Origin of the sequence: Streptomyces sp. NPDC102360, from assembly GCF_044766085.1 — a bacterium.
Lineage (GTDB): Bacteria > Actinomycetota > Actinomycetes > Streptomycetales > Streptomycetaceae > Streptomyces.
The window spans coordinates 106,413-161,718 of sequence record NZ_JBIWLG010000001.1; the positions used below are offsets into that span (position 1 = coordinate 106,413).

A 55,306-nucleotide genomic window follows, 5' to 3' on the forward strand; every position below is an offset into this window, starting at 1 on the left:
GTCTTTCAAGCCCTAGACTCATTACGGGCGCCTAGGGGGTGGGGGGGGGGGGGGGGCCGGCGGGGGGGGGGGGGGGGGGGGGGGGCCGGGGCCCCCCCCCCCCCCCGGGGGCCCCCCCCGGCACCCCGCGCCTCAAACGCCGGCGGGGCTTGATTTGCGCAACGAAACCCCGGCCCCGAGCCCGGCCTGATCCAAACGGCAGGCCCTAGGTCACAAGGTGCCCGTCCCACGCCCCGCCCAACGACGGCGCCAGCCACCTCTCCGCTCGCGCCCGGAACTCCCCGGAGGGCAGCGCCCCGGCTCCCTCCGGCACCGCGCCCAGCAGCTCCGCCCCCGCCGCCACCGGCAGATCCGCCACATTGCAGCGCTCCGCGAGCCCCGGATCGTGGGGCCAGCTGCCGATGACGACGCCCGCCTGGTGCAGGTCACGCGCGCGCAAGGCCTCCCCCGTCAACTGCACGGAGTTCAACGTCCCGAGCCCCGCCGCCGCGACCACGAGCACCGGCGCCCCCAGCAGCCCCGCCACATCCGCCAACGTCGCACCCTCCTCGTCGAAGCGCACGAGCAGACCGCCCGCCCCCTCCACCAGAACGAGATCGTGCGACGCCGCCAACTTCTCCACGGCGTCGGCGACTTGCCGCGGCCGCACCGGCGCGAGCCCGGCCCGCGCCGCCGCCGTCCCCGGCGCGAGGGGCTCCGGATACCGCGCCAGCTCGACCCCCGTCACCGCGTTCCCCGCGAGCCGCAGCACCTCGTCCACGTCCCCCGGCTCCCCGGGCGCCACGCCCGTCTGCGCCGGTTTGAGCACGGCCACCGAACGGCAGGCCCGTGCCGCGACCGCCGCGAGCGCGGCCGTCGTGACGGTCTTGCCCACCTCGGTCCCGGTCCCGGTCACCACCAGCACACCCATCTCGGCGCTCACCCTTCCCGCGACGCGGCCGCGGCGACCGCGCACACCGCACGACCGATCCGTGCCACGTCCTCGTCGCTCGTGACGTACGGCGGCATCGTGTAGACGAGGTCCCGGAACGGCCGCAGCCACACACCCTCCGCGACGGCCGCCCGCGTCGCGGCCGCCATGTCGACCTCGCGGTCGAGCTGGACGACACCGATGGCGCCGAGTACGCGCACATCCCGAACTCCGGCCACCCCGCGTGCCTCTGACAGGGCGTCACTGAGCCCCGCCTCGATCCGCTTCACCTCACCGCGCCAGTCCTGTTCAAGCAGCAGATCGATCGACGCGCACGCGATCGCCGACGCCAGCGGGTTGCCCATGAACGTCGGCCCGTGCGCGAGCACCGGCACCTCGCCCCGCGAGATCCCCTCGGCGACCCGCGATGTGCACAGCGTCGCCGCCATCGTCAGATAGCCACCGGTCAACGCCTTCCCGACGCACATCACATCGGGCGACACCCCCGCGTGCCCGGCCGCGAACAGCTCCCCGGTCCGCCCGAACCCCGTGGCGATCTCGTCGAACACCAGCAGCACGTCGTGCGCGTCGCACGCCTCCCGCAGCATCCGCAGATACGCGGGGGAGTGGAACCGCATCCCGCCCGCGCCCTGCACCACCGGCTCCACGATCACGGCCGCCACCTCGTGCGCGTGCCGGCCGATCGCCTCCCGCAACTGCTCCGCGTACGACTCCTCGTACGCGTCGAAGCCGCTCGGCGGTTCGTCGACGAAGATCTGCTCCTGAAGCACACCCGCCCACAGCCCGTGCATCCCGCCCTCCGGGTCGCACACGGACATCGGCTGCCAGGTGTCACCGTGGTAGCCACCGCGCCACGTCAGCATGCGCCGCTTCTCCGGCCGGCCCAGGGAACGCCAGTACTGCAGACACATCTTCAGGGCGACCTCGACCGACACGGACCCCGAATCGGCGAGGAAGACGTGCTCAAGGCCCTCCGGTGACATGTCGACAAGGCGTTCCACGAGCCGTACCGCCGGCTCGTGCGTCAGACCGCCGAACATCACATGGCTCATCCGCCCCAACTGCCCGCGCGCCGCCTCGTCGAGCACCGGGTGGCCGTAGCCGTGGATCGCCGACCACCACGAAGACATCCCGTCCACCAGCTCGCCGTGCCCCGCGACCCGCAGCCGCACCCCGGCCGCCGACTCGACGACCAGGGGCTGCTGTGTGCCGGGCATCGGACCGTACGGGTGCCAGACGTGCCGCCGGTCCAGGTCGAGCAGTTCGTCCAGGTTCAGTTCAGGCATTGGGCGCCAGATCCGTCCCCGCACCCCGGCGGCGTACGGCGACGAGATCGGTGCGCGCCCCCTCGGCCCCGGTGGCGGCCTCGGTCCCGGTCTCCGATGAAGTTCCGGTCTCCGGTGAAGGGGCGCAGGTCGAACCGCAGCCACCCACGGCCCGGTGCTCGGGCAGTGTCACCTGCTCCGTGCCCTCCACCTCGAACCCCGCGTCGGCGATCATGTCCAGGTCGGTCTTCCCCGCCTGGCCCTCGCTCGTCAAGTAGTCACCCAGGAAAATGGAGTTGGCGATGTGCAGCGCGAGCGGCTGCATCGACCGCAGGTGCACCTCGCGGCCGCCCGCGATCCGCACCTCCACGTCCGGGCACACGAACCGCACCATGGCCAGGATCCGCAGACACCGCTGCGGCGTCAGGTTCCACTCCTTGGCCAGCGGCGTCCCCTCGAACGGGATCAGGAAGTTCACCGGCACCGAATCGGGGTCGAGTTCGCGCAGCCCGTAGACGACGTCGACCAGGTCCTCGTCGCGCTCGCCCATGCCCGCGATCAGGCCGGAGCACGCGGAGAGGCCCGCCTCGTGCGCCTTCTTCACGGTGTCGACGCGGTCCGCGTACGTGTGCGTCGTGGTGATGTCGCCGTACGTCGCCTCGGAGGTGTTGAGGTTGTGGTTGTACGCGTCCGCCCCCGCGCCGCGCAGCCGCTCCGCCTGTCCGTCGTCGAGCAGGCCGAGGCAGGCGCACACCTCCACGCCCTCGTTCTCGGACTTGATCGCGTCGATGGTCCGCGCGACCCGGTCCACGTCCTTGTCCGTCGGTCCGCGCCCGCTCGCCACCAGGCACACCCGCTTGGCGCCGCCCGCGACGCCGGCGGCCGCCGCCTTCGAGGCCTCGTCGGGCTTCAGCCACGTGTACTTGAGGATCTCCGCCTTCGAACCGAGGCGTTGCGAGCAGTACGAGCAGTCCTCCGGACACAGGCCCGACTTGAGGTTCACCAGATAGTTGAGTTTCACGCGCCGCCCGAACCATTGGCGGCGCACCTTGTCGGCCGCGGCCACCACGTCGAGCAGTTCGTCGTCCGACGTCGCGAGTACCGCGAGCGCCTCTTCACGGCTCGGCAGTTCGCGCCGAAGCCCCTTGTCCACCAGCGTGTTCAGCAGGTCCATGGGCCCTGATCCTTACCTATCCCGTGGCCCTGGGGAAAGGAGACTCCCTACAAAGGACGGCGTACGTCGTGTGGGTATTGCCACATCCTGCCCGAGTGGCGCGGGCGCTAGTGTCTGTGCATTACCTACAAAGCACGGCACCTACAAAGCACGGCTCGCCCATTCACGGCACCGCTCACCCATTGCCGGACTCGCAGAGGGACTCATGGTCACGCCCCACACACCCGCGTTCGGCTGGATCGACGCACAGCGGCGCGCCCGCGAGGACGCGGGACTCGTCCGCACGCTGCGCCCGCGCCCCGCGGACAGCCCGGTGCTCGACCTCGCGAGCAATGACTACCTGGGGCTCGCCAGGCACCCCGAGGTCGTCGAGGGAGCGGCCGGGGCCGCGCGCCGGTGGGGCGGCGGGGCCACCGGGTCCCGTCTGGTGACGGGCAGCACCGAACTGCACGCCGAACTGGAGCGGGAACTGGCCGAGTTCTGCGGTTTCGAGGCGGCCCTCGTGTTCTCCTCCGGGTACGCGGCGAACCTCGCCGCCGTCACCGCGCTCGCCCCGCACGGCTCACTGATCGTGTCCGACGCGGGCAACCACGCCTCGCTGATCGACGGGTGCCGCCTCGCCCGCGGCGCCACGCAGGTTGCCCCGCACGCGGATCCGGCAGCCGTCCGCAAGGCGCTCGGCACGCATGATGGGCCGGCCGTCGTCGTCACCGACTCGGTCTTCTCGGTGGACGGCGACCGGGCGCCGGTCGCCGAACTGGCCGAGTCTGCGAGGGAGTTCGGGGCGGGACTGATCTTTGACGACGCGCACGGGCTCGGTGTCGTGGGTCACGGCGGGCGCGGCGTCCCGCACGCGGCGGGACTCGCGGGCGCCGCCGACACCGTAGCCACCGTCACCCTGTCCAAGTCCCTCGGCAGTCAGGGCGGCGCGGTCCTCGGCCCGGCCCACGTCATCGACCATCTCGTCAACGCGGCCCGCACCTTCATCTTCGACACGGGCCTCGCCCCGGCCGCGTGCGGATCGGCCCTCGCGGCGCTGCGACTGTTGCGCCGCGAGCCCGAACGCGCCGCGCACGCACGGCACGTAGCGACGTCACTGCATCAACTGCTCAGGGGCGAGGGCCTGTTGGCCGTACGCCCCGACGCCGCGGTCGTATCCGTGCGCGCACCCTCGCCCGACGCGGCGGTGCGCTGGGCGGCGGACTGCCGGGACGCGGGGCTCTCGGTGGGGTGCTTCAGGCCGCCTTCCGTGCCCGACGGCATCGCGCGGCTGCGGCTGACCGCCCGCGCCGACCTCACGGAGACCGAGGTCGCGGAGGCCGTCCGGGTGATCAGCCGCACCGCACCCAACGGAGCAGCTACCGCAGGGAGTTGACGAACGCCCGCCATGTCGTGGACGTGAACAGGAGCGCGGGCCCCGTCGTGCGCTTGGAGTCGCGTACGGCCAGCAGACCGGCCGTCGCGCCCGTCCCCAACGGGGCCGTCTCCACGCAGTTGTTGGCGCCGGTGCTGCGGCTGCTGCGCCGCCATCGGACGCCGATCAGCGACGTGCTGCGGGCAATGGCCATGATGCCTCCTCACGCGATGCCGGCGCACGACGAGGTGTCGGCGTCCTCGCTTACCCGGCAATCGCTGCGATGAATTCCAGTGAATCCTCGGGTGATCTGGCATGGAGCAGAAGAGCGTCGAAGGCGTCCGTGTACGCCTCGAGGTCTTCTTTCCGCTCAAGGTAGAGGCTACTCGTCAAATGGTCGAGAACAACCACATCCAGATCAGATGTGTTCGGAAATGAGAACACAACGAAAGGTCCCGTCAAGCCGATATGGCCACCGGACGAGAACGGAAGCACATGGATCCGGACATGTGGCATTGCCGCCGCCTCGGCCAGATGCGTCAACTGCCGTCGCAGCACTCCGTTCCCGCCCACCTCCCTGCGCAGCACCGCCTCGTCGAGCACGGCGGTGAGCCGCAGCGGCGGCTCGGCGCGCAGCACGTCCTGGCGCGCGAGCCGCACATCCACCAGCGCGTTGATGTGCTGGTCCGACGCCCCGTTCAATACCGAACGTGTCACCGCGTGCGCGTACTCCGGTGTCTGCAGCAGCCCCGGTACGACGCTCGTCTCCAGGGTCCTGATGCGGCACGCCTGGGACTCGAGGCTGATGAAATCGCGGTACGCGGGCGGCAGCAGACTCCGGTACGCGTGCCACCAGTGCTGCCCGCCCGGCCCGTCCCCGCCGGCCAGTGCGACCACCAGCTCGCGCAGTCGGGGATCGCGGGCCTCGAAGGCGTCGAGCAGCCGCAGCACGTCCGAAGGCTTCACGCCGCTGCGCCCTGTCTCGATCCTGCTCACCTTCGACTGGTGCCAGCCGACGAGCCTGGCCGCCTCCCCGCTCGTGAGGCCGGCCTGGACGCGCAGCGTCCGCAATTCGGCACCGAGCTTGCGGCGGCGTACCGCGGGACCGTATTTCATGGAGGACTCCTCGGGCTCCTCGCGCCACCCGGCCGGACTCCCTCCCGGCCCGCGCGGGGCGCGTGTCTGAGCCGACGGTAGAGGACGGAGCGGGCCGCGGCCCAAATGCTGTCCACCGTCGCAGAGTTCACCGCATCGAGCGACAGATATATGCATATCTTGGGGGATCGGCACCACAGTGGGACGTCCAAGTGGCAATCTGGCGCGAAGCAGTTGCCGGGGGCCGCACGCGAGTGATCCGCGCGGCCGGACGAGCCACCTCGGCGGGAAAGGGACACGTCGCCATGGCAGACCACCAGGAAGCATCCGTCACCCTGCCGAGCGATCCCGCCTCGGTCTCGGCCGCCCGCAGGTATGTCGCCACCATCCTCGGGGACTGGGGCATGGCGTCGGGTACCGACGCGGCGGACACCATCCGTCTGATCGTGTCCGAGCTCGCGACGAACGCGGTGCAGCACACGCGCGGGCAGTCACCCACGTTCACCGTCGACATGGAGCTGGAGCGCGACGAGGAGCTGCGCATCGGCGTCACCGACAGCCACCCCCGCTACCCCAAGCGGCTGCCCGCCGCGGTCCAGCAGGACAACGGCCGGGGCATGGTCATCATCCGCTGTCTCACCGCGGAGTGCGGCGGCACGCTGACCGTGCGACCGACCCCCGAGGGCGGCAAGACGGTGTTGATCACGCTGCCCTGGGTGGTCCCGGTCAGCCGTCCCGCCTGAGGACCGCCCGCCGCAGCAGCCACGGCAGCAACCCCCACAGGCCCGTACAGACGCAGAACGTCCCGGCGCCGGCCGCGATCCCGCCGCCCCTGCCGACCGTCACATCGACCACGAGCAGCACGGACCCGCTCAGCGCCAGCACCAGCGCCACCATCCCGTACGCGGCGAGCCGCGCGGACACCTGCACGATCAGCCGCTTCGCGCCCAGTTGGAAGAGCACCCGGTGCACCGCGGCCGGCGCCGTGAACAGCGCGGCCGCGATGACCGTGAGAAGCAACGTCGTGACATACGTGGCCCGTTGGACCGTGTCGAGCGCCGGAAAGCGCGAGGTGAACGCAAGGGTCAACAAGAACGCGAACAGGAACTGCACGCCGGTCTGGATGACCCGGAGCTCCTGAAGGAGTTCTCCGAAGTTCCGATCGGCGCGCTCCAACGGCGTCTCGTTGCGCTCGTCCATCCCTTACGAGTATCCGCTCGCGGCACGCTCAAGCGCGAGCGCGGCGGCTCACCGCACCCGGCCGTACAGCACGCTGTTCGTCCAGATCCGCTCGAGGCGCACCTTGGCCCCGGTCTTCGGGGAGTGCCAGATGCGGCCCTTTCCGGCGTAGATGCCGACGTGGTAGATGCTCCGGCCGGAGCGGAAGAACACCAGGTCACCTCGTGTACGACTGGACCTCGAGATGTGTCGGCTCTTGTTGTACTGCTGGGCCGCGGTGCGCGGCAGCTTCTTGCCCGCCCGCTTGAACGAGTAGAGCGTGAGGCCCGAGCAGTCGAACCGGTGCGGCCCGGCGGCGCCCCACTTGTACGGTGCACCCTTCTTGGACGCGGCGACGTGCAGTGCCTTGACGGATGCCGTGGCCGCTGATGCGTCGGAAGCGGCGCCGGGGACCATGAGTCCCGCGCCGGCGACGGCGATGGAGAGGGCGGAAGCGGTACCCGCCCGGGTCAGCAGCGACGGAACACGATTCAGCGCAGTCATGCGCAACCCTTCGTCAGCCGCCTGTGAAGGATGACCTGTCGGGTTCGGGTGGCGAAGTTGCCCGGCCGCGTGCTGCGGCTTCACCCCAAGGACCGTCCGGCGCGGCCTCTGACGAGGCGCGGCGGGGGCCCGTCGTGCTCGGGTCCTCCACTCCTGCCGATGCACTCCTGTCGACCTGGCATCCGCACGGCGGCAGGACTCGGCGTCCGTGCGGACCGCCCCGCCGCGGCGGCGGGGGCTTGTCGTCGCAACGGATCTTCACGCACGGCACGGGCGAAAACCGAGGTGAACCGGCGGTAAGTGAGCCTCGTCACGCTTGGCCTGTTCGGGTGGACGGTGCGGCTTTCGTCCCCGTACGCCGAGACCCGACGAGCCCCGTACCAGCGGCGGAACGTCGGATTCCGGCAGCGGCCTACGGTCCGTACGCAACTTTGCCGGGCTCGTTTGCGTACGGGGCGCTGGGCCGTACGGGGTACCCCGTACGGGTCGTTTGGGTCGCGGTGTGGCGGTTCGGGATTCTCGGTGAGCGGTCCCCGGCGTCAACCGACCGTTTCTGACGGCAACGTGACCCGATTGGTGCGCCGCTCCCCGTCCAGGACGCGCAGCGCCCGCGCCAGCGTGCTCGCGTGCACCCGGCTCTCGCCCCTCTGGTGCATCAGGTTCAGCGCGTCCCGCAGCTCCACCGCCCGGCTCACCAGCGCCTGCGCCGCGCGCAGCCCGCTGTAGGTGTCATCGCCCCGGGCCGGGTTGATCCGCGCGATGAGGTCGACCACCTCCAGGTAGCGGTCCACGAGCTCGCACTCGGCGCGGGTCATCGCGGGCAGCGGCGGAAGCTCGGGCGGATACATCGGCCGATCACCTCGCGCCGGGGGAGCGCAGCGAGCCGGTCCGGCTCTCCACGACGTGGTCCACCAGGCCGTATTCGAGGGCCTGTTGGGCCGTCAGTACGGTGTCCCGCTCGATGTCCGCGCCGACCTGCTCCTTGGAGCGCCCGCTGTGCTCGGCGAGCAGCTCCTCCAACTGGTCGCGCATGCGCGTGAGTTCGCTCGCGTAGATCTCCAGGTCGCTCGGCTGGCCCTGGGCCGGCTCGGGCAGCGAGGGCTGGTCGATCACCACGCGCGCTCCGGGCAGCGTCGTCCGCTTCCCCTGCGCCCCCGCCGCGAGCAGCACCGCGGCCACGGACGAGCACTGGCCCAGGCAGGTCGTCGCCACGTCGCAACTGACGAACTGCATCGTGTCGTAGAGCGCGGTCATCGCACTGAACGAGCCGCCCGGGGAGTTGATGTACAGGGAGATGTCCTGGTCGGGCGCCAGGTACTCGAGGTGCATGAACTGCGCCATCACATCATTCGCGGAGACGTCGTCGATCGGCGTGCCGAGGAAGACGATGCGCTCCTCCAGGAGCTTCGAATACGGGTCGAGGGTGCGGCTCCCCGAGCTGGTGCGCTCGGTGAACTCGGGCAGGACGTAGCGGCCGGACGGACGGGTCATGGTGCCTCCTCGAGACGCTGCTTCAGGACCTGCTTCTCCAAAAATGTACAGGACGTACATGACGTACGATGGTGAGCATGGCCTACGAGATTCCGGTGACGCAAGCCAGGGCTGAGCTCGCCGACCTGATCAACCGCGTCGTGTACGGCAGCGAGCGAGTGGTCGTCACTCGGCACGGCAAGCCGCTCGTCGCCCTGGTCTCGGCCGCCGACCTGGAGCGACTCGAGGCGATGGGGGCCCCTGCCGGAGATGTCGTGGATGAGCCGGTGGTCACGTCTGTGTCACGAATTGGCACCCTGACGTCCGCTCCCGGCGAACAGCAAAGGTTCGGTATTGCCGCCGAGCACCGCGGCCCCGAGATGAGGTAGTGAGGTCGGCGTTCAGCAATGAGACGGTCAAGCGTCGGTTAACGCCGTTGAAACTCCGTTGAATTACCCTCCAGCCCCAGGTCATCGGCCGCTTTTCGCGGCAGGGTCCGCACAGATGTGCGCCTTTGTTGTGTGTTACATCTAGACCCGTCGCGGTGGCCGCGGCAGCCGGGCCCGCACGGTCCGGCATGAAGGACTGTGAGGTGGATCGTGCAACTGACCCCGCACGAGCAGGAAAGACTGCTCATCCATGTGGCATCCGACGTCGCCGAGAAGCGTCGGGCCCGGGGTCTCAAGCTCAATCATCCCGAGGCGGTCGCGCTGATCACCTCGCACATTCTCGAAGGTGCCCGGGACGGGCGCACGGTGGCCGAACTCATGGCCTCCGGACGCAAGTTGCTCACCCGTGACGACGTCATGGACGGCATCCCCGAGATGATCCATGACGTGCAGGTCGAGGCGACGTTCCCGGACGGCACCAAGCTCGTGACCGTCCATGAGCCGATCGTCTGACGGGGGAGCGACAGTCATGATTCCCGGAGAAATCCTCTTCGCCGACGAGCCGGTCGCATACAACGAGGGCCGCGACGTCATACGTATGACGGTGCTCAATGCCGCCGACCGTCCCATCCAGGTGGGCTCCCACTACCACTTCTACGAGGCCAACCCCGGCCTCGACTTCGACCGCGCCGCCGCCCGCGGCAAGCGGCTGAACATCGCCGCGGGCACCGCCGTTCGCTTCGAACCCGGCATCCCCGTCGACGTCGAACTCGTAACCCTCGCAGGCGATCGCATCGTCACCGGCCTGCGCGGCGAGACCGGAGGTGCCCTCGATGCCTGAGCTGTCCCGTGCCGCCTACGCCGATCTGTTCGGCCCCACCACCGGCGACCGGATCCGGCTCGCCGACACCGACCTGCTCGTCGAGATCGAGGAGGACCGCTCCGGCGGCCCCGGCCTCTCCGGCGACGAGTCCGTCTTCGGCGGCGGCAAGGTCATCCGCGAGTCCATGGGCCAGTCGCGCGCCACCCGCGCCGACGGCACCCCGGACACGGTCATCACCGGCGCCGTGATCATCGACCACTGGGGCGTCGTCAAGGCCGACATCGGCATCCGCGACGGCCGCATCACGGCGATCGGAAAGTCCGGCAACCCGGACACCATGGACGGCGTCCACCCCGACCTCGTCCTCGGCCCCGACACCGAAATCATCGCGGGCAACGGCAAGATCGTCACCGCCGGCGGCATCGACACCCACATCCACTTCATCTCGCCGACCCAGTTCGACGAGGCCCTCGCCTCCGGCGTCACCACGCTGGTCGGTGGCGGCACGGGTCCCGCGGAGGGCTCCAAGGCGACCACCATCACCCCCGGCTCCTGGCACCTCGCCCGGATGTTCGCGGCGATGGAGAACAGCCCGGTCAACATCGGCTTCCTCGGCAAGGGCAACACCATGTCGAAGGACTCGATGCGCGCCCAGCTGCGCGGCGGTGCCATCGGCTTCAAGATCCACGAGGACTGGGGCGCGACCCCGGCCGTGATCGACGCCTGTCTCGACATCTGCGAGGAGTCCGGCGTCCAACTCGCCGTCCACTCCGACACGTTGAACGAAGCCGGCTTCGTCCAGGACACCTTCGACGCGGTCGCCGGGCGGACACTTCACGCCTTCCATGTCGAGGGCGCGGGCGGCGGGCACGCGCCCGACATGATCACCGCGGTGTCGCTGCCCAACATGCTGCCGTCGTCCACCAACCCGACGCGGCCGCACACCGTCAACACCGTCGAGGAGCACCTCGACATGCTGATGGTCTGCCACCACCTCAACCCGGCGGTTCCCGAGGACCTGGCCTTCGCCGAGTCCCGCATCCGGCCCACCACCATCGCGGCCGAGGACATCCTGCACGACCTCGGCGCCATCTCGATCATGTCCTCGGACTCCCAGGCCATGGGCCGGGTCGGCGAGGTCATCATGCGGACCTGGCAGACGGCGCACGTGATGAAGCGCCGCCGCGGCTTCCTGCCCGGCGACACCCGCGCCGACAACGCGCGCGCCCGCCGCTACGTCGCCAAGTACACGATCAACGCGGCCGTTTCGCAGGGCATCGACCACGAGGTCGGCTCCGTGGAGTCCGGCAAGCTCGCCGACCTGGTGCTCTGGGACCCGAAGTTCTTCGGCGTGAAGCCCCAACTCGTCGTCAAGGGCGGACAGATCGCGTACGCGCAGATGGGCGACGCCAACGCCTCCATCCCCACGCCGCAGCCGGTCCTTCCGCGCCCGATGTACGGCGCGTACGGCAAGGCGCCCCAGGCCAACTCGGTCAACTTCACCAGCGAGTGGGCGATCGAGGACGGACTGCCGGAGCGGCTCGGGCTCGGACGGTCGTTCGTGCCGATCCACTCCACTCGTGGCCGCGGCAAGTCCGACATGGTCAACAACGACGCCCTGCCGCGCGTCGAGGTCGCCGCCGACTCGTTCGCCGTGACCATCGACGGTGAGCTCGTCGAGCCCGCCCCGGCCGCCGAACTGCCGCTCGCGCAGCGGTACTTCCTGTTCTGATGCGGGTCCGTATCGGCCGGGTACGTACGGTGCGTGAGGGGCGGGTGCGTACGTCATGACCCGTGCCGCACTGCTTGTCCTGGCCGACGGCCGCTTCCCCGCCGGAGGGCATGCCCACTCCGGTGGGGCGGAGGCCGCGGTCAAGGCGGGCCGCATCACCGACGCGGCGAGCCTGGAGGCGTTCTGCCGGGGGCGGCTGCACACCAGCGGGGTCGTTTCCGCTTCGTTGGCCGCTGCCGCCGCGCTCGGCATCGACCCCGGCACGCTCGACGAGGCCGCCGACGCGCGTACGCCGTCGGTCGCGCTGCGGGTCGTCGCGCGCAAGCTCGGGCGGCAGATGATGCGGGCCGCGCGTGCCACCTGGCCGCACCCTGAACTCGACGCCCTGGCGCGGCAGTTCCCCAAGGGGGCGCATCAGCCCGTGGTGCTCGGGCTCGCCGCGAGGGCGGCTGGGCTCGGGGCGGAGGATGCCGCGTACTGCTCCGCGTACGAAGGGGTGGGTGGGGCCGCGACCGCCGTGGTGCGGTTGCTGAGCCTCGATCCGTTCGACGCGACCGGGGTGTTGGCGCGGCTCGCGCCGGAGGTCGATCGGGTGGTCGCGGATGCCGTGGAGGCGGCGCGGCGGGTGGTCGATCTTGGGGTCGACGCGCTTCCTGCGGGGTCGGCGCCGTTGCTGGAGATCGGTGCGGAGGCGCATGCGGCCTGGCCTGTGCGGCTGTTCGCGTCCTAGCGCAGTCGCCCCCGCCGCCCCTTCCCATTCCCGACCCCCGGGGGCTTCGCCCCCGGACCCCCTTGTCCTCAAACGCCGGACGGGCTGGAAATGCCGACCGGAACAGATTGGAGCCGTGTATCACCATGCACCTTGGACACACTCACGACGAAGCCTCCGCCGTTTCCGCCGACGCGCACCGGCCCGACGGAACCCGGCGGGCGCTGCGGATCGGGCTCGGCGGGCCCGTCGGTTCGGGGAAGACCGCGACCGTCGCCGCGCTGTGCCGCGCGCTGCGCGAGGAGCTCTCGCTCGCCGTCGTCACGAACGACATCTACACGCGTGAGGACGCCGCGTTCCTGCTGCGCGAGGCCGTGCTGCCGCCCGAGCGGATCACCGCCGTGGAGACGGGCGCCTGCCCGCACACCGCGATCCGTGACGACATCTCCGCGAACCTGGAGGCCGTCGAGGACCTGGAGGACGAGGTCGGCCCGCTCGACCTGATCCTCATCGAGTCCGGCGGCGACAACCTCACCGCCACCTTCTCCAAGGGCCTCATCGACGCGCAGATCTTCGTGATCGACGTCGCGGGCGGCGACGACATCCCGCGCAAGGGCGGGCCCGGCGTCACCACCGCCGACCTGCTCGTCATCAACAAGACCGACCTCGCCCCGTACGTCGGCTCCGACCTGGCGCGGATGGAGGCCGACGCCAAGGAGGCGCGGGCCGAACTCCCCGTCGTGCTGCAGTCCCTGCGCTCCGAGGTGGGCGTCGGGGACGTCGCTGCCTGGGCGCGGGAGCGGCTCGCCGCGTGGACCGCGTGAGCGCGGGCGTCAGGTCCACCGCCCGGATCGTCGCGCGCGGCGACGGGCGGGGCGGCACCGCGCTGCCCGTGATGGAGGGTGAGGGCTCGTTCGCGCTGCGCCGCACGCGCGGCGCGAGCACCGGCGAGGCCCGCGTCATGCTCGTCGGCGCCATGAGCGGTCCGCTCGGCGGCGACCACCTCACCGTGGCGGCGCGCGCCGACGAGGGGGCTCATCTGCATGTGGGCTCCATCGCCGCGACCATCGCCCTGCCGGGGCAGAACAAGGGCGAGGCCCGTTACGACGTACGGCTCGACGTCGCCGACGGGGCCCGACTCGACTGGCTTCCGGAGCAGTTGATCTCCGCGGGCGGGAGCGATCTGCGGGTGACGACGCGCGCCGATCTCGCGCCGGGCGCGCGGCTCGTGCTCCGCGAGGAGCAGGTGCTCGGGCGTGTGGCCGAGGAGCCGGGCCGGCTCACCAGTCGGCTGACCGTGTACCGGGCCGGGCGCCCGCTGCTCGACCAGGAAGTGGCCTGCGGCCCGGGCGCGCCCGGCGGCTGGGACGGCCCCGCCGTCCTCGCCGGCCACCGCACCCTCGGCCAACTCGTCGTCGTACGCCCGGAGTTCGAGATCGACAAGCCGTCCGCCGCCCTCCTCGACGAGGCCGGAACGGCCGCGCTCACGCCGCTCGCGGGCCCCGCCGTGCTGGTCACAGCGGTCGCGCCGGACGCCCTGCTGCTGCGCCGGACGCTCGACGAAGCGCTGAGCCGACTGGCCTGAACCGCTCACCGGGGCGAGTTATACCGTTTATCGGATTGGTAAAGAACGCCCGCTGTCTCTGTTGCCAGGGGCCCCGCACGCGTCAGGATCCGCGTACCGATCAGCAACACGATCGACGTACGGATCGAATCGATGTGCGGGAGGCCTCACTTGAGACGGACCAGACAGACAGCGCGCGGCAGCCGAAAGGCGGTGATCGGCTCCGCGGGCGCGTTCGCCGCGGCGGCGCTGATAGCGGGCGCGGTCACCGCCCCCGTCGCGCAGGCCGACGCACCCAAGTCCGGCAGCAGCACCGCCGACCGCCAGGCGCGCGGCGCGGCCTACGCCGCCGCCAAGGCCGCGAAGGCCGGCGTCGACTGGAAGGACTGTCCCGCCGACTGGGGCTTCGCCAAGCCCATCCAGTGCGGTTGGGTCAGCGTGCCGCTCGACTACACCAAGCCGAACGGCAAGCAGATCAAGCTCGCCGTGGACCGCATCGGCAACACCGGCACCAAGGACGAGCGCCAGGGCTCCCTCGTCTACAACCCGGGCGGTCCGGGCGGCTCCGGCATGCGCTTCCCGACGCGTGTGACCACCAAGAACCCGATCTACGCCAAGATGGCGAAGGCCTACGACTTCGTCGGCTTCGACCCGCGCGGCGTCGGCCACTCCGCGCCGATCTCCTGCGTCGACCCGCAGGAGTACGTCAAGGCGCCCAAGGCCGACCCGGTCCCCGGCTCCGAGGCGGACAAGCTCGCCCAGCGCAAGCTCGCCAAGGAGTACGCGGACGGCTGCTACGAGAAGAGCGGCGAGATGCTGCCGCAGATGACGACGCCGAACACCGCGCGCGACCTCGACGTCATCCGTGCCGCCCTCGGCGACAAGAAGCTCAACTACCTCGGCGTCTCCTACGGCACCTACCTGGGCGCCGTCTACGGCACGCTCTTCCCGGGCCACGTCCGCCGCATGATCGTCGACAGCGTCGTCAACCCGGCCAAGAGCAACATCTGGTACCAGGCGAACCTGAACCAGGACATCGCCTTCGAGGGCCGCTGGAAGGACTGGCAGGACTGGGTCGCCAAGAACGACGCCACCTTCCACCTCGGCGACACCCGCGCCAAGGTCCAGCAGCAGTGGGAGACCCTGCGCGCCGCCGCGAAGAAGAGCCCCATCGGTGGGGTCCTCGGCCCGGCCGAGCTGATCGCCTTCTTCCAGAGCGCGCCGTACTACGACTCCTCGTGGGTCCCGGTCGCGCAGACCTGGAGCAAGTACGTCGCCGGCGACACCCAGGCCCTGGTCGACGCCGCCGCCCCCGACATGTCGGACACCGCGGGCAACGCCGCATCGGAGAACAGCAACGCGGTCTACACCGCCGTCGAGTGCGCCGACGCCAAGTGGCCCACCAGCTGGTCGAAGTGGGACAAGGACAACACGGCGCTCCACAAGCAGTACCCGTTCATGACGTGGGCCAACGCGTGGATGAACCTGCCCTGCGCCACGTGGAAGACCAAGCAGCAGACGCCGCTGGACGTGAAGACCGGCAAGGGCCTGCCGCCGGTCCTCATCGTGCAGTCCACGCGTGACGCCGCCACCCCGTACGAGGGCGCCGTCGAGCTGCACAAGCGCTTCAAGGGCTCCCGCCTGATCACCGAGAAGGACGCGGGCTCGCACGGCGTCACCGGTCTGACCAACCCCTGCATCAACGACCGGGTCGACGGCTACCTGCTCACCGGCAAGACGGACGGCAAGGACGTGACATGCGCACCGCACGCCACGCCCAAGCCGTAGTAATCCGCTAGTTTTGCGCGACCGATGACGCCAGCCAGGCGTCCTCGGCCGCGTAGTCGAAGAGACCGGTCGTGTACGACGCGACCATCTTCGGGAAGCCGGTCTCCCAGTCCTGCTCCCGCAGCCGCGCGGTCAGCCACTCGACCGTCTCCGGGAGCGCGTCGGCGTACGTCGTCACCGGCTTGTACCCCAACTCCCGCCCGGCGGCCGACATGTCGAAGACGAATGGGTGGGGCAGCGACCACGGAGTGTCCCCGACGGTCGGCGCCGGCGGCGGCCCCGGCACGAGAACGGTCTCCGCCTCCACGCCCATCAACGCGTCGATCATCGTGCCGATCTCGGCGACGGTGGGGCAGTCCGGGTCGGCGCCGTTGAGCACCCGCGATCCCGGCCGCGCCGCGGCCAGCCGTACGAGCTCCGCCAGGTTCCGGGAGCTCGCCGGGTTGAAGCGGCTCTCCCCGTCGAACGCGAGCACGCGTCTGCGGCGCCCGTCGAGGTTCCGCTTCACGAAGTACAGCTCGCGCGGCGTGCGGCAGTACGGTCCGTGCACCGCGGACGCCCGCAGCAGGGTCGTCGGCAGCGCGTCACCGAGCGCCAGCAGATCCCGCTCCAGCTGCACTTTGCGCGTCCCGTACGTCGCGTCGCCCGGCGCGAGCGTGCGGTCGGTCTCCTTCACGGGGCCGTCGTAGCGCGGCCAGCCGTCCGGCTCGCCCTGCGTGTCGAAGCTGCGCCCTTCGTCGTCCTCGTAGACGGCGCCGCTGGAGATCACCACCGCCGAACCGATCCGGCCCGCGAGGCCCGCGAGCTGCCGTCCGTGCTCCCGGGTGAAGGCCACCAGGTCGACGACGAGGTCGACGCCGCCCCCGACCAGCTCCGCGAGCGCCGCGTCGTCCTCCCGGTCGAGCCGCACCGCCCGCACGCCGTCGGGCCATCCCGCGTCCCGCCCGCCACCGCGCGAGGCCGCCGTCACCTCCCAGCCGTCCTCCGCGAGCGCCCGCACCGTGGGCCGCCCGATCTGCCCTGCCGCACCGATCACCAATGCCTTCTTCATGACCGGACCGTACGTCGGCGGGGGCCGCCCGGACCCCGGAATCTGCTCAGCGCAGAGCGCGGAACCCAGGAGGTCGGCGGGGGAGTGGTCAACTCAGCGGCAGCCGCGGGAACTTCCGGGCCTTCTCCTCCTCGGCCTCCGCCTTCACGAGCGCCGCGTACTTGTCGACGTACTCCTGCCCGGACAGCTCCAGGATCGCGTACATGATCTCGTCGGTGGCCGCCCGCAGGATCGCCTTCTCGCCGTCCATCCCGGCGTAGCGCGAGAAGTCGATCGGCTTGCCGAACCGGATCGTCACCCGGCGCATCGTCGGGATCACCTGGCCGGGCGGCTGCGCCTCGAACGTGCCGATCATCGCGCACGGCACCACCGGCGCCCCCGCCTTGAGCGCCATCGCGGCGACGCCGACCTTGCCCTTGTACAGACGCCCGTCGTGCGAGCGCGTGCCCTCCGGGTAGATGCCGAGCAGCTCCCCGCGGCGCAGCACCCCGAGGCCCTCCCGGATCGCCGCCTGCCCGGCTTCCTTGCCCGAGCGGTCGACCGGGATCTGGCCCGCGCTGCGGAAGAACGCGGCGGTGAACCGGCCCTTGAGTCCGGGCCCGGTGAAGTACTCGGCCTTGGCCAGGAACGTGATCCGCCGCTTGATGATCGCGGGCATCAGGAAGTGATCGGCGAACGACAGATGATTGCCCGCGACGATCGCGGCGCCGGATTCCGGTATGTGCTCCAGGCCCTCGATCCGGGGCCGGAAGAGCAGCCGCAGCAGCGGCCCGAGAATCACGTACTTGAGCAGCCGGTAGAACATCCCGATCGCCTTCCCCCACAGACCACTTGGACCGCTTGAGCTCCGCTTGTGCCGTCGCGTGCTTGCGCACAGTAACCAATCGTCGGCGTCGGCGCGAGAGCCCGATCGGGCCTTGTCCGGGGCCTGATCGGCGCGTCCGCTTGGCGGCGGTGGCCCCGGCGGGTGCTCTGTTCCCACCCTGACGTCCCAGCACCGGAGGTATTCCGTATGCGTTCCGTCTACGTGGCCGCTGCCGCGTTCCTGTCCCTGGCCGCGGCCGCCCCGGCCGCAAGCGCCGTGACCACCGGGCCCGAGCAGCCGCGAGAGCTGTTCCTGACCGTCTCCGGCGCCGAGAACACCTGGGTCCGGGGTGTCCACTTGAACTGTGTGCCGCGGCCCTCGGGGGAGCACCCGCACGCCGCCGAGGCCTGCGCGGCCCTCGAAGCGGCCGGTGGCGACCTGGACGCGCTGCCGGTCGAGCAGCAGATGTGCACCCAGGTGTACGACCCGGTGACGGTCGAGGCCACCGGCACGTACCGCGGCAAGGCGATCGCCTGGCACAAGACCTTCGGCAACGCCTGCACGATGGAAGCCTCGACGGGCTACGTCTTCCGCTTCTGAACCCCGGAGGGGTCCTTGGAACCCGGGGCCCCTGGAGTCTTCGGCCGTCCCGCCGTCAGCTGCTGCGGGACGCCACCATCGCCACAGTGAGCAGGCCGAGCACCACCCAGCCGAACCACAGCCACCCGTTGCTGCCGAGCGCCACCGTGTAGGCGGTCACGGCCACCAGGCCGCCCACGGTGAACGCACCCATCGTCTTCGTGGAACCGGGCATCACACACCCTCCTCCCGGCAGTCGGACATGTCCGACCGCGACCAGGAGGCCATATTCACCCGTAACGGGGTAGTGGCGCTACTGCCACGCGCGAGGTGGCGCTACTGACCGCGCGCGTTGAGGGAGGCCAGATAGGCGTTGTACGCCGCCAGTTCCTTGTCGCCGTCCCGGTCCGCGGCGCGGTCCTTGCGGCGCGCCTGCCGGTCGTCCGACTTCTTCCACTGGAAGAGCAGGGCGAGCAGCACCAGGACCGAGGGCACCTCGCTGAACGCCCAGGCGATGCCGCCCGCCGCCGTCTGATCGGCGAGCGGATCGATGCCCAGTGAGGCGGGCGGATTCTCGAACGTGCCGACCATCGTCGTCGACGCCATCATCAGCGCGATCCCGAAGAAGGCGTGGAACGGCATGCCCGCGAACAGCTCCAGCATCCGCATCACATAGCCGGGCCGGTGCGGGCCCGGGTCCACGCCCATGATCGGCCAGAAGAACACCAGGCCCACCGCGAGGAAGTGCACCATCATCGCGAGGTGGCCGACCTTGGACCCCATGAGGAAGTCGAAGAGCGGCGTGAAATAGAGCGCGTACAGGCTCGCGATGAACAGCGGGATCGTGAACGCCGCGTGCGTGATGATCCGCATGTAGCGGCTGTGCAGCAGCCACAGGAGTACCTCGCGCGGGCCCTTGCTGCCGCGCTTCGCGGACACCGGAAGCGCCCGCAGCGCGAGGGTGATCGGGGCGCCCATCAGGAGCAGGATCGGCGACAGCATGCTGATGACCATGTGCTGCACCATGTGCACGCTGAACATGACCATGCCGTAGTCGTTGAGTTTGGTGCACATCACCAGGCCGATGGTGAGCACGCCCACGACGAACGAGATCGTCCGGGACACCGGCCACGCGTCACCGCGCCGGGCCAGCCGCACCACCCCGTAGCCGTACAGGGCGAGCGCCAGCAGGCACCCGACGAGGAAGAAGGGGTCGGCCGACCATTCAAGGCCACGCCCCAGCGTGAACGGCGGCAGATCCATGTTCATGCCGTGCCCGCTGTGATCCATCCGCCGGCTCCTGTTGCTCGTTTCGTACGGATTGTGCGCACCCAGAGTAGAACTGCCCCCGGCCGCTGCTTCGGCCGGGGGCAGTTCTGTGCGGTTCGGGCGGGGTGTGGATCAGAGCACGCACTCGGCTTCGGCGTACCGCTCGTCCGGCACCGTCTTCAGGGTCTCCACGGCCTCGGCCAACGGCACCATCAGAATGTCGGTGCCACGCAGCGCGGTCATCTTGCCGAACTCCCCGCGGTGCACGGCTTCCACGGCGTGCCAGCCGAAGCGCGTGGCGAGCACACGGTCGTACGCGGTGGGGGTGCCGCCGCGCTGGACATGGCCGAGGATCACCGGTCGGGCCTCCTTGCCGAGGCGCTGCTCCAGCTCCACGGAGAGCTGCCGGGCGATGCCGGCGAAGCGCTCGTGGCCGTAGACGTCCTTGGCGCCCTCGTCGAACGCCATCGATCCCGCGCGCGGCTTGGCGCCCTCGGCGGCGACGACGATCGCGAACTTCTTGCCCGCCTCGAAGCGCTCACCGACCTTCGCGGCCAGTTCCTCGACGTCGAAGGGGCGCTCGGGGACGACGACGGCGTGCGCGCCCGCGGCCATGCCGGAGTGCAGCGCGATCCAGCCGGTGTGCCGGCCCATGACCTCGACGATCAGCACGCGCTGGTGCGATTCGGCGGTGGTCTTGAGGCGGTCGAGCGCCTCGGTGGCGACGCCGACGGCCGTGTCGAAGCCGAAGGTCACGTCGGTGACAGCGATGTCGTTGTCGATCGTCTTCGGTACGCCGACGATCGGGAGGCCGCTGTCCGAGAGGAGGCGGGCCGCCTTCAGGGTGCCCTCGCCGCCGATCGGAATGATCGCGTCGAGACCGAGGTCCGCGACGTGCTCCTTGGCCCGCTCGATGCCGTCGCGCAGATGCGCGGGCTGTACGCGGGAGGAGCCGAGGATGGTGCCGCCGCGGGCGAGGATGCCGCCCACCGCGTCGAGGTCCAGCTTGCGGTAGTCGCACTCGAGCAGGCCCTTCCACCCGTCGTGGAAGCCGATGACCTCGTCGCCGTGGTCGACGACGGCACGGTGCACGACCGAACGGATCACGGCGTTCAGACCGGGGCAGTCTCCGCCGGAGGTGAGGACACCAATACGCATAAGCCCGGATTACCTTTGCAAACGTGGGCCGTTGGCCGGACCACGCCGTCCGGCTGGACCCCCGTACCTTATCGGCGTCCGGGGGCCCGTCCGCACGGGGCGTCCGACTGGTGGACCGGCCCGCTCACATGGGCGCGGACGTGCACCGAAGGGCCTGCGGCCGTGCTTACGCCGGCTGCGTCGTGGCCGCCGAGATCCGCTCGTTCCTGAGCTCCTCGTACCAGCGGTCGTTCACCGGCGGCAGTGCGTTCACGTCGAGCGCCAGCTTGATCAGCAGGTCGGCGATCTGCGGATTGCGCGCGAGGACCGGCCCGTGCATGTACGTGCCGAAAACGGTGTCGTTGAAGGCGCCTTCGGTGCCGTCCCCCGTGCCGTTGCCCTTGCCCATCCGGGTGCGGGCGAAGGCCCGCGCGGTGGGGCCGAGGTGCGTGACGCCCTGGTGGTTCTCGAAGCCGGTCAGCTCCGGCAGGCCCAACGACGGGTCGATGTCGCCCAGTACGTCACCGACGCAGCGCTCGCCCTCACCGCGCGTCGAGACGACGTCGAGCAGGCCGAGCCCGGACTCGCGCTCACCGAGGTCGTTCACGAACTCGTGGCCGAGGATCTGGTAGCCGGCGCACACGGAGAAGACGATCGCGCCGTTGGCCACCGCGCGCTGCAGTCCGCCGTCGCGGCGCAGCCGCTCCGCCGCGAGGCGCTGCGGACGGTCCTCGCCGCCGCCGATGAGGTAGATGTCGCCGGAGGTCGGCACCGGCTGGTCGCTGCGTACGTCGTAGCGCTCGACCTGGAGGCGGCGCTGCTGGGCGCGGCGCTCCACCACCAGGACGTTGCCCTGGTCGCCGTAGGTGCTCAGGAGGTCGGGGTAGACCCACACGAGACGCAGGCTGTTGTCACTCATGCTCATGATCCTTCGCTGGGCTCGTACTGGCCGGAGGGGCGGGGCTCAGTTGCCCACGCGGCGGCGGACGTCCTGGAACGCGGTGTAGTTGGCGATCAGCTCGATGCGTCCCGGGGGCGACATCTGCACGGCCTCGTCGAGCGTTTCGCAGACCCGGAAGTCCAGGCCCGCGACCTCGAGCCGCACCGCGAGGTCGAGCCGGCGGTCGCCGATCACGCAGATCGGGTGCCCGGCCAGGCGCGTGTAGTCGACGTCCCACAGCCAGGAGGTGTCGGTGCCGTCGGCGCCCCGCGCGTTCACCGAGAGGATCACCGGGGTCGGCGGCGGGTCGATCAGAGTGAACGTTTCGAGCCAGCCCGCCGGGTTCTTGGCGAGCAGCAGCCGCAGGTCGCGGTCCTGGAACTGCACGACGTCGTAGCGGCCCGCCACCGCCTGCACCTGGTACATGCGCTCCAGAGCGACCTGCGGGGGCACCCCGAAGCAGGCGGCCGCGGCCGCGGACGTCGCCGCGTTCGCCTTGTTGGCGCGACCCGGTAGCTGGAGGTTGATCGGCCAGGCGGAGCCGTGCGGGTCGATGACGTGGTCGCCCTGGAGGGCCCAGCTCGCGAGCGGGCGGCGGAAGCCGCACTCGCCGCAGAACCAGTCGTCGCCGGGGCGCTGCATCACGCCGCCGCACGCCGGGCAGGACCAGGCGTCGTCCTTCCACTCCTGGCCCGCCGCTACCCACACCACGTTCGGCGAGGAGGAGGCGGCCCAGACGATCAGCGGGTCGTCCGCGTTCGCGATCACGATGGCCTTCGAACCGGACAGGCCCTCGCGCCACTTCTCGGCGAGCATGCGGGTCTCGCCCGCGCGGTCCAGCTGGTCGCGCGAGAGGTTGAGCAGTGCGATCGCCTTCGGGTCGGTGTCGCGGGCGACGCCGACCAGGTACTTCTCGTCGACCTCGATCACGCCGTACTTGGCGTCGCCGCCGCCGGCCAGGGCGGAGGTGATGCCCGCGGGCATGTTCGCCCCCAGCGCGTTCGACACGACGGGGCCGCTGGCGCGCAGCGCCTCCGCGAGCAGTCGTGTGGTCGTCGTCTTGCCGTTCGTGGCCGAGACGAGCACCACGTCCAGGTGCTGGGCGACCCGCGCGAGCAGCTCGGGGTCGAATCGCAGCGCGACCTTGCCCCCGATCACTGATCCGCTGCCGCGGCCCGCCGCCCGCGACACAGCGGCCGCGGCCCGGCCGGCCGTCACGGCCAGCTTGGCGCGCGGAGACATCGGCTCCGAGTTGCCTGCCATCTTCCTGGGTCCTCCTTGCGTACGGCGCCGCGCCTGCCCCCGGCATCGTTTATGGGCTCAGCCTATCGAGATACTCTGACAAGCCCGAACAGCGGCACCACCAGCGCTTCGTGGTGCGCACAGGACCGTACCCTTACCGGCATGCGACACGGCTCGATCCCGGGCGCCTCAGGGCGCGTACGACCCCTGACCCTGCTCGGTGAAACCGTGCTGCACCAACCCTGCGCGCAGGTAACGGACTTCGGCCAGGCCCTCGCGCGCCTGGTCGAGGACATGTTCGCCACGATGTACGCGGCGCAGGGCGTGGGCCTCGCCGCGAACCAGGTCGGCGAGGGCCTGCGGGTCTTCGTCTTCGACTGTGAGGATGACGACGATGTGCGCCACGTCGGCCACGTCGTGAACCCGCGCCTGGTCGAGGCCGACGGCGAGGTGATCCGCGGCCCCGAGGGCTGTCTGTCGCTCCCCGGCCTCGAGGCGGGCACGCCCCGCTTCGACCACGCGCGCGTGGAGGGGTACGACCTCGGCGGCGAACCTGTGGTGATCCACGGCACGGGCTGGTTCGCCCGCTGCCTCCAGCACGAGTGCGACCACTTGGAGGGGCTTACGTACACGGAGCGGGTCACCGGCTGGCGACGCAGGAAGGTGCTGCGGCAGGCGGCGAAGGCGTCCTGGGCCACGTGACCCGCTGAGGCGGAGTCGGCGGCGTGGGCCGCTGGGGGTGGCGTCGGCTGCGTGCGCCGTTGGGCCGCAGTCGGCCCGGTCAGAAGGCGGGGCCGCCCGCCTTGTCGCCCGCCGCGGCGAGCCGCCCCCACAGCAGGTCGGCGAGGCCGCGCACCAACTCGGCGCGCTCGCACGGGCGGTCGCCCAGCCACCAGTCGCCGGCGGCGTGCATCATGCCGACGATCCCGTGCCCCCAGACGCGCGCGAGCTGCTGGCTGCCGGGGCCGAGGTCCACGCGCTCCTCGATGACCTCGGCCAGTTCCTCGCCCATGCGGCGTAGCAGTGGTGCCGAGTGCTGTCCGACGTCGAACCCGGATTCGGCGGGGGAGCCCTCCGACGGATGCATCAGGAAGCGGTAGACCTGAGGGCGGGCCTCGATCGCCGCCAAGTACGTGTCGAGCGTCGCCTCCACGCGCTCGCGGCGCTCCGCGGGCGCGTCCAGGGCGGCCCGCAGCGAGGCGAGCAGCGCGTCCGTGTGGCGCGTGGCGAGCGCGGCGTAGAGGCCGCCCTTGTCGCCGAAGTGCCGGTAAAGGATCGGCTTGGTGATCCCGGCCTCCGCCGCGATCGCGTTCATCGAGGCGCCGGGCCCCTCTCGGAGCACCACGCGGTCCGCGGCCTCCAGCAGCTCGCGCCGCCGACGCTCGGCGGCGGACCGCTGGTCCGCGCGCTGCTCGGTCCGCTGTGTGGTCTCCATGAAATCTCCCCGCCCCGTGCGATTGCCTGACGCACGCGAAAGGTAACACCCGACGGCCATCCGGTATCGAACGCGTACTCGGAGGTTGACAGGGGCTACTCGCCAGTAACAGACTCGAGTTACCTTAAGTAACACAGTATTGCGTGCGCCCTGGAGGGGTTATGGCCGAGTTCACCATGGATCTCAACGACGAGCAGAAGGAAGTGCGGGACTGGCTGCACGGCTTCGCCGCCGATGTGATCCGCCCCGCGGCCGCCGAGTGGGACGAGCGCGAGGAGACCCCCTGGCCGGTCATCCAGGAAGCGGCCAAGCTCGGAATCTACTCCCTGGACTTCTACGCGCAGCAGTTCTTCGACCCGTCGGGCCTCGGCATCCCGATGGCCATGGAGGAGCTGTTCTGGGGCGACGCGGGCATCGGCCTGTCCATCGTCGGCACGGGCCTCGCCGCGGTGGGCGTCCTCGCCAACGGCACCGAGGAGCAGATCGGCACCTGGATCCCGCAGATGTACGGCGACGTGAACGACGTGAAGGTGGCCGCCTTCTGCTCCTCCGAGCCGGACGCGGGCTCCGATGTCGCCGCCATGCGCACGCGTGCCGTCTACGACGAGGCCAAGGACGAGTGGGTCCTGAACGGCACCAAGACGTGGGCGACGAACGGCGGCATCGCCAACGTCCACGTGGTCGTCGCCTCCGTGGACGCGGAGCTCGGCTCGAAGGGGCACGCCTCCTTCATCGTGCCGCCGAACACCCCGGGCCTGTCCCAGGGCCAGAAGTTCAAGAAGCACGGCATCCGCGCCTCGCACACCGCCGAGGTCGTCCTGGAGAACGTCCGCGTTCCCGGTTCCTGCCTGCTCGGCGGCAAGGACAAGCTCGACGAGCGCCTCGCCCGCTCGCGCGAGAAGGCCAAGAAGGGCGGCGAGCGCGTGAAGAACGCCGCGATGGCCACCTTCGAGGCCTCGCGTCCCGCCGTCGGTGCCATGGCGGTCGGCACGGCCCGCGCCGCCTACGAGGAGGCTCTGGAGTACGCGAAGACGCGCGAGCAGTTCGGCCGCCCGATCATCGACAACCAGGGCGTGGCCTTCCAGCTCGCCGACATGCGCACCCAGATCGACGCCGCGCGCCTCCTGGTGTGGCGTGCCTCCTGGATGGCGTCCACGGGCAAGAAGTTCGAGAACGCCGAGGGCTCCATGTCCAAGCTGTTCGCGAGCGAGACCGCCAAGAAGGTCAGCGCCCAGGCCGTCCAGATCCTCGGCGGCAACGGCTTCACGCGCGAATACCCCGTGGAGCGCATGCACCGCGACGCCGCGATCTACACGATCTTCGAGGGCACGAGCGAGATCCAGCGCCTGGTCATCGCCCGCACCCTCTCGGGCATGCCGATCCGCTAGGGCCTGTCGTGTGGATCAGGCCCCGCGAGCCCGGCCTGATCCACAAGACAGGCTTCAGGGTCTGTCGGCGAACTCCCGTCCTCGCCTACGCGTCGGTGGCGCCCAGGGCGCCGGCCAGCGCGGAGGCGGGGTCGGACGCCGCCGGTCCGGCAGGGGTCCAGCGGCCGCGCTGCTTGCGGTAAGGCCACCAGCGCCCGTCCCGGCCGATCCGCACCTGCGCCTGCCCGTCGGCGGTGCTCCAGCGGCCGCGGGCGGCCTTGAGGTCGGGGCGCTCGCCGTCGTCCCAGGCCGCGTCGAGCGCGGCACGCGCGCGTGCCAGGCACTCCGCGTCCGGAGCCCACTCCTCGTCCAGTACGTCGAGTGCGGCGGTGCCCCCGTACTCCCAGGCCTGCACGGCGAGCGTCAGGCCCTCCCGGCCGCGGCCACCGACCTCCGCGAGCCGTTCCCGGATGTGCCGCACGGGGGACGCGGAGGCCAGGCGTACGGCGTCCTGCGAAACGGTCAACTCTGGCAGGGCGGCCCGCTGTTCGTGGCCCGGAGACAGCGCCTCCGCGAGCAGCCGGTGTGCCTCGGCCGCCGCCTGCGCGCCGAGGAAGCCGAGCGCCTCGACGTCCGTGCCCGCGGGCGCCGGTGTCTCCGTGTCGAGCGACGGCGGCAGGCCGGGCTCGTCGGGCAGCGGAGGAGGGCCGGGCAGCGGCGGCAGCACGATCGCCGACGCGTACGCCTCTGCCGCGTCCACACCCTCGGTCTCCCGGTCCTCGCGCGGCGCCTCCGGTTCGCCGCGTACGGTGCTGCGCACCTGAAGCTCGTCGAGCAACGCGCGCTCGCCGCGCCCACGCAGCAGGAGCAGCACGAACGGATCCTGGTCCAGAAGGCGGGCGAGCTGATAGCTCAGCGCCGCCGTGTGCGAGCAGTGGTCCCAGGCGTCGCAGTCGCAGCGCGGCTCCAAGTCGCCGATCCCCGGCAGGAGTTCCACACCCGAGGCCGAGGCGTCCTCCACGAGGTGCGGCGGCATGTCGCGGTCCAGGAGCGCCGCGATGTGCCCGGCCCGCTCGGCCGCCATCGTCAGGAAGCCGTCCCACTCATCCTCGTCCAGGCACTGCAGCAGCACGTCCGAGCGGTGGGTGGCGCCGCCGCGGTCCTCCACCACCGCGGTGATGCGGCCCGGCCGCACCGACACCGCACCCACCGCTCCCGCGCGCGCGAGGCGGCGCCCCGCCTTCAGCTGCGCGGTGTCGAGTGCGGTGTCCTCCAGGGCCTTCAACCAGGCCTGCCCCCACCAGGTCTGGGCGAAGGCACGCCCGCGCGCGGGCGGCAGCGCCGCGAACGTGCGCATCTCATCTTCCGTGTGGCTCATCGGGTGCCCCCTCGCAACTCGACCAGATCCGCCAGTTCCGCGTCGGTGAGTTCGGTCAGCGCCGCCTCGCCGGAGCCGAGCACCGCGTCCGCCAACTCCTGCTTGCGGACCAGCATCTGTGCGATGCGGTCCTCGATCGTGCCCTCGGCGATCAGCCGGTGCACCTGCACCGGCCTGGTCTGCCCGATGCGGTACGCGCGGTCGGTGGCCTGCGCCTCCACGGCCGGGTTCCACCAGCGGTCGTAGTGCACGACGTGCTCCGCGCGCGTGAGGTTGAGTCCCGTGCCCGCGGCCTTCAACGAGAGCAGGAACACGGGGACCTCGCCCTCCTGGAAGCGTCGCACCATGGCCTCGCGCTCCGCGACCGGGGTGCCTCCGTGGAGGAACATCACCGGGATGCCGCGGGCCGCCAGATGCCGTTCCACAAGGCGGGCCATCTGTACGTACTGGGTGAAGACCAGCACGCCGGCGTCCTCGGCCAGGATCGTGTCCAGCAGCTCGTCGAGGAGTTCCAGCTTGCCGGAGCGGCCGGTGATGCGCGGCTTGTCCTCCTTGAGGTACTGCGCCGGGTGGTTGCAGATCTGCTTGAGGCCGGTGAGGAGCTTGACGATCAGCCCGCGCCGTTCGAATCCTGCGGCCCCGGAGATCTCCGCGAGCGTCTCGCGGACCACGGCCTCGTAGAGGCCCGCCTGTTCGGCGGTGAGGGACACCGCGCGATCGGTCTCGGTCTTGGGCGGCAGCTCCGGTGCGATGCCGGGATCCGATTTGCGCCGACGCAACAAGAAGGGCGACACGAGTTTGGCGAGCCGCTCCGCGGCCGCCGGGTCCTTGCCGCCCTCGATCGCCTGGGCGTAGCGCGTACGGAAGGTGCCGAGGCGGCCCAGGAGGCCGGGCGTCGTCCAGTCGAGCAGGGCCCACAGCTCGGAGAGGTTGTTCTCGACCGGGGTGCCGGTGAGCGCCACGCGTGCGCGTGCGCCGATGGTGCGCAGCTCCTTGGCCGTCGCCGAGTAGGGGTTCTTCACGTGCTGCGCCTCGTCGGCGACGAGCATTCCCCAGGACGCGGTGCCGAGTTGGGCGGCGTCGAGGCGCATCGTGCCGTAGGTGGTGAGCACGAACTCGCCGTCGGCGAGATCCTCCAGGGAGCGCCGCCCGCCGTGGAAGCGGCGTACGGGAGTGCCGGGCGCGAACCTTTCGATCTCGCGCTGCCAGTTGCCCATCAGTGACGTCGGGCAGACCACGAGCGTCGGCCCCGCGCTCTCCGGGGAGCTCTGGCGGTGCAGGTGCAGCGCGATCAGCGTGATCGTCTTGCCGAGGCCCATGTCGTCGGCGAGGCAGGCGCCGAGGCCCAGCGAGGTCATGTGGGCGAGCCAGTTGAGCCCGCGCAGTTGGTAGTCGCGCAAGTCGGCGTCGAGCGCGGCCGGTTGGCCGACCGGCGTCATGCCCATGTCGTCGGCGAGGCGGTCCCGCAGGGCCGTGAGCCAGCCCGTGGGCCGCACGTCGACCCGGCGGCCATCGACCTCCGTCGAGCCCGTGAGAACGGCGCTCAGCGCGTCGACCGGAGTGACCTTGCGGTCATGGTGGGAGCGGGCGCGGCGAGCCTCCGACGGGTCGATCAGCACCCACTGGTCGCGCAGCCGTACGACGGGACGGTTCGCCTCGGCGAGCACGTCCAGCTCCGCGCGGCTCAACTCCTGGCCGCCGAGGGCGAACCGCCAGTCGAACGCCAGCAGGGCGTCGGCGGACAGGAAGGACGGGGCGTCGGAGGACAGGCCGTCGGCGCCCTCGCCCTCTCCGTCCGCCGGGCCGATCACCGCACGGGCCGTCAACTTGCGGGCCAGTTCCTTGGGCCAGTGCACCTCGACGCCGGCCGCGGACAGCGCCCGCGCGCCGTCACCGAGCAGCTCCGTGACCTCCTCGTCGGCGAGTTCGACGGCGTCCGGCACGGCCGCGGAGAGCAACGGCGCGAGCGGTGCCCACGCGCGCGTGGCGCGGCGCAGGGCCAACAACGCGTCCATACGGGCCCGGTCGCCGAAGGCCCGCCCCGAGGCGCCGGCCCCGGCCCACACGTGTTCCGCATCCGCGACCAACGTGGGATCGCTGACGCTGTGCAGCTGAAGCACCGCGCGGAACGGGACGCGGGGCTCGTCGTCCGCGATCTCTTCGAGTCCGGGGACCTCCACACGCAGCGAGATCCGCACGCCCGCGTCGAGCCCCGCCGCGACATCCCCCGCCCAGGGGCGCAGCTCGGGCACCCGTTGCGGTTCCCGCGCCGCGAACGCCGGTGCTCCGGCTGCGTGCGCGGCGGCGGGGGAGCGCGGCAGGGCGTCGGCCACGGCGTCAAGGAAGTCGCGCAGCAGCCGTTCCGGGGCGTGCAGGCGCGGCGGTTCGCTCCCGTCCAGCGGCGCGGCGTGCGCCTCGGGCGGCATCGCGGCGGCCAGTTCCCTGACCCGGTCGAGATCGCCGGCCCCCAGCGGGCCTGCGCGCCACGCGTCGTGGCCTTCGGCGCTCACCCCCGGCAACAGCAGCCCACGGGCGACGAGTTGGAGTGCCAGGAGGCCGGCCGTGCCCCAGAAGGTCGCCGTCGGGTCGGCGTCCGCGGTGGTACGCGCGCGGGTGAGCACCGGCAGCGCGGCGCGCACGGGCAGGGTGACGGCCGGTACGGTCACCGGCTCCACGGCGTCCTCGCCGGGCAGCGCGAGGCGCAACTCGCTGCGGGTGCCCGCGTCCGGTAGCGGTGGCTCCCCGCCTTCGGGTCGCCAGAAGGCCACGGTGGACGTGCGGGCCGGGTCGGCGGGGGTGAACACGACGCCACAGCGCGCGAGTTCGGTGATCTCGGTGGGGGTGGGCGGAGCGGTGTGGGTGTGCTCGGAGATGGCGACGTCCTCGTATTCATCAAACTTGACTACTCACCCTGGAGGCGCCGAGGGTACACCCCCGGATCAGTCGGACGCGCCTCCAAATGTCGTGATCTGAATCACCTGACCCTTAAGGGTGGGGCTTACCCCCCTGTCGAGGTGGGGTGAACCACGGCGGTACTCGGGTGGTGGCGCCATGGCCGATCAAGGCCCGTGATCCATAGGTTCCTAGTGGTCGGGCGACGCGTAGCCCGCCGCATCGACCTCACCCACCACAGACCGGAGACCGTCATGCCCTCGGCCGTCGGAACCCTGCCGGAACCCGCCACCAGGCCGGCCTCCCCTGAAGGGGGAAGTGAGTTCACGCCACTGCTGCGCGCCATCAAGGGGCAGGGGCTGCTGGAGCGGCGCACCGGCTGGTACGTGCGCACCATCGCGGTCAACGGCCTCTGTCTGGGCGCCGTCGTCACGGGCATGGCCCTCATTGGCGGCTCGTGGTGGGTGCTCGTCCTCGCGCCGGTCCTCGCGGCGCTGTGCGCACGCACCGCCTTCGTCGGACATGACGCGGGCCATGCCCAGATCACCGGGAACCGCTCGGTGAGCCGGCTGATCGGCCTGGTCCACGGCAATCTCCTGCTCGGTATGAGCTACTCCTGGTGGAACGACAAGCACAACCGCCACCACGCCAATCCGAACCACATTGAGAAGGATCCCGACGTCGCCGCCGACGTGCTGGTCTTCACCAGCAAACAGGCCGCCACTCGCGCGGGGTTCCGCGGCTGGCTCACCCGCCACCAGGCCTGGCTCTTCTTCCCGCTCACCCTGCTCGAGGGCCTCGCCCTGAAGATCTCCGGATTCCAGGACCTGCGCCGCCAGGGCGGCCGGGAACGACTCGTGGAGGGCGCGTTCCTGGTCGCCCACGTGGCCGGTTACCTCACCCTGCTCCTCACGACCATGTCGCTCGGCCACGCGCTCGTCTTCGCGGCCCTCCACCAGGCCCTGTTCGGGCTGCATCTGGGTATGGCGTTCGCCCCCAACCACAAGGGCATGGAGATGCCCGACCCGGATGACGACAAGTGGGGCCACCTGCGCCGCCAGGTCCTCACCTCACGCAACATCAAGGGCGGCCCACTCACCGACTGGTTCCTCGGCGGCCTCAACTACCAGATCGAGCACCACCTGTTCCCGAGCATGCCCCGGCCCCACCTGCGCCTCGCCCAGCCCATGGTGAAGGCCCACTGCCGCGATCTCGGCATCCCCTTCGTGGAGACAGGGCTTGTCGACTCCTACCGCCAGGCGCTGCGCCACATGTATGAAGTGGGAGAGCCGCTGAGGGCCGATATCTGACGACCTCCCCGCCGTGTGCGGGGGCGTGAAATCAGGGATGTCTCAGGGTCACGCGACGGAACTGCGGGCGACGTGGGCCCGTTTCTCACAGCAGAGGCGGGTCCGCTCCACTCAGGCGAGGGCGGGCCGCCCCGAAGGAGGCCACACACATGTCGAAGAACGCGAAGATCGCCGCGGGAGGTGTGGCGGTCGGCATCATCCTGCTGATCTGGCTGCCCTGGTGGGCGGCCCTGCTCATCGTGCTGGGCGCGCCCGCCGCCGCGTACCTGATGCTGGACCCCTCGCAGCGGCGCAGGCTGCGGCGCGTCTCGCGCAAGGAGCTGGGCCGCTGAGGGGCCTCGGAACGGTCGGAGCCGCGCGGGGCGCGAACGTCCCGTGCGGCTCCGGCGGTTCACGTAGGGCGTACGGCCATCTTGTCCAGTGCTTCGAGCAGGCTCGGCAGCTCCCGGCCGCGGCCGACCGGCAGCACTTCGCCGGGCTCGTCGTCGAGGAGTACGAAGGCGATGTCGTCGGTCCGCGCGACCATCGACCAGCCGGGCCCGTCGGCGCGCAGCGTCCGGGCGTCGCCGGAGGCGAACGCGGAGCGCACGCGGCCCAGCGGCGGCGGTGCGTCCACGTACCCGCGGACCTCCGAGAGGACCCGCCGGATGCCGGTCCGCGTCCCGCTCGGCCCGTCCTCCGCCGCGTCGCCCTCCGTCGCCTCGCCGTCCTGAGGCGCCTCGGCGTCCTGCTCCGTGGCGAACTGGGAGTCGTCGAGCTGTTCCCGCCACACGGCCCACTGAAGGGCTATCTCGTCCGCACCCAGGCGCCGTTGGGCCGGGCCCCACGTCTCCGTGTCGGGCGGCGTCAGCGGCGGTGTGTCGGCGTACTCGGGGTCGGGCTCGGGATCGTGCGGCGCGGGGACGTCCGGGGCCGCCACGGAGAGCGCGAGCGGCCAGCCCGGCAGCGCGGCGACCATGCTGTTCTCGTCGGGCGAGAGTTCGTACTCCATGCCGCAGTCCCACGACGCGATGGCGACGGCGACCAGCGACACGTCGTCGACCACGACGGTCCAGCGGGCGCCCTGCCCGTCCTGGCCGAGCACCAGGCCGTATCCCTCGGCCAGCGGCGCGAGCCCCAGGGCCCCGCAGGCCTCCGGGTAGTCGTCGCCGAGCACGCTCGGGAACTTCGCAGGTGTCAGCAACACCGCCGTCAGCACGTACAGCGCGTCGTCCCCTTCGACCGCCGCTTCGTCCACTCCGGCCACGCCCGCCTCCCCTGAACTTCGTTCCACCGGCGAGACCTTAGCCAGTGCCCGACGGTGCCGTACAGGGGGGTCCATGGTCGATGACCAGGAAAATCGGCAGCGGCTCAGCTCCTGTAGCCCTGTCGTGAGCAAAGTGTCGACATTCCGTGCCCGATGTGTGTGCCCCGCGCGTGTGGGTCAGCCGGCGGGCAGCCCGAGGAGGGTGCGGGCGACGGTTCGCGGCGGCTCGTCGCGTTCCCGTGCGAGGGCGATGACGGCCCTGCAGGCAAGCTCGTTGACCCCGAAGGCCAGCGCGCTCGGCTCGACCCAGCCCGCCGCCTCGTCGGCACGATCCTGGTCGTCCTCGACGCACGCCACCACGTAGGCGGCAGCCGCCTCGAAGAGATTGTGCGCACGCTCTCTCCTGCTCGGCGTGCCGCCGTTCTCGCGCCACGTCCTCCACGCCTTGCGGACCCGATCGATCATGGACGCCACCGTCCCCCTGCCAGTAACCGCCAACGTGTGTCGGGCAGTTGCGGCCATGGTGACAGACCCGGATCCGGAGCGGATCCCGCGCGGTGGCGCTCAGTGGGCCCCGGTTCTCAGGTCCTTGACCGTGGCGTGGCTCAGTCCCCCTCCCGCACCGCGAGTGCCAGGAAGCGTTCGTCCTCGTCGGCGTACGAGGTCATGCGCCAGCCGGCGGCGGCGAGGAGCGGGCGCAGGTTGGGCTCGGCGCGCAGGTCGTCTGGCGTGAGCGCGCGGCCGTGGCGGGCAGCGAGGGCGGCCCGGCCGATCGGGTGGAACAGTGCGAGCAGCCCGCCGGGGCGCACCACGCGCGCCAACTCGCGCAGATTCGCGGCCGGTTGCGGCAGGTGCGAGATGAGCCCGGCCCCGAACACCGCGTCCAGCACGCTTGTGCGCAGCGGCAGCCGGGCCACGTCCGTGAGCAGCAACCGCCCCTCGGCGTCCCTGCCGGCGCGTACGGCCCGCTCCAGCATGGCCGCTGTCAGGTCGGCGCCCAGGACCACGCCGGAGGGCCCCACGGCCGCGCGCAGCGGCGACAGCGCCCGCCCCGTGCCACACCCGGCGTCGAGCACACGGCTTCCGGGACGCAGCCCCAACGCGGCCACCGCGGACGCGTAGGCCGGGCCGTCGTCGGGGAAACGGGTGTCCCAGTCCGCGGCTCTGGCCGTGAAGAACTCCTGCACACGCGTGGCGTCATCGCTCATGTGCACCATGATTGCGCAGCGCACTGACAGTGGCGCCCAGGCGCGTCCTGTGACACGAGTGGGGGACACGGGATCGAAAGGTCCCCTTCTCCGTCGAACCTCCGTCGAAGACATCGCATGCACGTGCGGTGCGCATGTTCGACTCTCCGGCGACCGTTCCGAACCGTATCTCCTCCGTATTCCGAAACCTTTCGAACTGCGCCCCTGTTGTACGCCCCCATCGGCATACCGTCCCTGACCCATGGGACACCTGGACCACGCCGCCTTCGGCTGGCTTACCCCCGTGCTGTCGTACGCGATGGCCTGCATCGGCGCCGCGCTCGGACTGCGCTGCACCGTGCGTGCCCTGAACACCACGGGGCGCGCTCGGCGCAACTGGCTGCTCACCGCCGCCTCCGCCATCGGCACCGGCATCTGGACCATGCACTTCGTGGCGATGCTCGGGTTCACCGTCACCGGCACCGAGATCCGTTACAACGTTCCGCTGACCATCCTCAGCCTGGTCGTCGCGGTGACCGTCGTCGGTGTCGGCGTCTTCGCGGTGGGCCATCACCGCGGGCGCGGGGGCGCGCTGGTCCTGGGCGGCCTGACCACGGGCATCGGCGTGGCCAGCATGCACTACCTGGGGATGGCGGCCCTGCGCCTGCACGGGCAGGTCGGCTATGACCCGCTGCTGGTCGCCCTCTCCGTGGTGATCGCCGTCGTCGCGGCGACCGCCGCGCTGTGGGCCGCCCTCAACATCAAGTCGCCGGGCGCCGTCGCGGTCGCCTCCCTCGTCATGGGCGGCGCCGTGAGCAGCATGCACTACACCGGGATGATGGCGGTGAGCGTGCGGGTGAGCCCCTCCGCGGCGGAGCTCGCCGGGGCCACACCGATGCAGTTCATCTTCCCGCTGGCAGTGGGGCTCGGCTCCTACCTCTTCCTGACCTCGGCGTTCGTCGCGCTGTCCCCGACGGCGGACGAACGGGAGGCCTCCACGTCGGCGCAGCGCCCGCTGGAGCACCAGACTCCCTGACCGCACAGCCACCGGCACGGCACCGCCAGCGCGGAGGTGCCCCGACCCCGATCGAGGAGGCCATGCGCCCGCCCCGCAGAACCCCCGGCTCCGGCCCCGTGCACGAGAGTTCGGCCCCCGCGCGCGGACGGCGTGCGCACGCCGGGCTGCCCGCAGACGAAGACGTCCTCGTGGAGCCGGAGCCCCGCGGGGCGCCCCCCGCGCGTGGCGGAACCGTGAATCTGCGTCCGCGTACGGTCCGGGCGAAAATCATCTGCCTCCTGATGGTGCCCGTCGTCTCGCTGATCGCCCTGTGGGCCTTCGCCACCGTGAGCACCGCCCAGGACGTCGCACGGCTGCGGCAGTTGCAGCGGGTCGACGAGGCGGTGCGCGCCCCCGTGGGCGCGGCCGTGGCCGCCCTGCAGGCCGAGCGCACCGCAGCCGTCTCCTACGCCACCGAACCCACCGCGGGCCGCGGCGACGACCTCACACGGCGCGCCGCCACCACCGACCGCGTCGTCTCCGCCCTGCGTATCGGCAAGGACGGCACGGTCGCGGACGGAGCGGACCTCCCGCGTGCGGTGGCAGGCCGACTGGAGTCGTTCGTCGACGGCGTTGAGCACCTACGAAGCGTGCGCAAGGCAGTACGCGAGCGGCGCACCGGTTGGGACGACGCGTACGGGCAGTACACCAGGACCGTCGACAGCGCCTTCGCGGTCAGCGGTTCACTCACCGGCATCCAGGACTCCGAACTCGGCTCCGACGCGCGCGTGCTCCTGGAGTTCGGCCGCTCCGGCGAGATGCTCGCCCGGGCGAACGCGGTGCTCGTCGGTGCACGCCTTGCCGGTTCCCTGGACGGCCAGCGGCTGCGGCTGTTCACGGGCGCGGTGGAGACCCGCGGGAACCTGATCGGCACGGCCGCGAGGGACTTGCGTGGGCCCGAACGAGCCGCCTGGAAGCGCCTGGCGGCAGGTCGCGCCTACGGCGACGTGCGCGCCGTAGAGGACCGCACCCTCATCGCGGAACCGGGCGGGAAGGCACTCGCCGCCGCGTCCGCCGACTCCTGGAACACGGCGTACGCGACCGTACAGGGCCGAATGCGTGCCATCGAGACGGACGCCGCACGCGGCGCCGCGGTTCGCGCGGACCCGCTCACCCGCGGGCTGCTCACCCCTGCGGGAGCGGCCGTCCTGCTCGGACTCGTCGCCGTGGCGGCCTCACTGGTGATCTCCGTGCGCATCGGCCGCGGCCTCGTCGTCGAACTGGTCAGCCTGCGCAACACCGCATTGGAGATCGCCCGCCGCAAACTGCCCGACACCATGCGCAGGCTGCGGGCCGGCGACGAGATCGACGTGGCGGCCGAAGCGCCCCAGGGCCCGCCCGCGGAGGACGAGACGGGCCAGGTGTCCGAGGCGCTCACCACCGTGCACCGCGCGGCCCTGTACGCCGCCGTGGAGCGCGCCGAACTCGCCAGCGGCATCTCCGGGGTCTTCGTCAACCTCGCCCGCCGCAGCCAGGTCCTCGTCCACCGTCAACTCGGCCTCCTGGACAGCATGGAGCGCCGCGCCGACGACCCGAGCGAACTCGGCGACCTGTTCCGGCTCGACCACCTCACCACAAGGATGCGCCGCCACGCGGAGAGCCTGATCATCCTCTCCGGAGCCGCGCCGGGTCGCGCCTGGCGACAGCCCGTCCCGCTGACGAACGTCGTGCGGGCCGCGGTCTCCGAGATCGAGGACTACGCGCGCGTGGAGGTGCGCCACCTCTCCGCCGCCCAGGTGTCGGGCGCCGCCGTCGCCGACCTCACCCACCTGGTGGCCGAACTCGTCGAGAACGCCGCCCAGTTCTCGCCCCCGCACACCAAGGTGCGGATCAGCGGCGAGCCCGTCGGCAACGGCTACGCGATCGAGATCGAGGACCGCGGCCTCGGCATGGGCAAGGAGAGCCTCGCCGAGGCCAACCAGCGCATCGGGCACGCGGAAACCCTCGACCTGTTCGACAGCGACCAGCTCGGCCTCTTCGTGGTCAGCAGGCTCGCCAAACGCCACGACATCAAGGTGCACCTGCGTACGTCCCCGTACGGGGGCACCACCGCCGTCGTCCTCCTGCCCACCGCCTTGCTGCACAAGGACGGCGAGATCGGGCCGAGCACCCATGACACACACCAACTGTCCCAGGAAGAGCGCCGCTACGCGCGCGTGCCCAAGCCCGAAGCAGCGCCGATGAACGACAGCCACCCCGTCCCCGCGCAGCCACCCCGCGCGGCGCTCGCCCCCTCTGCGGAGCCCGAAAGCCCCCGGCACCCGCCGGGCGTCACCGCGCTGCGCCTGCGCACTCCGCCGGAGCCCGCGCCCCCTGAACATCCCGAGCACCCCGGCAACGACACGGCCCCACCCCCCGACGGCCTCCCACACCGCGTACGCCAGGCCAGCCTCGCGCCCCAACTGCGCGAGCGGCCGCCCGAACCGGCGTCCCCCGCGCGCGTACCCGCACCGGACGAGCGCACCCCCGAACAGGTCCGGGCCCGGATGGCCTCCTTCCGGGACGGCTGGGCCAGAGGCGGTGGCCGTCCGCCCGGCCCCGACACCCATGAAGGAGATCGCGCATGATCAAGGAATCGAGTACCACGGGCACGGCCCATGGTTCCGGCGAACTCGACTGGCTCCTTGATGACTTGGTGCTTCGAGTGCCCGAACTGCGGCATGCCGTGATCCTCTCCAACGACGGGCTCGCCGTCGGCGGCTCCAGCGGCCTGCGCAGGGAGGACGCCGAACACCTCTCGGCCGTCGCCTCCGGCTTCAACAGCCTCGCCAAGGGCACGGGGCGGCACTTCGGCGTGGGCGGGGTGCGGCAGACCATGGTCGAGATGGATGAAGGTTTCCTCTTCGTGGCGGCCGCAGGCGACGGTTCCTGCCTCGCTGTCCTGAGCACCGGCACCGCCGATATCGGGCTCGTCGCCTACGAGATGGCGCGCCTGGTCAAGAGGGTCGGCGAACACCTCTACACGGCCCCGAGAACCGCCGGGCAGCCGCCCACCGCGAGCTGACGGGCACGGTCGGCGACATGAACGACAACGACCCCGGCAGCCAGTGGTTCGATCAAGAGGCCGGGCCCCTGGTCCGCCCCTACGCGATGACCGGTGGCCGGACCGCGCCTGGGCCCCGTGGAGCGCACTTCGACCTGATCGCCCTGGTGACACTCGACACCGCGGCGCCCGGCGCCGACGAAGACACCGCCCTCGGTCCCGAGCACCGGTCGATCATCGATCTGTGCCGCACGGAGACCCAGACGGTCGCCGAACTGGCCGCAGGCACCGATGTGCCCGTGGGCGTGGTCCGTGTGCTCCTCGGCGACCTGCTGGAACTGGCCTGCGTGAAGGTCAGCAGGCCGGTCCCGCCCGCCCAGCTACCTGACGAGAAGATCCTGAGAGAAGTCATCGATGGACTCAGAGCACTCTGACACCACGGCCGAAGGCGCCACCGCCGCCCTGGCCCTGAAGATACTGGTCGCAGGCGGATTCGGGGTGGGCAAGACCACCCTCGTCGGCGCGGTCAGCGAGATCAGGCCGCTGCGCACCGAGGAACGCCTGAGCGAACTGGGTCAGCACGTGGACGACACCGGAGCGGTCGAACGCAAGACGACCACGACCGTCGCCATGGACTTCGGCCGCATCACCATCAGGTCCGGCCTGTCGCTCTACCTGTTCGGTACGCCGGGCCAGGACCGCTTCTGGTTCCTGTGGGACGAGCTCTCGCAGGGCGCGCTCGGCGCCGTGGTCCTCGCGGACACCCGGCGGCTCGAGGACTGCTTCCCCGCCGTGGACTACTTCGAGCACCGGCACATTCCGTTCGTCGTGGCGGTGAACTGCTTCGCGGACAGCAGGGCCTTCGGGGCGCAGGACGTGGCCCGTGCCCTGGACCTCGACCGCGGGACTCCTGTGGTGCTGTGCGACGCACGGGACCGTGACTCGGGGAAGGAGGTGCTGATCAGACTGGTCGAGTACGCCGGGCGCATGCACTCCGCCCGGCTGCTCGACTCCGTGGGCTGACGCTCGTGGCCGGCGCGTTCAGCCGGTCATGTCGCCCAGCGCCACGACCTTCTCGACCCGTACGCGGACGACGAGTTCACCCGGGACCGCGTTGCGCCGGCCGAACTCCTCGGCGCGGTCCGCGCCCATGTACCGGCCGCCGATCCTGGTGGCCGAATCCAACAGTTCGTCCGGGTCCTCGCTGAGTTCGGCGCGGCCCTGGATCGACACGAACGAGAACGGGGGCCGCTCGTCGTCGACGCAGAGGGCGACCCGCCCGTCCCGGGCCAGGTTGCGGCCCTTGACCGTGTCCTTGTTGGTGTTGAACACGATGTCGTCGCCATCGAGAACGAACCAGACGGGCGCGATGTGCGGGCTGCCGTCGGCCCGCACAGTGGACAACTTGGCGGTGTGAGTGCCCTCGGAGACGAAGGCCTTCCATTGTTCATCGGTCATCTTGTGTGCCATGGGCCCATCCTCCTTGCCCGGATGCCCACGGTGGGGAAGGCTTGCGAGTGAGATCCTCCGGGCAGGGGAGCGGATCCCCTCCGGGGCGGGGAGCCACAGGGAAGCGGGGACAGGGGATCATGGGGCAGCAGTACGAAGGACTCGGTTGGCTGCTGGACGACCTGACACAGCGCGTCGAACATGTGCGGCACGCCCTGGTCCTGTCCAACGACGGCCTGGTGACGGGGGCGAGCACGGGCCTGCGCCGCGAGGACGCCGAGCACCTCGCCGCGGTCTCGTCCGGACTGCACAGTCTCGCCAAGGGCTCCGGCCGGTACTTCGGCACCGGCGGAGTACGCCAGACGATGGTCGAGTTCGACGACGCGGTGCTGTTCGTCACCGCGGCGGGCGAGGGCAGCTGCCTGTGCGTGCTCAGCGCGGCCGAGGCGGACATCGGGCAGGTCGCGTACGAGATGACACTGCTGGTGCACCGGGTCGGCGAACATCTGACCGTCGGCGCGCGCAACCCGGACCGGGGTCCCATCGCAGAGCTCTGACCTGCGGCAACTCAAGGTCCGGAGAGGTTATCCACAGGCCCGCACGGAGCTGGGTGATCCGGGCTACGGTTCTCTCGAGCGGTCACGGAGAGTGACTGTGTCTGATGTGCAGACGGGGGAGAACCATCGTGCAAGGCGACATCATGACCAGGCCCCAGAGCAGCGCGGCGCGTGAACTGGGGCTGAAACGCGGCGAGTTCGACCTGGCCGTCCGGCTGGGCCGCATCCGTACCGTCCCGGCGCCGGGCGGCGGCCGACGCCGCGTCCCGCGCGAGGAGATCGACCGCATCCGTGAGGCCGAGGGGTTCCCGAACACGCTGCTCGAGCAGGTAAGGGTCGTGGGCACGACGGAGGGTGCCGAGCTCATGGACATCCCGTCGACCCGCTTCACCAGGCTGGCTCGCGCCGGGATGCTGACGCCCGCGAAGTTCTACGTCAACCGGTACCGGACAGTGGTGTGGCTGTACCTCGCCCAGGAACTCCGGGAGTTCGCGGGGGCCGAGGTCAACGGGCCGCTCCTGACGGGGCGGGCGCCCGACAGGGTGCGCGCCAGGCTGCAGGCCGGTGCGGATCTGCGGCCGAAGAACTGGCGGGCCAGGCACGCCGGGTATCTGCTCGGGCAGGCCGACGGCCCCTGGGAGCGAGCGGCGGCCGTCGCCACGCTCCTGGACCCGGCGCAGCTCGCGGAACTCGTCGTGAGCCCGTACGAGCGGGCTCATCTGCAACGGCTGCGGCCCGACGAGTTCTGGTACGGAGCGCCGGAGTCGCCGAACGCCGCGATCGTGCAGCGCATTCTGACCGCCGACGACCCGGACGAGATCAGTTGGCTGCGCGGGAACCTGCTGCTCAACCTGGAGGAGGCCCGAGCGCGGCGCCCGGCACCACGGCCCACCGGGCACATGGAGCCCGCGGCGGCGTCGCTTGAGCCCTTGCCGGAGCCCACGGCCGAACCTCTGGAGGCGAGGCCGCGGAGCCTGTGGTCCCGCCTCACCGGAAGAGGAAACTGAACCGCCGCGCGGCCCCCGCCGGTTCAGTCACCCTGCGCGAACCGGCCTCCCGCTCGGTCAGCCCTCGAGCTTGCGGAACAGCCCTTCCTGGAAGCGGCTCTCCATGCGCCTGGACTGCGAGGGGCTGTGGGCAGATGGTGGGAGGCGGCGGACTCGCGTGTGCGCTGAGTGTTTGGGCGACGCTGGACTTTTGGGCTGTGTGCCGGCGTGGGTGCTCGTGGTCGGTTCAAAGCGTGAGTGCGCCGATGTGGCCCTTGTCGCAGTACCGCTCGGTCATGACGGTCTTCATCATGATGGCGTCGTGGCACATCACCGATGGGTGAGTGTGTCGAGGTCGAGTACGGAGCGTTGTAGGGAGAAGTTGTCCGGCGCGAGGTCCTTGGGTGCCTTGAGCCACAGCTCGTACCAGCCGCCCTTGAACTCGAAGTCCGCGTCGTCGAGCAACAGCGCCACGTAGCAGCCGTAGTCGATGGCGAAGCCGTCGTACTGGCTTCCTGGGCGTTCCCGGTCGACCATGCCCCGGCGCAACACGTGCAGCAGCCTTGCCTCGTAGAGGTCGTGGATCAGGTCGTGGCTGGCCGCAGCGAACTGGTCGAGCAGGAACGTGCGGGCCCGCCGTTGGCCGACGACCTCGTCGATCAGCAGTCGAAGCAGGCGATGGGCAGGCTGGTTGGCGCTGATCGCGGTCTGCTTGTCTCGTAGGTACCAGTCGCGGGCTGCTCGGCGTACGTCGTGCAGATCGATCGAGCCTTCGCGGGCGTGCTGGGATGCCAGCGCGGCGATGTTGATGGCATCCCTGGGCACCCCTTCCGCGGCACGAACGAGTTCAGTGAATGCGTTTCTCTTGAAGGCCGATTGGACGAACGCAGAAGGACTGTTCAGCCGGTCACGGAGGTCGGGCGACAGGTGGGTGCACACGTGGTTGTAGAACAGTTGCTGGAAGAACTGCTGAGCCTGTGCCGGCGCATTGTCGAAGATCAAGAAATCATCGAGGCTGATGGCGGTCGCTGCGTCTGCGCCCACCTCGATCCCGAGGTAGTCGCCGTCTTCGCCCGGCAGTCGGAAGCGCGCCCTGCGCTCGATGGCGGCCATCTTCACGGTGCAGCCGGAGACGGGGAGCACGGCACGCCGGATGAGGTCCGCCAGCAGTGGTTGCAGGTCCAGCGGCACGCTGCTCCACTCGTCCAGCAGCAGCCACAGGCGTGCACCGCCGAGGGAGGCGACAACGTCGCGCAGAGCGCGGGACAGTGGTCCGAACACGACGTGGTGACGCTCGACCCCGGTGCGGCGCAGTCTTCCCTGGGCCGACATGGCCGCGTGCTGAGAGGCTGAGAGGTTCCCCGACAGGGAACCGGTCGATACGGTCACACCGCCGCCGTGCGTGGTCTCCGTAGAGTCAGTGAGGGTGGTTTCCCGCTCCACCTCGCCGACGACTTCGACCGAAGTAGCTGCGTCGGCCAGTGCGTCCAGTGCCCGCAACAGTGCTGCCTGGTCCGCTACTTCGCCCTCGACAGCCACGGTGAGTAACTGCTCATGCATAGCCTCGATGGCGTCGATGAGCAGCTGCGTTCCGCGGTGGGTGGCGTCGAGGTTGCTGTCGGCGTAGAGGCCTCCGGTTGAGCCGACGGTCCGCAGATCGATACAGATAGCGAGGTCGCCATGTTGCTCGACCTGGGCGCCAAGGTAGTGCAGTGCGTGTGTCTTTCCGGTCCCCCGGCGCCCGTAAAGGATCTGGTGGTCGGCTGATTGCAGTATCGCTGACAGCGAGCCCACCGACACGAACGTGGCCGCAAGGTCCTGCCGGTCGGCACTCTCGGCTCGCCGAGGGATCCGCATCAGCGCCTGCTTGACCTCGGAGTTACGTGCGTGCCCCATCGCGCCCCATCTTCTCCTCGACGTTCGCTGGTTCCACCCTGCTACGTCACACCGCGACCAGTACAGGTCTGGGAAGTACTGCTGTCCCCAAAACGACGCCAGGCCGCAGGGAGTGCGGGCTCCCTCGTCGCTCCTGATGTCTGTTGCAGGCGTGGAGAGTTCGCACGTCATTCGCGAGTGTGAGCACCGGCCGCCTGCCGCAGTTGGACACTTCATGGGCAAGGGGCAACGTGGGCTGGCGTCGTCAGTCCATGGGTTCTCCATTCGCTCGACGCAATCCCGTGAAGAGTTGCAGCCGGCCCGGATGGAATCCCGAACCGGCTCGCCACCTCGGAGGCCTGGCCGAATCCTTCGCCACCCAGGAGAGGGCAGGCGTAGACCTGCAAGTGCTGGTCAGGCCGCGCCGCCACCGCGGGAACCCGCCCTGGGCGCCCACCGTCGGAGGTAGTGTCGTGGCACGTCCGGCCATCGCGCTACCTGCGGCGTACGGCGTCAGCCGTAATTCGAAACTTCGATGTGTGCTGTTCAGGGTTATCCGTGAGAAGTGCGCCGAGTGTTTCGGCTGCGCTTAACTACAGACACCCAAGGCCCTCTAATTAGGCCCAGGGGACACTGGCCAAGTCGCCCACCCGGCCTCGGATTTGTGTGAGGTCCCTATATTTGCCGTTGTATCCCAGTGAGTTCAGAATCAACAACACTAGGTAATGGCGGGCGAGCAGCCAAGCATCCCTCGTCAAGCCATCCAGTCGATAAACTGGCTCCTGAGACTCTTGCGGATGTACCAGTCGATTCCTGACCCAGGTTACGACGTCAGCCCCGTCAATTTCCTTATTCTCGTTCACCTTTGCATCAGAGGCATACTGTGCGGCCGCTGGCAGGAGATTAGGGTTGATGTCAACGGGGATTTGGGAACTCAGTAGCACCTTGCGCAACAAATCATGCGCCGAGTACTGCTTGTACTGCCGCTTTGTCAGAGAACCGTTGAGGGCGAGGCGTTCCCACATGGCGTGTTCCAGGCCAGCTGTGCCCATGATGATTCGAGGCTCGACGAAGTCACGGCTCCGCATGGCGGAGATGGCGTACATCATCTGAAAGCGCAGCGGCGCGAGTCGGTCTGGGTCGGCAAAGGCGTCGATCACCAGGCTCAAGAAGTCGCCAAGCGATTGGTGATCTTGGTCGTACCACCAGCCATCACTACTCTTGCGCGCCGGATCGCAGTGGGAGGCTCCCCACTGCTCCCACGCCACGTGGCCGCTACTGTCCTGGCCGACTGACAGCATGGGAGCGGCCCATCGGCCGAGCGCGAACGAGACCCCGACGTGCATCGCTGTCAGCACGGGCTCTACCTCGTCGGCTGTAAAGAGTGAGCCATCGGTACGACGCACCTCCATTACGTGCGTCATCACATACACATCAGTCTTGTGGAGGTCGCGCCAAACCCTCTGATGGTCGGGCCGGGCATCGAGCGTGATCTCCCAGCCGCTCGATTGATGCACCCAACGGCCCGACCACTCCTGCTCTCCGTCGGCCGTCTTCGCCACCAGCCCCAGCGGGCCATGCCAATTTGGCAGGTTGAACCAATGAACCACGAGTCGAGTCAATGGGGCACCGGAGTTCCCGAACGAGGCCCCGTTCGACCATCCTCCGTCGATGTTCCGCGGCACCCCAAGCATGATCATGTCGCCCACCGGACGATGGAGAGTCAGGGCAACCTCGTCGCGGTTCGCGAAGTCCGGCGATACCCCATCTCCGACCTTCCATTCAAAGTTGAGTCCGTTTGCACAGGTCAACTCGACGCGGCCAGAAACGTAGGCTGCTCTTAGCCCGCCGATCGGGCCGTCGTATAGGAGGACGGCCTGGCTCGGTTCGTTGTACGGATAGATCGGTGCAAGTGGTTGGCCCGCTAGGGGCGTGTTCGTCGTGGCCACACAGTCACCGTAGTGACGCAGCATCCGACCGCGCCTGGATTTTAAAGCGGTTTCTCAGGAGACCTACCTACTTTGAATGAGTGATGCCGTCGTCATGGTGCGGATGGGGACATCAGGCATTTCGGTCCTGCGTACGATCTCCGTCCCGCAGAGGTTGAAGGAGCACGTGGCCGGATCCGGGGGGTGTCACCTGCGAGGGGTCAAGTGCGGGTGTACTCGATGTACCGAGGGTTCGAGGGATCACCACCCTGTTCTCACCGAAGTACCGTCGGATGGAGTCTTGACGCGTCGTACGCATCCATAGAGGAGCCCCGATGAGGATGCTGCGAACGCCATCCAGCTCCGGGTCCACCCGGAAGTCCCACCGTCCCGGAGTAAGGACCACGTCCCTGTAAACGAGAGCGACGTACTCGGTCGCGTCAAACCCCAGCACTGTGTAAGCACGGGTCTCGGGACGCCCCTGATGGGCAGCGGGTTCGCTGTAAATGCCCTGCGACATCGCGACCTTGAGGATCTCTACGGCAAGCTGCTCATCGTCGAACGGAAACTCGTTTCCCGTCCGTGTGCTCACCTCTGCACCCCGGAGGGCGATGAACTCCTCGATCATTGGGGCAGCCGACGAGGTCCACCCGTCGGCAGAGTCCTCCTCCGGGACAGTGAACCCCCTCAGGTTCTTCAGGCTTCCGAAAAAGCAGAGATCGACTCGCCCCTCCCGCGTGATTGCCTGTGTGTGAATCACAGCAGTGCGTTGCTGGAGGCGGTGCTGCGGGTACCCCCACGTCTGGAAGTCCGCCACCTCGGCATGGCCGGCCCCCTGAACGAGTTGCCCAGAAGCCGGGGTACTGAAGTCCGTGATGAGCGACTTGCCGAGCTTCTTTTTGAGCTTCTCGGCGACGTCGAAGGTGGTGTTCTCCTGGTCCCTGCCAGCGAGGGTGACGCTATTGCCCGCCAGACCGAGATTGAGTGCGGGCTTGATGCGGGGGGCAAGCCGGACCCCGTTGTCGTCGATCACATCGGTGACTAGACGCTGGGACCAGTACACGTACCGGCCTACGGGTTGGCTCAACCGCCTGCCTCCATCGCGTATCAGGGCCAGTTCGAATACTGCGGCCGCTCAGGTAGGGAAGGACGAACAGAGCCTCGCATGAGGTTCCCAAGACTCCCGCCCGTTACCGGCCCGCGTGTACGGCCTTCGAGCGGTCGGGCGTCGGACTGGATCTGGCCGACCAGGACGCGCCACGTCTCCCCTTCGTCTTTCGGGCGCCGCGCAGGAACGACACCGCCATCCCAGAAGAAGTGAACAGGGCCAGGTCACGACCGTCGCCAACTATCAGAATGCACGGGACTCCCGAGAACGAATCAGAAGATCAGAATCGTCCCGACGCCTTCGTTGGGACGCCCCCGCCTGGGACCGTCCCAACGAAGGCGACAACTCCCTGATAAGACCAGGTCCGCCTGCTCCCTCTGTTGGGAATGGACAACTGTGTTACGGGTTTGAGGAGTGGTTACTCGTACCCATCCGCCGGGGGAGCGCGCCCAGGATCTACTCGTAGGCTGGGGGCTCGGGGACGGCTGGCGACGCCGGTTCGGGACCGGGCAGGGACAGGGGAGTCTGGCGGATCGTCGTGACGTTCGCCGCCTCCTGGTCGAGTTCGGCCGGCAGAGTAGACAGTTCTGCGATCTGCGGGCGGACGGTTTCCTGTCCGGCGGTGATCTCCCTGTCGCGGCTCTCGAGCTGCACCAGGGCCGCGCCGAGCGTGAGGTCGGGGTCGCTGATGCTCCGGGCCATGGCTATGGCGGCTTCTCTTGACCCCACCGAGGCGACTCCAACTGGTCACACTTCATGGGCGTATGGGAGCGTTAAGGGCGAATGGCGACGCGAAGTGGCCCCATCGCTGCTCTTGCGGAGGGACGCTGGTCGGGGTTCTGTCGCGGGTAGTGGCATCGCTTGTTGTTGTCCAAGCAGGATCTACTCGACCGGATCCGTCGGGACAGTTGGCAGCAAAAGTTGTCGATCCGGTCGTTGTCACGGAAGTGAGGAGTACAACGTTGGCTGGTCCGGGAGGCGTTGGTCTCGTCGAAGGTCGCGCCGCGCAAGGTGTCCAGGCGCGTCTAGCCGCACATGGAGCCGTACAAGAAGACGGTCGATACGTGGCTGCGTGAGGATCTCGAGGCGCCGCGCAAGCAGCGGCACACGGCGAAGCGGATCGGCGCCCGGCTCGAGGGTGAGTTCGGGGTGGCGCTCGCTCAGTGGATGACTTGTTGCGGAAACGGCTCGTCCACTGCCAGCGACAGGAATCCACCCGCTCCAGCGGCGAACAGCGAAGCATCGCGTGCCACAAGGTCGCTGACATGGACGGGGACCGGCAGATGTAGCAGCCCCTCTGGGGCCGAGGGGTCGCGAAGGACTATTGCGTCGCCCAGGAGGTGGGCTGTCAGGGGGCGGCCGTGGCGGTCACGCACTGTACACGGGCAGCGGGCCTCCCCCATGTGGGCGTCGTACCTGTGCTCGTAGAGCAGTGAGCCGGTGCGCGCGTCCCAGCCACGCAGGGCCGCGCCGCCCGAGTAGATGTGCGTGGTGGCCAGCACCGGTTCGCGCGCCGCAATGGTCATGGAGGCCAACCCGTTGGTCCATTCGCCCTTGCGTGACAGGTCCGCGACAGTCTGGCCGGTGCGTGGATCCCAGAGGAGCAGCGAGCCGTTCCTGCTGCCCGCGGCCAGGCGTGCGGTCGCGTCGGACAACTGGGCGAATCCCAAGGTCAGGACCGGCCCGTCCGCCGTAGGCGCCCCCGGGATTTCCGCCAGACCCGACCCGGTCCAGCGCCACGTCCATACCTGTCCGCGGTCGGTTCCTGCGGCGAGCAGCAGACCCGTGCCCTTCCCCAGGTCACCCCAGCGCAGGGTGGTCACGTTGCCCCGGTCCAGCGCCGTTCCGCCGGGGGCGGTCGGTTCGGGCACGGTCACGCTGGCCAGAGAACTTCCGTCGGCCACGTCCATGACGTGGATGTCTCGGTTGACAGCCACGGCGAGCAGGCCCCGGTTGCGTATGTCCGTCGCAGTGTCCACGCTGCCGCAGTAGCCGAGGCCGGTGTGCCGGACGAGTTGGCCGGCGAGGGGAGCGAACAGATACAACCCGTGGGCCGTGGACACGGCCAGCCGTACGGTGTGAGGCTTGTCCACCCCTGCCCATGCGCTCATGTGAGGGGTGTAGCCGGATGGGACGGCCAGCCGGTGCAGCAGCTGACCGGCGGTGTTCCAGATCCTGACGCTGCCGTCGTCGGCGGCTGTGGCCAAGTACGTGCGCCTGTCGGCCTCGAAGGGGATGAAGGCGTTGATCGTGCCGTGGTGCAGCCGCTCGTCGTCCGCCGCTGTCAACGGGGTGAGGTTCCACAGCCGGGCGCTGCCGGGCCCGCCGCCGACCAGGTAGGGAGCCCCTCTGCGCGACTGCCCGAAAGCCATGGCTCTCATGGACATGTTCGGTGCCGCGGCCAGCCGCAGCGTGCCCGACTCGTCCCACACCCGCACGCCATTCAGGCTGTCCACGGCGGCGGCGAGGACACCGCCGTCGGCGTCGCTGCCGAGGACGGCGGCGGTGACGGTCGGTCCCGATTCCGCCGGCTCTGCGATGGCGCGCAGAGGATCGAGTTCCAACAATCGAACCGAGCCGCCCGCGTGCCCGACGGCCAGCCGGTGTCGGCCATGCAGGTCCGTAGCGAAGTCGCCGCACGTGACCTGGTCGGCATGGCGCAGTGGCTGGAAGGAGCCGTCGTCGGGATTCCATACGAACGCCGAGCCGTCCGTGACTCCTGTGGTGACGAGCAACCGTCCCCACTGTCGATGCCGTCCGCCGCCATGGATGCGGACGTTGAGGTCGTCGGGGCATTCGAACTCGGACAAGGGATGACGATCGTGCGGATCCCACAGCCGAACCCAGGCTCCGTCGGCATAGGCCACTAGGTCCGGGCCGTCCGCACGAGGGACGACGGCCGTGCCAGTGAGCAGGTGCCGTGGCTCGGGAAGGAACTGGGGCGGACTTGCCGAACCGGGTTCCCAGAACCCGACACGGCCCATTCTGGTGCCGATGAGGAAGGGACGTGCAGGGGTTATGTGCCCAAGCTCGAGGTCCTCTCCGAAGCCGCTGTCGGCTGGGATGTGCCCACGCGGTGCCAGCGTGGTTAGGTCCCACACTCCAGCCGCGCCGAGGCCACCGGCGGCGGCGAGGACGGGGAAGCCGTCCTCGTCCGTGAAGCACACCAGGCCGACCACGAAACCCATGTTGGTGTCGATCCGGTCCAAGAGGACGCATGTGTCCGGATCCCACAGGTCGATGCCCTGTTTCGTTCCGGTGGCCACGAGGGGGCGTCCGAGACGGTCGTGCCCGGTCGCCACGGACCATACCCCCCGACTGGGGGGCGAGAGCACCGCCTCGTCGGAGAAGGCTCGCAAGGCACAGGCCCCTGGGCGGGCCGCCGTTCCCGCCCAGACCAGGAGGCCCTCGGCCAGGCGGTTAGCACCCGGTGTGACGATGGAAGCAAGGGCGAGGAGGAAGGCGCGTGCGGGGACCGGCAGTTCCAGCAGCCGATGCAGCAGGGGGCGGAGCATCATGCGTATGCACAACGCCTCGTCGGCCCCGGACAGGCTCACCTCGCCGTGGAGTTGTTCGGGGTCGCAGTGCACCAGGAAGCCGCCGTCGTCGAGAAGGCGGGGCAGGAGCTCCCCTTGGCGCGCGTGCCAGGGCAGCGCGCGTCGCAGATAGGGGGTCGCGTTGGACCAGTCGCGGTCGCCTTCGCGCCCCAGGCTGTGCAACAGCACTCGAGTTATCGTCTGATGGGCGAGCCGGACGCCTTCAGAAGCGGTGTGAAATGAGTCGGCCAGCGCCTGATGGTGGAAGCGATAGGCGGTGTCACCCCGCTTGTCCAACCGGGCCACCAGGTGCGTGGAGATCCGCCTGCCGAGCAGTTCGTCCACGTCATGGGCCGTCACTTCGGCGAGGACATGGGGCTCGTCTTCGAGGGACGACAGGGCTCGGGCCGCGGCGGCCCACAGATCATCGCCGTCAAGGTCGCCCCGGGAGAGCCCAACCGTGTGGGCGAAGGCCAGAGGACGCAACAGCGCCATGATCCGGTCCGTCTCGTCCTCGCCGTATGCCGCGTCGATCTCCTGCCGCAGGGCTTCCCCGATGCTGCGCGGGAACCGGCGGCGCCAGGACGGAGCGTGGGGGTTCACCTGCACGATGTCGAGGGTGTGCTTGCGGACGACGAGGGAGGCCAGGAGGAAGGAGTGGCGTGACTGTTCTTCGATCGCCCGGGCCAGGGCCCGTCGGGCTCGGGCGTCGTCGGCGTACGGATTGGTGCGCCCGCAGAGGTTCACCGGAGCCGACAGGAGGAGTTCCGCGTAGGCGGCGATGTCGCCCGGCTCACGCCAGGGCTCCACGTCCAGGTCCAGCGGCTTCCAGTCCGGGTGCAGTTGCAGCGGGGTGATGAGTTCCGACTGACGGGCCGTGGGGCCGTCGGCGCCCAGCCCGACGGGGTGCCTGCGGGTGGCGACCAGCATCCGCAGAGCACCGCGCTCGGCTGCCTGGGCCAGAGGCCGCAGCACCTCTAGGACCAAGCGCCGGGGCTCCAGGGCCTCGTCCACGGCGTCCACCGCGATCACCGGCGGGAAGGCGGTCGATTGCCGTTCCGCCAGGTCGGCCAGATCCCTGTCGGGCGGCAGGCCAAGTGCCGCGCGGAGCCGGGCAGCGATCTCTTCCGTGGTGCGGTTGGCGGCCCACACGGTGGCAGTGAACGCGAAGTCCGGAGGCGGGGTCTGCGCAGAATCCAGCGTGACGGCTCCCGCCTCCACCCAGCGTCTAAAGTCTGGCACGGTCAGCGCTACCAGACGTGCAAGGACCGTGCTCTTGCCCGACCCAGGAGCGGCGGTGACGATGAGCACCGGCGCTCCCTGGGCATCCGTCAGCCAGGCGGTGAGACGGGCGTTGAGTCGGCGTCGCCCCGTGAACATCCAACGGGGGTCATCCGCCCGGCGGTGGGCGGGGTTCCGCGGGGCGGCGCGGGCCACTGGCGCCCACCACTCCTCCATCTCTTCCGCGTCTACACCGGTGAGGTGGTGGCGGGGGTTGGGCAGGCAGACGTTCGGGCCTAACGGGTTGATCGGGACGTACTCGACGACTTGCTGCGGCAGATCGTCCTGGATGCGGCGCAGCAGTTGCGACAGGTCGAGGTAGTCGTCACCCCGACCCGCCACATCCCATGCCTCGATCGCGGAACGCCACTGCCCCGAGAAGCCGTTGACATGCGCCGCGTCCGCGGCTCGGGCCGTGGCCACCACGTGGACTCCGGTCGCTGTGCCGGGCTCAAGATGACAGGCCGGTACGGCCGCTCTAGCCCGGTCCACGGCGTCCTGCAGCCCTGCCCCCGCCCCGCAGACGTCCAGCACGAGCAGGATATTGCGGACCTGCGCTGCCTCCTCCTGGTCGTGCAGCCCCATCAGCAGGTCACGGATCCCGAGCGCGCAGGCAGTCCGGTGGCGCCGGGATTGCCCCGTGTAGAGCCAGAGTTCGCCACCGGGCAACGTGGGCAGGACGTCCCCGTGCCCAGTCACGTAGATCGCAATGACGTCGTCGGGTCCCTTGGAAGCAAGCCAATCCGTCAGCGACCGCCGGATCTCGTCCGGGGTGGTGGATACCTCCGGCCGGTACGTGAGCGTGTCGTACCCCAGAGCACGGAACGCGGCCTCCACGTCCCGCACCTCTCGCCCCAGGGACAGCCGAGGCAGATCGCTGTCCTCGGCGTACTCTCCGATGGCGAGCAGGTAAAGCCAACGGCGGTACTTGTCCCGGACGTCAGTCATCTGGCCGCACCGCCCTGGGGAACCGCTAGAGAGGGGCGCCGAGCACGGCGTCGGCCATCGGACGGCTGGCTAGGTATGTACGCGCATTGTGGGCCCACGGCCGGAACGGACACGATTCGTCCTGGACGGCCGCACCAAACAGGGGAGCGAGCTGTTTGGGCCAGGCGACGGGGTCGTAGCGGCCGGCGATGTTCACCCAGCGCCCGAAGCCCGGAGGTAGAGACGGTGGCGGACTCAGCCGCGAGACGATCGGGCCGCAGCCCAGCGGAGAACCGGCAGTGACGAGCAGGGGCAGCTCGGCCCGGTCACCGTCCGAGGAACCATGCAGCCACTCGTAAGCCACAACCGACCCCATCGAGTGGCCGATGAGCACGGTCGGCGGCTCATTGCGCATGACCCGCTCCAGCCGCTCCCAGATGAGGTGGCGAGCATCTGGATGGGAGAGGTAGGCATGCATGTGGCGAGCGAGCCGCTGGACGCCCGCTTCCCCGAATCCCTGCAGGCCGGGCGAAGCCGCCAGACGCTGTACGACGGCTTGCGTCCACAGTGGGATGGCGGGTACGCCGACACCCTTCTGCTCCTCGTGCGGCACTTCGGCGCCAACCGAGTCCAACGCCTGTGCCCACTCCGCCAGCAGAGCCGCCGGACCTGGTTCACTCACCGGGTCGATGGGCTGCTCCTGGTCACCTTTCCAGTCGTCACGGTGCTCATCGAAGAGGTCGGCGTAGAAGACCAGTTCAAACCCGATGTCCGGTGCCGTGCCCTCAGGGGAGGCGCTGCGCAGGCCTGTCGTCAGGACATCGCGCCACGCCTTTTCGAGTTCCTCCGGCCGCTGCCGGTGCTGGTTGATCCCGTGGATCCCGACGATTCGCACCTGCTCTACCCCCGTCGCGCCAACAGACGCCCACTGTACTGTCGTTAGTCCTGGTCTGGCAGCAATCGACGGCCAACTGGCGCGCTCGTTGCCAGAGGGGGATATGTGAGTTGATGTCCGTGGTGCTGTCGACTGGACGTGTGGCCCTGATGGCTTCGGGCTGCTTGTGGGCCTGAGGGCGTGCTGGACCCCTGCCGTGACTGAGCGGCAGCTCTACTAGGGCGACTTATCCAACGAGCGTTGAGCTCTGGTGGAACCCGTGATGTCGGCCTGGGAGGCCCAACACCCCTCGGTGAGTGTGCACTCGGGCCGGTACGAGATGAGGGAGATCGTCACTGCCCTGCTCTACCAGGCGCGGAACGGCTGCCAGTGGGACTACCTGCCGCACGATCTCCCGCCGACGGGCGCGGTGAAGTACTACTTCTGCCTCTGGTTCGACTCGGTGAGGGGCTCGAGCCCGTGGAGCCGCGCGAGGATCTCTCGCACGCGGCCAACTACCTGTACATGTTGACGGGTTCGGAGCCCGACCCCGCGCATGCACGAGCCATCGAGCAATACCTGATCTCAACCATTGATCACGGATTCAATGCGTCAACGTTCACGGGCCGTGTCATCGCGTCGACCGGGGCCGATAACGCGGTCTCACTGGTCGGGGCGGTCGGGGCACTGTCCGAGCCGCTGCACGGCGGGGCGCGCAGCCGTGCGCTCGACACCCTGGACGCGATATCGGTACACCGGGATGCGGGGCGGGTGCTCGCGGCTGAGCGCCTCGACCTCGGTGGCGTTGAAGTTGTTGCCTGGTGAACTGCCCGCGCGCGGCTCACGTGCGCGCGCCCCGTCTCTGGCTGAACGCCGAGGCGTTCGGTGCCCTGCGCATCACACGCAGCGTCTGCGCTTGCGTCACCTCACTGACTGGCGGGACACGCATTACCTGGGGTGAGCCCTCGGGCGGCCTCGTGGGGCGTTTGGTGTCGCGGCGAGCCCACAGGAGTGTGTCCCTGTGGGCTCTGGTGCCTGGCCATCTCTCGAACACATCGGTGGCGTCAGGTCAGGAGGTGTCCCAGCTGCTCCAGGAGCCACTGCCCAGCACCGGTGCCGACGGCGCCACCGAGGCCGGCTGTGACGCTGCCTGCGACGAGGGCGGAGTATCGCCTCCACCGGGGACGACCTGCGCCTTCACCCTCCTGCCGGCCCGGAAGGTCGCCACCTGCGCTGTTCTCGTCCGGGTCACTAGTACGCTCGTCGGGCATGCCAAAGCTCCTCTTGTCGCAAGGGTGGGTAGCGGAATGCACGGCGGTCTCGTCGTTGCAGCGACGGGGCCGCCTCTGTGCGTGGTGTGGCCGGGGCCTACTCGTCTAACGGCGAGTCAGTCGTGGGCCGTCGGTAGTGGCGGATGGTAGATCCGAACCACTGGGTGGCACTCACACGGATTGTGCATCAATCGACTGGCTCTTCCTCCGGGTGCGATGTCGGGCCTGCAATGTAGTGCGTCGTTTGGGGCGATGGGGGCGCGGTGCTGTGTTTTTACAAGGCACTTGTCGTGTAATCCCACCCGTATGGGCGTGCGCTCTGGTGGGCGCCAGACAGCCCTCACGACCCACCACTCTTCAGGCTCCGCCTCCTTCAGTTGCTGGATGAGGCCGTCGACGATGCGGCCGAACGCACCACGGCGGGGCAGCACTTGAGTCCCCACACGGAGCACAGCGAGACACGTTCCAGTACTCGCGCATCACAGGGTTCTGGACGAGCCCGCGCAGGTGACCGAAGCGCTCCTCGATATCTACGAGGCCCGGCCAGGTGCAGGTGGAACGCATTGATGTACCAGACGTTGGTAGCGGTGCTTCTGGGCTGGGGTTGTTCTTGTCGTAGGTGTCGAACGGCGGTCAGGGACGGATCGTCGATGGCCTTGCTCGGCAACTCCCAGCGCATGCGCTGCTGATGCGCGCGGGCCCCACTTCATGCCTGGACCAAGCGCGCGGTGCTACTCGCGAGTCCGCCTCACATCAACGATTCTCTTGACTGCGTGTGGCCATGACAATCCCCGACTTAGGCGACCGCGCGCCGGTCGTCCCAGGCGAGAGGCAGGGAGCCCGAGGGCTTGGCGGCGGCCGCGGTTGGCCGCCCAACTTGCTCGTCTCCCAGGGTGTCGAGCGGCTCTGATCTGCAGCAGGCGGAGAGGAGGCGCACGGAGGGATGCTCAGTTCGCGAAAACCGGCGCCATGTCCAACGTGTGCCCCAGTGGACTCCGTTAGCAATCGTTCACTTCGCGGCCTTTCCGTCCGCTCGCATCCTGGAGCGGTATCCGTTCTGTTGCACCACGGCGAGGGCGCCCGAGTCGAGCGATGCGTCAAGAGTCTTCTGGCGGAGAACCGGTCGGGCTGCCGTCGTACGGAGGTATGTCGAAGGTGCTGCTGCGACGGCTCTCGCCGCGCCTGCCGGTGAGCTGTCCGCAACTCACGTACGGGTACACCGTCTCGGGCTTCACGCCGAGCAGCTTGACCGTCTCCTTGGTGGTCAGGCGGCGGGCCCGCTGCACCGGTGGAGGGAGGTCCAGGATTCCGCACAGCGCCTAGCGGTCCGGGGCCGGACGGGTGCCCGGGGTGCCGGAACCGCCGCTCCTTCTTCGGTAGCAGCGGCTCGATCCGCTCCCAGAGGTCGTCCAGCACGATCCACGGTGAAGTCCCCACGGCCCGGACAACGTCCAACTGAACTGCCCTGTCAGGCACGGCTGCCAGGGGCGATGCCCCTCATTGTGTAAGCCGTTCTTAGCCGGAACATCTCCACCGAGCCCGTGAAGAGTTGCAGCCGGCCCTGATGGAATCCGGACCGGCTCGCTGCCTTAGAGGCCTGGCCGAACGCCACGATGATTG

53 protein-coding genes and 2 pseudogenes are annotated in these 55,306 nt (G+C 69.9%); 24 read left to right on the plus strand and 31 right to left on the minus strand.

Features of this window, described 5'->3' with window-relative positions; translation table 11 throughout:
- Nucleotides 1-205: 205 nt before the first annotated feature.
- From bioD to bioB, 3 genes are read right to left on the minus strand one after another with little or no spacing between them, the layout of a single operon-like run.
- On the minus strand, nt 206-910 hold the full coding sequence (bioD, locus tag ACIRHA_RS00505) for a dethiobiotin synthase (protein WP_403842035.1): 705 nt from the start codon (nt 908-910) through the stop codon (nt 206-208).
- Between the two features lie 8 nt (nt 911-918).
- A complete protein-coding gene (locus ACIRHA_RS00510; RefSeq protein WP_403838264.1) occupies nt 919-2,217 on the minus strand; it encodes an adenosylmethionine--8-amino-7-oxononanoate transaminase in 1,299 nt (432 codons plus the stop codon).
- A complete protein-coding gene (gene bioB, locus ACIRHA_RS00515) occupies nt 2,210-3,370 on the minus strand; it encodes a biotin synthase BioB (protein WP_403838266.1) in 1,161 nt (386 codons plus the stop codon). The genes ACIRHA_RS00510 and bioB overlap by 8 nt, the downstream gene beginning before the upstream one ends.
- 205 nt (nt 3,371-3,575) lie before the next feature.
- On the opposite strand from bioB, the gene ACIRHA_RS00520 reads away from it, so the two are divergent.
- Nucleotides 3,576-4,745, plus strand: a complete 1,170-nt coding sequence (locus tag ACIRHA_RS00520) for an 8-amino-7-oxononanoate synthase (RefSeq protein ID WP_403838268.1) — start codon at nt 3,576-3,578, stop codon at nt 4,743-4,745.
- On the opposite strand, the gene ACIRHA_RS00525 is transcribed toward ACIRHA_RS00520, so the two are convergent.
- Both ACIRHA_RS00525 and ACIRHA_RS00530 read right to left on the minus strand, forming a co-directional pair.
- The gene (locus ACIRHA_RS00525) at nt 4,729-4,938 is read right to left on the minus strand and encodes a DUF397 domain-containing protein (RefSeq protein WP_403838270.1); all 210 of its coding nucleotides are present in this window, start codon (nt 4,936-4,938) and stop codon (nt 4,729-4,731) included. The two genes, ACIRHA_RS00520 and ACIRHA_RS00525, sit on opposite strands and share 17 nt — an antisense overlap.
- 50 nt (nt 4,939-4,988) lie before the next feature.
- Nucleotides 4,989-5,840, minus strand: a complete 852-nt coding sequence (locus tag ACIRHA_RS00530; RefSeq protein ID WP_403838272.1) for a helix-turn-helix domain-containing protein — start codon at nt 5,838-5,840, stop codon at nt 4,989-4,991.
- 284 nt (nt 5,841-6,124) lie between these two features.
- Between ACIRHA_RS00530 and ACIRHA_RS00535 the strand changes: the two genes are divergently transcribed.
- Complete coding sequence (locus ACIRHA_RS00535; RefSeq protein ID WP_403838274.1) at nt 6,125-6,562, plus strand: ATP-binding protein; 438 nt, start codon at nt 6,125-6,127, stop codon at nt 6,560-6,562.
- Here ACIRHA_RS00535 and ACIRHA_RS00540 read toward each other — a convergent pair.
- The 4 genes from ACIRHA_RS00540 to ACIRHA_RS00555 form a co-directional block, all read right to left on the minus strand.
- A complete protein-coding gene (locus tag ACIRHA_RS00540; protein ID WP_403838276.1) occupies nt 6,546-7,019 on the minus strand; it encodes a DUF6328 family protein in 474 nt (157 codons plus the stop codon). The genes ACIRHA_RS00535 and ACIRHA_RS00540 overlap by 17 nt on opposite strands.
- Before the next feature lie 48 nt (nt 7,020-7,067).
- Nucleotides 7,068-7,541 carry a C40 family peptidase gene (locus ACIRHA_RS00545; protein WP_403838278.1) on the minus strand — a complete coding sequence of 158 codons (474 nt, stop codon included), beginning with the start codon at nt 7,539-7,541 and terminating at the stop codon, nt 7,068-7,070.
- A gap of 539 nt (nt 7,542-8,080) precedes the next feature.
- On the minus strand, nt 8,081-8,389 hold the full coding sequence (locus ACIRHA_RS00550; RefSeq protein WP_351331122.1) for a hypothetical protein: 309 nt from the start codon (nt 8,387-8,389) through the stop codon (nt 8,081-8,083).
- Between the two features lie 7 nt (nt 8,390-8,396).
- The gene (locus ACIRHA_RS00555; protein ID WP_403838280.1) at nt 8,397-9,032 is read right to left on the minus strand and encodes an ATP-dependent Clp protease proteolytic subunit; all 636 of its coding nucleotides are present in this window, start codon (nt 9,030-9,032) and stop codon (nt 8,397-8,399) included.
- A 77-nt stretch (nt 9,033-9,109) separates the two neighbouring features.
- On the opposite strand from ACIRHA_RS00555, the gene ACIRHA_RS00560 reads away from it, so the two are divergent.
- The 8 genes from ACIRHA_RS00560 to ACIRHA_RS00595 all read left to right on the plus strand — a co-directional run bounded on the left by ACIRHA_RS00560 (nt 9,110) and on the right by ACIRHA_RS00595 (nt 16,016).
- Nucleotides 9,110-9,400, plus strand: coding sequence for a type II toxin-antitoxin system Phd/YefM family antitoxin (locus ACIRHA_RS00560; RefSeq protein WP_403838282.1), 291 nt, complete (start codon nt 9,110-9,112; stop codon nt 9,398-9,400).
- Nucleotides 9,401-9,610: 210 nt separating this feature from the next.
- Nucleotides 9,611-9,913, plus strand: coding sequence for an urease subunit gamma (locus tag ACIRHA_RS00565; RefSeq protein WP_326020178.1), 303 nt, complete (start codon nt 9,611-9,613; stop codon nt 9,911-9,913).
- Between the two features lie 16 nt (nt 9,914-9,929).
- On the plus strand, nt 9,930-10,241 hold the full coding sequence (locus ACIRHA_RS00570) for an urease subunit beta (protein WP_403838284.1): 312 nt from the start codon (nt 9,930-9,932) through the stop codon (nt 10,239-10,241).
- Nucleotides 10,234-11,955, plus strand: a complete 1,722-nt coding sequence (locus tag ACIRHA_RS00575; RefSeq protein ID WP_403838286.1) for an urease subunit alpha — start codon at nt 10,234-10,236, stop codon at nt 11,953-11,955. The genes ACIRHA_RS00570 and ACIRHA_RS00575 overlap by 8 nt, the downstream gene beginning before the upstream one ends.
- Before the next feature lie 55 nt (nt 11,956-12,010).
- Entirely contained in the window at nt 12,011-12,685 is a 675-nt protein-coding gene (locus ACIRHA_RS00580) for an urease accessory protein UreF (RefSeq protein ID WP_403838288.1), read from the plus strand.
- 125 nt (nt 12,686-12,810) lie between these two features.
- Nucleotides 12,811-13,488 (plus strand): urease accessory protein UreG, encoded by a 678-nt coding sequence (gene ureG, locus ACIRHA_RS00585; protein ID WP_399236108.1) that lies wholly within the window; start codon nt 12,811-12,813, stop codon nt 13,486-13,488.
- Nucleotides 13,476-14,249 carry an urease accessory protein UreD gene (locus ACIRHA_RS00590; protein ID WP_403838290.1) on the plus strand — a complete coding sequence of 258 codons (774 nt, stop codon included), beginning with the start codon at nt 13,476-13,478 and terminating at the stop codon, nt 14,247-14,249. The genes ureG and ACIRHA_RS00590 overlap by 13 nt, the downstream gene beginning before the upstream one ends.
- A gap of 132 nt (nt 14,250-14,381) precedes the next feature.
- Nucleotides 14,382-16,016, plus strand: coding sequence for an alpha/beta hydrolase (locus ACIRHA_RS00595; protein WP_403838292.1), 1,635 nt, complete (start codon nt 14,382-14,384; stop codon nt 16,014-16,016).
- Nucleotides 16,017-16,023: 7 nt separating this feature from the next.
- Here ACIRHA_RS00595 and ACIRHA_RS00600 read toward each other — a convergent pair whose 3' ends face one another.
- The gene (locus ACIRHA_RS00600; RefSeq protein WP_403838294.1) at nt 16,024-17,067 is read right to left on the minus strand and encodes an NAD-dependent epimerase/dehydratase family protein; all 1,044 of its coding nucleotides are present in this window, start codon (nt 17,065-17,067) and stop codon (nt 16,024-16,026) included.
- A gap of 88 nt (nt 17,068-17,155) precedes the next feature.
- Nucleotides 17,156-17,872, minus strand: coding sequence for a lysophospholipid acyltransferase family protein (locus tag ACIRHA_RS00605; protein WP_403838296.1), 717 nt, complete (start codon nt 17,870-17,872; stop codon nt 17,156-17,158).
- A gap of 207 nt (nt 17,873-18,079) precedes the next feature.
- Here ACIRHA_RS00605 and ACIRHA_RS00610 point away from each other — a divergent pair, with 207 nt between their 5' ends.
- Nucleotides 18,080-18,472, plus strand: a complete 393-nt coding sequence (locus ACIRHA_RS00610; RefSeq protein ID WP_403838298.1) for an SSI family serine proteinase inhibitor — start codon at nt 18,080-18,082, stop codon at nt 18,470-18,472.
- Between the two features lie 55 nt (nt 18,473-18,527).
- On the opposite strand, the gene ACIRHA_RS00615 is transcribed toward ACIRHA_RS00610, so the two are convergent.
- The 5 genes from ACIRHA_RS00615 to ACIRHA_RS00635 form a co-directional block, all read right to left on the minus strand.
- Nucleotides 18,528-18,686, minus strand: a complete 159-nt coding sequence (locus ACIRHA_RS00615) for a hypothetical protein (protein WP_326020160.1) — start codon at nt 18,684-18,686, stop codon at nt 18,528-18,530.
- A 101-nt stretch (nt 18,687-18,787) separates the two neighbouring features.
- Nucleotides 18,788-19,741 (minus strand): cytochrome c oxidase assembly protein, encoded by a 954-nt coding sequence (locus tag ACIRHA_RS00620; RefSeq protein ID WP_403838300.1) that lies wholly within the window; start codon nt 19,739-19,741, stop codon nt 18,788-18,790.
- A gap of 111 nt (nt 19,742-19,852) precedes the next feature.
- On the minus strand, nt 19,853-20,878 hold the full coding sequence (locus ACIRHA_RS00625) for a 6-phosphofructokinase (RefSeq protein WP_403838302.1): 1,026 nt from the start codon (nt 20,876-20,878) through the stop codon (nt 19,853-19,855).
- Between the two features lie 166 nt (nt 20,879-21,044).
- Nucleotides 21,045-21,776, minus strand: coding sequence for a type 1 glutamine amidotransferase (locus ACIRHA_RS00630; RefSeq protein ID WP_403838304.1), 732 nt, complete (start codon nt 21,774-21,776; stop codon nt 21,045-21,047).
- 45 nt (nt 21,777-21,821) lie between these two features.
- On the minus strand, nt 21,822-23,060 hold the full coding sequence (locus ACIRHA_RS00635) for a MurT ligase domain-containing protein (RefSeq protein ID WP_403838306.1): 1,239 nt from the start codon (nt 23,058-23,060) through the stop codon (nt 21,822-21,824).
- Between the two features lie 141 nt (nt 23,061-23,201).
- Here ACIRHA_RS00635 and def point away from each other — a divergent pair, with 141 nt between their 5' ends.
- Nucleotides 23,202-23,741: a peptide deformylase gene (def, locus tag ACIRHA_RS00640; RefSeq protein ID WP_403838308.1), complete on the plus strand. Its 540-nt coding sequence runs from the start codon at nt 23,202-23,204 to the stop codon at nt 23,739-23,741.
- Between the two features lie 79 nt (nt 23,742-23,820).
- Here the strand turns inward: def and ACIRHA_RS00645 are convergent, their stop codons facing one another.
- A complete protein-coding gene (locus tag ACIRHA_RS00645) occupies nt 23,821-24,474 on the minus strand; it encodes a TetR family transcriptional regulator (RefSeq protein WP_403838310.1) in 654 nt (217 codons plus the stop codon).
- A 161-nt stretch (nt 24,475-24,635) separates the two neighbouring features.
- On the opposite strand from ACIRHA_RS00645, the gene ACIRHA_RS00650 reads away from it, so the two are divergent.
- Nucleotides 24,636-25,862 carry an acyl-CoA dehydrogenase family protein gene (locus tag ACIRHA_RS00650; protein WP_351331104.1) on the plus strand — a complete coding sequence of 409 codons (1,227 nt, stop codon included), beginning with the start codon at nt 24,636-24,638 and terminating at the stop codon, nt 25,860-25,862.
- 85 nt (nt 25,863-25,947) lie between these two features.
- On the opposite strand, the gene ACIRHA_RS00655 is transcribed toward ACIRHA_RS00650, so the two are convergent.
- Both ACIRHA_RS00655 and ACIRHA_RS00660 read right to left on the minus strand, forming a co-directional pair.
- A complete protein-coding gene (locus tag ACIRHA_RS00655) occupies nt 25,948-27,219 on the minus strand; it encodes an SWF or SNF family helicase (protein ID WP_403838313.1) in 1,272 nt (423 codons plus the stop codon).
- Nucleotides 27,216-30,023 (minus strand): SNF2-related protein, encoded by a 2,808-nt coding sequence (locus tag ACIRHA_RS00660; protein WP_403838315.1) that lies wholly within the window; start codon nt 30,021-30,023, stop codon nt 27,216-27,218. The genes ACIRHA_RS00655 and ACIRHA_RS00660 overlap by 4 nt, the downstream gene beginning before the upstream one ends.
- Nucleotides 30,024-30,365: 342 nt before the next feature.
- On the opposite strand from ACIRHA_RS00660, the gene ACIRHA_RS00665 reads away from it, so the two are divergent.
- Together ACIRHA_RS00665 and ACIRHA_RS00670 are read left to right on the plus strand one after the other, a co-directional pair.
- The gene (locus ACIRHA_RS00665; protein WP_403838317.1) at nt 30,366-31,421 is read left to right on the plus strand and encodes a fatty acid desaturase family protein; all 1,056 of its coding nucleotides are present in this window, start codon (nt 30,366-30,368) and stop codon (nt 31,419-31,421) included.
- A gap of 149 nt (nt 31,422-31,570) precedes the next feature.
- Nucleotides 31,571-31,753, plus strand: a complete 183-nt coding sequence (locus tag ACIRHA_RS00670; protein ID WP_326020142.1) for a hypothetical protein — start codon at nt 31,571-31,573, stop codon at nt 31,751-31,753.
- A gap of 59 nt (nt 31,754-31,812) precedes the next feature.
- Here ACIRHA_RS00670 and ACIRHA_RS00675 read toward each other — a convergent pair whose 3' ends face one another.
- From ACIRHA_RS00675 to ACIRHA_RS00685, 3 genes are all read right to left on the minus strand, one after another.
- Entirely contained in the window at nt 31,813-32,667 is an 855-nt protein-coding gene (locus tag ACIRHA_RS00675; protein ID WP_403842037.1) for a hypothetical protein, read from the minus strand.
- 177 nt (nt 32,668-32,844) lie between these two features.
- Complete coding sequence (locus ACIRHA_RS00680; protein WP_403838319.1) at nt 32,845-33,132, minus strand: hypothetical protein; 288 nt, start codon at nt 33,130-33,132, stop codon at nt 32,845-32,847.
- A gap of 140 nt (nt 33,133-33,272) precedes the next feature.
- Nucleotides 33,273-33,875 carry a class I SAM-dependent methyltransferase gene (locus ACIRHA_RS00685; protein ID WP_403838321.1) on the minus strand — a complete coding sequence of 201 codons (603 nt, stop codon included), beginning with the start codon at nt 33,873-33,875 and terminating at the stop codon, nt 33,273-33,275.
- A gap of 241 nt (nt 33,876-34,116) precedes the next feature.
- On the opposite strand from ACIRHA_RS00685, the gene ACIRHA_RS00690 reads away from it, so the two are divergent.
- The 5 genes from ACIRHA_RS00690 (at nt 34,117) to ACIRHA_RS00710 (ending at nt 38,917) form a co-directional block, all read left to right on the plus strand.
- The gene (locus ACIRHA_RS00690) at nt 34,117-34,890 is read left to right on the plus strand and encodes an MHYT domain-containing protein (protein ID WP_403838323.1); all 774 of its coding nucleotides are present in this window, start codon (nt 34,117-34,119) and stop codon (nt 34,888-34,890) included.
- 62 nt (nt 34,891-34,952) lie between these two features.
- Nucleotides 34,953-37,478, plus strand: coding sequence for a nitrate- and nitrite sensing domain-containing protein (locus ACIRHA_RS00695; protein ID WP_403838325.1), 2,526 nt, complete (start codon nt 34,953-34,955; stop codon nt 37,476-37,478).
- Nucleotides 37,475-37,915, plus strand: a complete 441-nt coding sequence (locus tag ACIRHA_RS00700) for a roadblock/LC7 domain-containing protein (RefSeq protein ID WP_403838327.1) — start codon at nt 37,475-37,477, stop codon at nt 37,913-37,915. The genes ACIRHA_RS00695 and ACIRHA_RS00700 overlap by 4 nt, the downstream gene beginning before the upstream one ends.
- Nucleotides 37,916-37,932: 17 nt before the next feature.
- A complete protein-coding gene (locus ACIRHA_RS00705; RefSeq protein WP_403838329.1) occupies nt 37,933-38,328 on the plus strand; it encodes a DUF742 domain-containing protein in 396 nt (131 codons plus the stop codon).
- Nucleotides 38,309-38,917, plus strand: coding sequence for a GTP-binding protein (locus ACIRHA_RS00710; protein ID WP_403838331.1), 609 nt, complete (start codon nt 38,309-38,311; stop codon nt 38,915-38,917). The genes ACIRHA_RS00705 and ACIRHA_RS00710 overlap by 20 nt, the downstream gene beginning before the upstream one ends.
- 18 nt (nt 38,918-38,935) lie before the next feature.
- On the opposite strand, the gene ACIRHA_RS00715 is transcribed toward ACIRHA_RS00710, so the two are convergent.
- On the minus strand, nt 38,936-39,364 hold the full coding sequence (locus tag ACIRHA_RS00715) for a PPOX class F420-dependent oxidoreductase (RefSeq protein WP_403838333.1): 429 nt from the start codon (nt 39,362-39,364) through the stop codon (nt 38,936-38,938).
- A 119-nt stretch (nt 39,365-39,483) separates the two neighbouring features.
- Here ACIRHA_RS00715 and ACIRHA_RS00720 point away from each other — a divergent pair, with 119 nt between their 5' ends.
- Together ACIRHA_RS00720 and ACIRHA_RS00725 are read left to right on the plus strand one after the other, a co-directional pair.
- The gene (locus ACIRHA_RS00720) at nt 39,484-39,900 is read left to right on the plus strand and encodes a roadblock/LC7 domain-containing protein (protein ID WP_403838335.1); all 417 of its coding nucleotides are present in this window, start codon (nt 39,484-39,486) and stop codon (nt 39,898-39,900) included.
- A gap of 143 nt (nt 39,901-40,043) precedes the next feature.
- A complete protein-coding gene (locus ACIRHA_RS00725; protein WP_403838337.1) occupies nt 40,044-40,907 on the plus strand; it encodes a DUF6397 family protein in 864 nt (287 codons plus the stop codon).
- A 309-nt stretch (nt 40,908-41,216) separates the two neighbouring features.
- On the opposite strand, the gene ACIRHA_RS00730 is transcribed toward ACIRHA_RS00725, so the two are convergent.
- The 6 genes from ACIRHA_RS00730 to ACIRHA_RS00755 all read right to left on the minus strand — a co-directional run bounded on the left by ACIRHA_RS00730 (nt 41,217) and on the right by ACIRHA_RS00755 (nt 52,436).
- Complete coding sequence (locus tag ACIRHA_RS00730; RefSeq protein ID WP_403838339.1) at nt 41,217-42,782, minus strand: hypothetical protein; 1,566 nt, start codon at nt 42,780-42,782, stop codon at nt 41,217-41,219.
- Between the two features lie 596 nt (nt 42,783-43,378).
- Entirely contained in the window at nt 43,379-44,710 is a 1,332-nt protein-coding gene (locus ACIRHA_RS00735; protein WP_403838341.1) for a hypothetical protein, read from the minus strand.
- Between the two features lie 112 nt (nt 44,711-44,822).
- Nucleotides 44,823-45,722: a hypothetical protein gene (locus ACIRHA_RS00740; protein WP_403838343.1), complete on the minus strand. Its 900-nt coding sequence runs from the start codon at nt 45,720-45,722 to the stop codon at nt 44,823-44,825.
- A 531-nt stretch (nt 45,723-46,253) separates the two neighbouring features.
- Complete coding sequence (locus ACIRHA_RS00745) at nt 46,254-46,499, minus strand: hypothetical protein (RefSeq protein ID WP_403838345.1); 246 nt, start codon at nt 46,497-46,499, stop codon at nt 46,254-46,256.
- A 458-nt stretch (nt 46,500-46,957) separates the two neighbouring features.
- Entirely contained in the window at nt 46,958-51,451 is a 4,494-nt protein-coding gene (locus tag ACIRHA_RS00750) for a hypothetical protein (RefSeq protein ID WP_403838347.1), read from the minus strand.
- Between the two features lie 136 nt (nt 51,452-51,587).
- Nucleotides 51,588-52,436 (minus strand): hypothetical protein, encoded by an 849-nt coding sequence (locus ACIRHA_RS00755; RefSeq protein ID WP_403838349.1) that lies wholly within the window; start codon nt 52,434-52,436, stop codon nt 51,588-51,590.
- Nucleotides 52,437-52,698: 262 nt separating this feature from the next.
- Here ACIRHA_RS00755 and ACIRHA_RS00760 point away from each other — a divergent pair, with 262 nt between their 5' ends.
- Nucleotides 52,699-52,947 (plus strand): transposase, encoded by a 249-nt coding sequence (locus tag ACIRHA_RS00760; RefSeq protein ID WP_403838351.1) that lies wholly within the window; start codon nt 52,699-52,701, stop codon nt 52,945-52,947.
- Nucleotides 52,854-53,207, plus strand: a pseudogene (locus ACIRHA_RS00765) (citrate/2-methylcitrate synthase); the annotation flags it as partial. The gene ACIRHA_RS00760 and the pseudogene ACIRHA_RS00765, both read left to right, overlap by 94 nt.
- Before the next feature lie 852 nt (nt 53,208-54,059).
- Here ACIRHA_RS00765 and ACIRHA_RS00770 read toward each other — a convergent pair.
- Nucleotides 54,060-54,374, minus strand: a pseudogene (locus tag ACIRHA_RS00770) (hypothetical protein); the annotation flags it as partial.
- A gap of 409 nt (nt 54,375-54,783) precedes the next feature.
- Nucleotides 54,784-54,972 carry a hypothetical protein gene (locus ACIRHA_RS00775; protein WP_403842229.1) on the minus strand — a complete coding sequence of 63 codons (189 nt, stop codon included), beginning with the start codon at nt 54,970-54,972 and terminating at the stop codon, nt 54,784-54,786.
- Nucleotides 54,973-55,306 lie beyond the last annotated feature (334 nt).

Coding starts and splice junctions, on each gene's coding strand:
- bioD (WP_403842035.1), bottom strand. CDS start 910: ATGGGTGTGCTGGTGGTGACCGGGACCGGGACCGAGGTGGGCAAGACC.
- ACIRHA_RS00510 (WP_403838264.1), bottom strand. CDS start 2,217: ATGCCTGAACTGAACCTGGACGAACTGCTCGACCTGGACCGGCGGCAC.
- bioB (WP_403838266.1), bottom strand. CDS start 3,370: ATGGACCTGCTGAACACGCTGGTGGACAAGGGGCTTCGGCGCGAACTG.
- ACIRHA_RS00520 (WP_403838268.1), top strand. CDS start 3,576: ATGGTCACGCCCCACACACCCGCGTTCGGCTGGATCGACGCACAGCGG.
- ACIRHA_RS00525 (WP_403838270.1), bottom strand. CDS start 4,938: ATGGCCATTGCCCGCAGCACGTCGCTGATCGGCGTCCGATGGCGGCGC.
- ACIRHA_RS00530 (WP_403838272.1), bottom strand. CDS start 5,840: ATGAAATACGGTCCCGCGGTACGCCGCCGCAAGCTCGGTGCCGAATTG.
- ACIRHA_RS00535 (WP_403838274.1), top strand. CDS start 6,125: ATGGCAGACCACCAGGAAGCATCCGTCACCCTGCCGAGCGATCCCGCC.
- ACIRHA_RS00540 (WP_403838276.1), bottom strand. CDS start 7,019: ATGGACGAGCGCAACGAGACGCCGTTGGAGCGCGCCGATCGGAACTTC.
- ACIRHA_RS00545 (WP_403838278.1), bottom strand. CDS start 7,541: ATGACTGCGCTGAATCGTGTTCCGTCGCTGCTGACCCGGGCGGGTACC.
- ACIRHA_RS00550 (WP_351331122.1), bottom strand. CDS start 8,389: ATGTATCCGCCCGAGCTTCCGCCGCTGCCCGCGATGACCCGCGCCGAG.
- ACIRHA_RS00555 (WP_403838280.1), bottom strand. CDS start 9,032: ATGACCCGTCCGTCCGGCCGCTACGTCCTGCCCGAGTTCACCGAGCGC.
- ACIRHA_RS00560 (WP_403838282.1), top strand. CDS start 9,110: ATGGCCTACGAGATTCCGGTGACGCAAGCCAGGGCTGAGCTCGCCGAC.
- ACIRHA_RS00570 (WP_403838284.1), top strand. CDS start 9,930: ATGATTCCCGGAGAAATCCTCTTCGCCGACGAGCCGGTCGCATACAAC.
- ACIRHA_RS00575 (WP_403838286.1), top strand. CDS start 10,234: ATGCCTGAGCTGTCCCGTGCCGCCTACGCCGATCTGTTCGGCCCCACC.
- ACIRHA_RS00580 (WP_403838288.1), top strand. CDS start 12,011: ATGACCCGTGCCGCACTGCTTGTCCTGGCCGACGGCCGCTTCCCCGCC.
- ureG (WP_399236108.1), top strand. CDS start 12,811: ATGCACCTTGGACACACTCACGACGAAGCCTCCGCCGTTTCCGCCGAC.
- ACIRHA_RS00595 (WP_403838292.1), top strand. CDS start 14,382: ATGTGCGGGAGGCCTCACTTGAGACGGACCAGACAGACAGCGCGCGGC.
- ACIRHA_RS00600 (WP_403838294.1), bottom strand. CDS start 17,067: ATGAAGAAGGCATTGGTGATCGGTGCGGCAGGGCAGATCGGGCGGCCC.
- ACIRHA_RS00605 (WP_403838296.1), bottom strand. CDS start 17,872: ATGTTCTACCGGCTGCTCAAGTACGTGATTCTCGGGCCGCTGCTGCGG.
- ACIRHA_RS00610 (WP_403838298.1), top strand. CDS start 18,080: ATGCGTTCCGTCTACGTGGCCGCTGCCGCGTTCCTGTCCCTGGCCGCG.
- ACIRHA_RS00615 (WP_326020160.1), bottom strand. CDS start 18,686: ATGCCCGGTTCCACGAAGACGATGGGTGCGTTCACCGTGGGCGGCCTG.
- ACIRHA_RS00620 (WP_403838300.1), bottom strand. CDS start 19,741: ATGGATCACAGCGGGCACGGCATGAACATGGATCTGCCGCCGTTCACG.
- ACIRHA_RS00625 (WP_403838302.1), bottom strand. CDS start 20,878: ATGCGTATTGGTGTCCTCACCTCCGGCGGAGACTGCCCCGGTCTGAAC.
- ACIRHA_RS00630 (WP_403838304.1), bottom strand. CDS start 21,776: ATGAGTGACAACAGCCTGCGTCTCGTGTGGGTCTACCCCGACCTCCTG.
- ACIRHA_RS00635 (WP_403838306.1), bottom strand. CDS start 23,060: ATGGCAGGCAACTCGGAGCCGATGTCTCCGCGCGCCAAGCTGGCCGTG.
- def (WP_403838308.1), top strand. CDS start 23,202: ATGCGACACGGCTCGATCCCGGGCGCCTCAGGGCGCGTACGACCCCTG.
- ACIRHA_RS00645 (WP_403838310.1), bottom strand. CDS start 24,474: ATGGAGACCACACAGCGGACCGAGCAGCGCGCGGACCAGCGGTCCGCC.
- ACIRHA_RS00650 (WP_351331104.1), top strand. CDS start 24,636: ATGGCCGAGTTCACCATGGATCTCAACGACGAGCAGAAGGAAGTGCGG.
- ACIRHA_RS00655 (WP_403838313.1), bottom strand. CDS start 27,219: ATGAGCCACACGGAAGATGAGATGCGCACGTTCGCGGCGCTGCCGCCC.
- ACIRHA_RS00665 (WP_403838317.1), top strand. CDS start 30,366: ATGCCCTCGGCCGTCGGAACCCTGCCGGAACCCGCCACCAGGCCGGCC.
- ACIRHA_RS00670 (WP_326020142.1), top strand. CDS start 31,571: ATGTCGAAGAACGCGAAGATCGCCGCGGGAGGTGTGGCGGTCGGCATC.
- ACIRHA_RS00680 (WP_403838319.1), bottom strand. CDS start 33,132: ATGATCGATCGGGTCCGCAAGGCGTGGAGGACGTGGCGCGAGAACGGC.
- ACIRHA_RS00685 (WP_403838321.1), bottom strand. CDS start 33,875: ATGAGCGATGACGCCACGCGTGTGCAGGAGTTCTTCACGGCCAGAGCC.
- ACIRHA_RS00690 (WP_403838323.1), top strand. CDS start 34,117: ATGGGACACCTGGACCACGCCGCCTTCGGCTGGCTTACCCCCGTGCTG.
- ACIRHA_RS00695 (WP_403838325.1), top strand. CDS start 34,953: ATGCGCCCGCCCCGCAGAACCCCCGGCTCCGGCCCCGTGCACGAGAGT.
- ACIRHA_RS00700 (WP_403838327.1), top strand. CDS start 37,475: ATGATCAAGGAATCGAGTACCACGGGCACGGCCCATGGTTCCGGCGAA.
- ACIRHA_RS00705 (WP_403838329.1), top strand. CDS start 37,933: ATGAACGACAACGACCCCGGCAGCCAGTGGTTCGATCAAGAGGCCGGG.
- ACIRHA_RS00710 (WP_403838331.1), top strand. CDS start 38,309: ATGGACTCAGAGCACTCTGACACCACGGCCGAAGGCGCCACCGCCGCC.
- ACIRHA_RS00715 (WP_403838333.1), bottom strand. CDS start 39,364: ATGGCACACAAGATGACCGATGAACAATGGAAGGCCTTCGTCTCCGAG.
- ACIRHA_RS00720 (WP_403838335.1), top strand. CDS start 39,484: ATGGGGCAGCAGTACGAAGGACTCGGTTGGCTGCTGGACGACCTGACA.
- ACIRHA_RS00725 (WP_403838337.1), top strand. CDS start 40,044: ATGACCAGGCCCCAGAGCAGCGCGGCGCGTGAACTGGGGCTGAAACGC.
- ACIRHA_RS00730 (WP_403838339.1), bottom strand. CDS start 42,782: ATGGGGCACGCACGTAACTCCGAGGTCAAGCAGGCGCTGATGCGGATC.
- ACIRHA_RS00745 (WP_403838345.1), bottom strand. CDS start 46,499: ATGGCCCGGAGCATCAGCGACCCCGACCTCACGCTCGGCGCGGCCCTG.
- ACIRHA_RS00760 (WP_403838351.1), top strand. CDS start 52,699: ATGTCGGCCTGGGAGGCCCAACACCCCTCGGTGAGTGTGCACTCGGGC.